Annotated in this window: 55 protein-coding genes and 2 pseudogenes (1 of these 57 only partly in view); 13 read left to right on the top strand and 44 right to left on the bottom strand. The window is 71.6% G+C overall.

Going from position 1 to position 55,158, the window contains the following annotated elements:
• The 8 genes from cobA to ABT360_RS21405 form a co-directional block, all read right to left on the bottom strand.
• A protein-coding gene (gene cobA, locus ABT360_RS21440) for a uroporphyrinogen-III C-methyltransferase (RefSeq protein ID WP_351818684.1) crosses the window boundary here: on the bottom strand, window positions 1–815 show its 5' portion. The gene continues 418 nt to the left of window position 1, outside the view; the window shows 815 of its 1,233 coding nt (coding positions 1–815); it begins with the start codon at window positions 813–815; its stop codon lies off the left edge, out of view.
• Window positions 816–1,101: 286 nt separating this feature from the next.
• Window positions 1,102–4,458, bottom strand: a complete 3,357-nt coding sequence (gene cobT / locus ABT360_RS21435) for a nicotinate-nucleotide--dimethylbenzimidazole phosphoribosyltransferase (protein WP_351818681.1) — start codon at window positions 4,456–4,458, stop codon at window positions 1,102–1,104.
• A 305-nt stretch (window positions 4,459–4,763) separates the two neighbouring features.
• Entirely contained in the window at window positions 4,764–5,969 is a 1,206-nt protein-coding gene (gene cbiE, locus ABT360_RS21430) for a precorrin-6y C5,15-methyltransferase (decarboxylating) subunit CbiE (RefSeq protein ID WP_351818678.1), read from the bottom strand.
• 61 nt (window positions 5,970–6,030) lie between these two features.
• On the bottom strand, window positions 6,031–6,678 hold the full coding sequence (locus ABT360_RS21425; RefSeq protein ID WP_351818675.1) for a GNAT family N-acetyltransferase: 648 nt from the start codon (window positions 6,676–6,678) through the stop codon (window positions 6,031–6,033).
• A gap of 211 nt (window positions 6,679–6,889) precedes the next feature.
• The gene (locus tag ABT360_RS21420) at window positions 6,890–7,753 is read right to left on the bottom strand and encodes a MetQ/NlpA family ABC transporter substrate-binding protein (protein ID WP_351818672.1); all 864 of its coding nucleotides are present in this window, start codon (window positions 7,751–7,753) and stop codon (window positions 6,890–6,892) included.
• A gap of 67 nt (window positions 7,754–7,820) precedes the next feature.
• Entirely contained in the window at window positions 7,821–8,489 is a 669-nt protein-coding gene (locus ABT360_RS21415) for a methionine ABC transporter permease (RefSeq protein WP_351818669.1), read from the bottom strand.
• Window positions 8,486–9,535 (bottom strand): methionine ABC transporter ATP-binding protein, encoded by a 1,050-nt coding sequence (locus tag ABT360_RS21410; RefSeq protein ID WP_351818666.1) that lies wholly within the window; start codon window positions 9,533–9,535, stop codon window positions 8,486–8,488. Before ABT360_RS21410 ends, ABT360_RS21415 begins: the two co-directional genes overlap by 4 nt.
• 360 nt (window positions 9,536–9,895) lie before the next feature.
• The gene (locus ABT360_RS21405; protein ID WP_351818708.1) at window positions 9,896–10,564 is read right to left on the bottom strand and encodes an HAD family hydrolase; all 669 of its coding nucleotides are present in this window, start codon (window positions 10,562–10,564) and stop codon (window positions 9,896–9,898) included.
• Window positions 10,565–10,637: 73 nt separating this feature from the next.
• Between ABT360_RS21405 and ABT360_RS21400 the strand changes: the two genes are divergently transcribed.
• Both ABT360_RS21400 and ABT360_RS21395 read left to right on the top strand, forming a co-directional pair.
• Window positions 10,638–10,997, top strand: coding sequence for a hypothetical protein (locus ABT360_RS21400; RefSeq protein WP_351818663.1), 360 nt, complete (start codon window positions 10,638–10,640; stop codon window positions 10,995–10,997).
• 1 nt (window position 10,998) lies between these two features.
• A complete protein-coding gene (locus ABT360_RS21395) occupies window positions 10,999–11,403 on the top strand; it encodes a hypothetical protein (RefSeq protein ID WP_351818660.1) in 405 nt (134 codons plus the stop codon).
• Here the strand turns inward: ABT360_RS21395 and ABT360_RS21390 are convergent.
• The 3 genes from ABT360_RS21390 to ABT360_RS21380 form a co-directional block, all read right to left on the bottom strand.
• On the bottom strand, window positions 11,381–11,863 hold the full coding sequence (locus ABT360_RS21390) for a GNAT family N-acetyltransferase (RefSeq protein ID WP_351818657.1): 483 nt from the start codon (window positions 11,861–11,863) through the stop codon (window positions 11,381–11,383). The genes ABT360_RS21395 and ABT360_RS21390 overlap by 23 nt on opposite strands.
• 39 nt (window positions 11,864–11,902) lie before the next feature.
• Window positions 11,903–12,520 carry an RNA polymerase sigma factor gene (locus ABT360_RS21385; RefSeq protein WP_351818654.1) on the bottom strand — a complete coding sequence of 206 codons (618 nt, stop codon included), beginning with the start codon at window positions 12,518–12,520 and terminating at the stop codon, window positions 11,903–11,905.
• A gap of 153 nt (window positions 12,521–12,673) precedes the next feature.
• Window positions 12,674–13,825: a glycerophosphodiester phosphodiesterase gene (locus tag ABT360_RS21380; RefSeq protein WP_351818651.1), complete on the bottom strand. Its 1,152-nt coding sequence runs from the start codon at window positions 13,823–13,825 to the stop codon at window positions 12,674–12,676.
• A gap of 276 nt (window positions 13,826–14,101) precedes the next feature.
• Here ABT360_RS21380 and ABT360_RS21375 point away from each other — a divergent pair, with 276 nt between their 5' ends.
• On the top strand, window positions 14,102–14,731 hold the full coding sequence (locus ABT360_RS21375) for a lysophospholipid acyltransferase family protein (protein ID WP_351818705.1): 630 nt from the start codon (window positions 14,102–14,104) through the stop codon (window positions 14,729–14,731).
• 253 nt (window positions 14,732–14,984) lie between these two features.
• On the opposite strand, the gene ABT360_RS21370 is transcribed toward ABT360_RS21375, so the two are convergent.
• Both ABT360_RS21370 and ABT360_RS21365 read right to left on the bottom strand, forming a co-directional pair.
• Window positions 14,985–16,529: an MFS transporter gene (locus tag ABT360_RS21370; RefSeq protein WP_351818648.1), complete on the bottom strand. Its 1,545-nt coding sequence runs from the start codon at window positions 16,527–16,529 to the stop codon at window positions 14,985–14,987.
• Complete coding sequence (locus ABT360_RS21365; RefSeq protein WP_351818645.1) at window positions 16,526–17,077, bottom strand: TetR/AcrR family transcriptional regulator; 552 nt, start codon at window positions 17,075–17,077, stop codon at window positions 16,526–16,528. The genes ABT360_RS21370 and ABT360_RS21365 overlap by 4 nt, the downstream gene beginning before the upstream one ends.
• An 85-nt stretch (window positions 17,078–17,162) precedes the next feature.
• Between ABT360_RS21365 and ABT360_RS21360 the strand changes: the two genes are divergently transcribed.
• Window positions 17,163–17,669, top strand: coding sequence for an HAD domain-containing protein (locus tag ABT360_RS21360; protein WP_351818643.1), 507 nt, complete (start codon window positions 17,163–17,165; stop codon window positions 17,667–17,669).
• Window positions 17,670–17,680: 11 nt separating this feature from the next.
• Here ABT360_RS21360 and argH read toward each other — a convergent pair whose 3' ends face one another.
• Together argH and ABT360_RS21350 are read right to left on the bottom strand one after the other, a co-directional pair.
• The gene (gene argH, locus ABT360_RS21355) at window positions 17,681–19,108 is read right to left on the bottom strand and encodes an argininosuccinate lyase (protein ID WP_351818640.1); all 1,428 of its coding nucleotides are present in this window, start codon (window positions 19,106–19,108) and stop codon (window positions 17,681–17,683) included.
• An 83-nt stretch (window positions 19,109–19,191) separates the two neighbouring features.
• On the bottom strand, window positions 19,192–20,385 hold the full coding sequence (locus tag ABT360_RS21350; protein WP_351818637.1) for an argininosuccinate synthase: 1,194 nt from the start codon (window positions 20,383–20,385) through the stop codon (window positions 19,192–19,194).
• A gap of 225 nt (window positions 20,386–20,610) precedes the next feature.
• Here ABT360_RS21350 and ABT360_RS21345 point away from each other — a divergent pair, with 225 nt between their 5' ends.
• Both ABT360_RS21345 and ABT360_RS21340 read left to right on the top strand, forming a co-directional pair.
• The gene (locus ABT360_RS21345) at window positions 20,611–21,204 is read left to right on the top strand and encodes a pyridoxamine 5'-phosphate oxidase family protein (RefSeq protein ID WP_351818634.1); all 594 of its coding nucleotides are present in this window, start codon (window positions 20,611–20,613) and stop codon (window positions 21,202–21,204) included.
• Between the two features lie 58 nt (window positions 21,205–21,262).
• A complete protein-coding gene (locus ABT360_RS21340; protein ID WP_351818631.1) occupies window positions 21,263–21,967 on the top strand; it encodes a L,D-transpeptidase family protein in 705 nt (234 codons plus the stop codon).
• Window positions 21,968–22,084: 117 nt separating this feature from the next.
• Here ABT360_RS21340 and ABT360_RS21335 read toward each other — a convergent pair whose 3' ends face one another.
• The 8 genes from ABT360_RS21335 to ABT360_RS21300 form a co-directional block, all read right to left on the bottom strand.
• Entirely contained in the window at window positions 22,085–22,621 is a 537-nt protein-coding gene (locus ABT360_RS21335) for an arginine repressor (RefSeq protein ID WP_351818628.1), read from the bottom strand.
• 7 nt (window positions 22,622–22,628) lie between these two features.
• Window positions 22,629–23,825 (bottom strand): acetylornithine transaminase, encoded by a 1,197-nt coding sequence (locus ABT360_RS21330; RefSeq protein ID WP_351818625.1) that lies wholly within the window; start codon window positions 23,823–23,825, stop codon window positions 22,629–22,631.
• Window positions 23,822–24,724, bottom strand: a complete 903-nt coding sequence (gene argB / locus ABT360_RS21325; protein ID WP_351818622.1) for an acetylglutamate kinase — start codon at window positions 24,722–24,724, stop codon at window positions 23,822–23,824. The genes ABT360_RS21330 and argB overlap by 4 nt, the downstream gene beginning before the upstream one ends.
• A complete protein-coding gene (argJ, locus tag ABT360_RS21320) occupies window positions 24,721–25,872 on the bottom strand; it encodes a bifunctional glutamate N-acetyltransferase/amino-acid acetyltransferase ArgJ (RefSeq protein ID WP_351818619.1) in 1,152 nt (383 codons plus the stop codon). Before argJ ends, argB begins: the two co-directional genes overlap by 4 nt.
• A gap of 115 nt (window positions 25,873–25,987) precedes the next feature.
• A complete protein-coding gene (gene argC / locus ABT360_RS21315) occupies window positions 25,988–27,016 on the bottom strand; it encodes an N-acetyl-gamma-glutamyl-phosphate reductase (protein ID WP_351818616.1) in 1,029 nt (342 codons plus the stop codon).
• Window positions 27,017–27,127: 111 nt separating this feature from the next.
• Complete coding sequence (locus tag ABT360_RS21310; protein WP_351818613.1) at window positions 27,128–29,548, bottom strand: excinuclease ABC subunit UvrA; 2,421 nt, start codon at window positions 29,546–29,548, stop codon at window positions 27,128–27,130.
• A 221-nt stretch (window positions 29,549–29,769) separates the two neighbouring features.
• On the bottom strand, window positions 29,770–30,186 hold the full coding sequence (locus ABT360_RS21305; RefSeq protein ID WP_351818610.1) for a VOC family protein: 417 nt from the start codon (window positions 30,184–30,186) through the stop codon (window positions 29,770–29,772).
• Window positions 30,187–30,196: 10 nt separating this feature from the next.
• Complete coding sequence (locus tag ABT360_RS21300; protein WP_351818702.1) at window positions 30,197–30,616, bottom strand: helix-turn-helix transcriptional regulator; 420 nt, start codon at window positions 30,614–30,616, stop codon at window positions 30,197–30,199.
• 271 nt (window positions 30,617–30,887) lie between these two features.
• Between ABT360_RS21300 and ABT360_RS21295 the strand changes: the two genes are divergently transcribed.
• Both ABT360_RS21295 and ABT360_RS35405 read left to right on the top strand, forming a co-directional pair.
• Complete coding sequence (locus ABT360_RS21295; protein ID WP_351818607.1) at window positions 30,888–31,391, top strand: hypothetical protein; 504 nt, start codon at window positions 30,888–30,890, stop codon at window positions 31,389–31,391.
• 52 nt (window positions 31,392–31,443) lie between these two features.
• Window positions 31,444–31,548, top strand: a pseudogene (locus ABT360_RS35405) (IS5/IS1182 family transposase); the annotation flags it as partial.
• A gap of 356 nt (window positions 31,549–31,904) precedes the next feature.
• Here the strand turns inward: ABT360_RS35405 and ABT360_RS21290 are convergent.
• From ABT360_RS21290 to ABT360_RS21275, 4 genes are read right to left on the bottom strand one after another with little or no spacing between them, the layout of a single operon-like run.
• Window positions 31,905–33,185: an NAD(P)/FAD-dependent oxidoreductase gene (locus tag ABT360_RS21290; protein ID WP_351818604.1), complete on the bottom strand. Its 1,281-nt coding sequence runs from the start codon at window positions 33,183–33,185 to the stop codon at window positions 31,905–31,907.
• Entirely contained in the window at window positions 33,178–33,351 is a 174-nt protein-coding gene (locus ABT360_RS21285) for a rubredoxin (protein ID WP_350836015.1), read from the bottom strand. Before ABT360_RS21285 ends, ABT360_RS21290 begins: the two co-directional genes overlap by 8 nt.
• Window positions 33,348–33,512 carry a rubredoxin gene (locus ABT360_RS21280; RefSeq protein ID WP_351818600.1) on the bottom strand — a complete coding sequence of 55 codons (165 nt, stop codon included), beginning with the start codon at window positions 33,510–33,512 and terminating at the stop codon, window positions 33,348–33,350. Before ABT360_RS21280 ends, ABT360_RS21285 begins: the two co-directional genes overlap by 4 nt.
• Window positions 33,512–34,687 (bottom strand): alkane 1-monooxygenase, encoded by a 1,176-nt coding sequence (locus tag ABT360_RS21275; RefSeq protein WP_351818597.1) that lies wholly within the window; start codon window positions 34,685–34,687, stop codon window positions 33,512–33,514. The genes ABT360_RS21280 and ABT360_RS21275 overlap by 1 nt, the downstream gene beginning before the upstream one ends.
• Window positions 34,688–34,792: 105 nt before the next feature.
• On the opposite strand from ABT360_RS21275, the gene ABT360_RS21270 reads away from it, so the two are divergent.
• Complete coding sequence (locus ABT360_RS21270) at window positions 34,793–35,377, top strand: TetR/AcrR family transcriptional regulator (RefSeq protein ID WP_351818594.1); 585 nt, start codon at window positions 34,793–34,795, stop codon at window positions 35,375–35,377.
• A 157-nt stretch (window positions 35,378–35,534) separates the two neighbouring features.
• On the opposite strand, the pseudogene ABT360_RS21265 reads toward ABT360_RS21270, so the two are convergent.
• The 3 genes and pseudogenes from ABT360_RS21265 to ABT360_RS21255 all read right to left on the bottom strand — a co-directional run.
• Window positions 35,535–35,711, bottom strand: a pseudogene (locus tag ABT360_RS21265) (transposase); the annotation flags it as partial.
• Between the two features lie 169 nt (window positions 35,712–35,880).
• On the bottom strand, window positions 35,881–37,038 hold the full coding sequence (locus ABT360_RS21260) for a methyltransferase (protein WP_351818591.1): 1,158 nt from the start codon (window positions 37,036–37,038) through the stop codon (window positions 35,881–35,883).
• 31 nt (window positions 37,039–37,069) lie between these two features.
• The gene (locus ABT360_RS21255) at window positions 37,070–37,507 is read right to left on the bottom strand and encodes a GNAT family N-acetyltransferase (protein ID WP_351818588.1); all 438 of its coding nucleotides are present in this window, start codon (window positions 37,505–37,507) and stop codon (window positions 37,070–37,072) included.
• Between the two features lie 174 nt (window positions 37,508–37,681).
• On the opposite strand from ABT360_RS21255, the gene ABT360_RS21250 reads away from it, so the two are divergent.
• Complete coding sequence (locus ABT360_RS21250) at window positions 37,682–37,876, top strand: DUF1918 domain-containing protein (RefSeq protein WP_351818585.1); 195 nt, start codon at window positions 37,682–37,684, stop codon at window positions 37,874–37,876.
• A 24-nt stretch (window positions 37,877–37,900) separates the two neighbouring features.
• On the opposite strand, the gene ABT360_RS21245 is transcribed toward ABT360_RS21250, so the two are convergent.
• Window positions 37,901–39,184 (bottom strand): glycoside hydrolase family 10 protein, encoded by a 1,284-nt coding sequence (locus ABT360_RS21245; protein WP_444852294.1) that lies wholly within the window; start codon window positions 39,182–39,184, stop codon window positions 37,901–37,903.
• A gap of 178 nt (window positions 39,185–39,362) precedes the next feature.
• Between ABT360_RS21245 and ABT360_RS21240 the strand changes: the two genes are divergently transcribed.
• Both ABT360_RS21240 and ABT360_RS21235 read left to right on the top strand, forming a co-directional pair.
• Window positions 39,363–40,226: a 3-hydroxybutyryl-CoA dehydrogenase gene (locus tag ABT360_RS21240; protein WP_351818579.1), complete on the top strand. Its 864-nt coding sequence runs from the start codon at window positions 39,363–39,365 to the stop codon at window positions 40,224–40,226.
• Window positions 40,227–40,358: 132 nt separating this feature from the next.
• Complete coding sequence (locus tag ABT360_RS21235) at window positions 40,359–40,616, top strand: hypothetical protein (protein ID WP_351818576.1); 258 nt, start codon at window positions 40,359–40,361, stop codon at window positions 40,614–40,616.
• A gap of 17 nt (window positions 40,617–40,633) precedes the next feature.
• Here ABT360_RS21235 and ABT360_RS21230 read toward each other — a convergent pair whose 3' ends face one another.
• The 10 genes from ABT360_RS21230 to infC form a co-directional block, all read right to left on the bottom strand.
• Complete coding sequence (locus ABT360_RS21230) at window positions 40,634–41,164, bottom strand: NUDIX hydrolase (protein ID WP_351818573.1); 531 nt, start codon at window positions 41,162–41,164, stop codon at window positions 40,634–40,636.
• A gap of 86 nt (window positions 41,165–41,250) precedes the next feature.
• Complete coding sequence (locus ABT360_RS21225; protein ID WP_351818570.1) at window positions 41,251–42,591, bottom strand: tetratricopeptide repeat protein; 1,341 nt, start codon at window positions 42,589–42,591, stop codon at window positions 41,251–41,253.
• Between the two features lie 272 nt (window positions 42,592–42,863).
• Window positions 42,864–43,922 (bottom strand): PP2C family protein-serine/threonine phosphatase, encoded by a 1,059-nt coding sequence (locus ABT360_RS21220; protein WP_351818567.1) that lies wholly within the window; start codon window positions 43,920–43,922, stop codon window positions 42,864–42,866.
• A 151-nt stretch (window positions 43,923–44,073) separates the two neighbouring features.
• On the bottom strand, window positions 44,074–46,602 hold the full coding sequence (gene pheT, locus ABT360_RS21215; protein ID WP_351818564.1) for a phenylalanine--tRNA ligase subunit beta: 2,529 nt from the start codon (window positions 46,600–46,602) through the stop codon (window positions 44,074–44,076).
• Window positions 46,602–47,741, bottom strand: a complete 1,140-nt coding sequence (pheS, locus tag ABT360_RS21210; protein WP_351818561.1) for a phenylalanine--tRNA ligase subunit alpha — start codon at window positions 47,739–47,741, stop codon at window positions 46,602–46,604. Before pheS ends, pheT begins: the two co-directional genes overlap by 1 nt.
• 139 nt (window positions 47,742–47,880) lie before the next feature.
• Window positions 47,881–49,020: an ATP-binding protein gene (locus ABT360_RS21205; protein ID WP_444852292.1), complete on the bottom strand. Its 1,140-nt coding sequence runs from the start codon at window positions 49,018–49,020 to the stop codon at window positions 47,881–47,883.
• A gap of 54 nt (window positions 49,021–49,074) precedes the next feature.
• Window positions 49,075–49,929, bottom strand: coding sequence for a TrmH family RNA methyltransferase (locus tag ABT360_RS21200; protein WP_351818558.1), 855 nt, complete (start codon window positions 49,927–49,929; stop codon window positions 49,075–49,077).
• Between the two features lie 101 nt (window positions 49,930–50,030).
• Window positions 50,031–50,417, bottom strand: coding sequence for a 50S ribosomal protein L20 (gene rplT, locus ABT360_RS21195; protein WP_064068121.1), 387 nt, complete (start codon window positions 50,415–50,417; stop codon window positions 50,031–50,033).
• A 102-nt stretch (window positions 50,418–50,519) separates the two neighbouring features.
• Window positions 50,520–50,714, bottom strand: coding sequence for a 50S ribosomal protein L35 (gene rpmI / locus ABT360_RS21190; RefSeq protein WP_041128339.1), 195 nt, complete (start codon window positions 50,712–50,714; stop codon window positions 50,520–50,522).
• A 101-nt stretch (window positions 50,715–50,815) separates the two neighbouring features.
• A complete protein-coding gene (infC, locus tag ABT360_RS21185; RefSeq protein WP_351818553.1) occupies window positions 50,816–51,523 on the bottom strand; it encodes a translation initiation factor IF-3 in 708 nt (235 codons plus the stop codon).
• Between the two features lie 289 nt (window positions 51,524–51,812).
• Between infC and ABT360_RS21180 the strand changes: the two genes are divergently transcribed.
• On the top strand, window positions 51,813–52,187 hold the full coding sequence (locus tag ABT360_RS21180) for a DUF1844 domain-containing protein (protein WP_351818550.1): 375 nt from the start codon (window positions 51,813–51,815) through the stop codon (window positions 52,185–52,187).
• Between the two features lie 87 nt (window positions 52,188–52,274).
• Here ABT360_RS21180 and ABT360_RS21175 read toward each other — a convergent pair whose 3' ends face one another.
• From ABT360_RS21175 to ABT360_RS21165, 3 genes are read right to left on the bottom strand one after another with little or no spacing between them, the layout of a single operon-like run.
• Window positions 52,275–53,009 carry an SseB family protein gene (locus ABT360_RS21175; RefSeq protein ID WP_351818547.1) on the bottom strand — a complete coding sequence of 245 codons (735 nt, stop codon included), beginning with the start codon at window positions 53,007–53,009 and terminating at the stop codon, window positions 52,275–52,277.
• 22 nt (window positions 53,010–53,031) lie between these two features.
• Window positions 53,032–54,207, bottom strand: a complete 1,176-nt coding sequence (gene mycP, locus ABT360_RS21170; protein ID WP_351818544.1) for a type VII secretion-associated serine protease mycosin — start codon at window positions 54,205–54,207, stop codon at window positions 53,032–53,034.
• Window positions 54,204–55,094, bottom strand: a complete 891-nt coding sequence (locus tag ABT360_RS21165; RefSeq protein WP_444852293.1) for a hypothetical protein — start codon at window positions 55,092–55,094, stop codon at window positions 54,204–54,206. Before ABT360_RS21165 ends, mycP begins: the two co-directional genes overlap by 4 nt.
• Window positions 55,095–55,158: the final 64 nt, after the last annotated feature.

Genomic DNA, 55,158 nt, shown 5'->3' with positions numbered 1-55,158 from the left:
CCCGCCTCCGCGAGCGCCTGCGCCTCCTCCATGCCCCGGCCGAACACGAACGGGTCGCCGCCCTTGAGGCGGACGACGGACTTGCCGGCCTTGGCGTGCTCGATGAGCGCGTTGTTGATCGCCTCCTGCGCCATGAACCGGCCGTACGGGATCTTCGCCGCGTCGATCACCTCGACGTGCGGGGGCAGCTCGTCGAGCAGGTCACGCGGGCCGAGACGGTCCGCGATGACCACGTCCGCCTCGGCGAGGAGGCGGCGGCCGCGCACGGTGATCAGGTCCGGGTCGCCGGGACCGCCGCCGACGAGGGCGACGAAGGGGGTACGGGAGCGGTGGTGCGGCGCCGCGATCGAGCCGTCGCGCAGCCCCTCGACGATCGCGTCCCGCACGGCGGCGGAGCGGCGCGGGTCGTGGCCGGTGAGCACGGCGACGGTGACGCCCTCGCTGCGGCCGGTCGCGGGCGTCCACGCCGTGGCGGCCTCGGCGTCGTCGGAGCGTACGCACCAGGTGCGGGTGCGCTCCGCCTCGGCGGACGCGCGGGCGTTGGCCTCCGGGTCGGTGGAGGCGATCAGGGCGTACCAGGCGTCGGCCAGGTCGCCTTCCTCGTACCGGCGCTTGATCCAGGAGATCTCACCGGCTTCCGCCATGGCCTCGACGGACGGCGTCGCGGACGGCGAGACCAGGGTGATGTCGGCGCCGGCCGCGATGAGGGCGGGGAGGCGGCGCTGGGCGACCTGGCCGCCGCCGATGACGACGACGCGGCGCCCGGTCAGGCGCAGTCCGACGGGGTAGGCGGGGTGCTCGGCGTACTCGGCCATGGCGGTGCGGCTCCTCGGCGGGGCGGTGGTGCGGTGTGCGGGGGCCGCTGCGACGGTGAAGCGGCTGGTGGGGCGGGGGTGGCGTGGGGGTGCATGGCGGTGGGGACGCTGCCGACCACGATACGGTGCGCCCGCCGAGCCGGTCGTGGGGCGGTGCGGTGAGGGGGCCGGGGCGCTCTCCCCGGCCGCCCCCTGTGGCCTCAGGGCCGTGCGGGCCCTCCGCGCCGTGGCTCGGGCGGACCGGGGCCTGCCGCGTGGTGTGGGGGCGCGTGGCCCCCACACTCGATTACTTCTCGGTGACGCCCGCCGAGTCGAACGTCGCCACCTCGTGCATCGCGCGCGCCGCGCTCTGGATCACCGGGAGGGCCAGCAGGGCCCCGGTGCCCTCGCCCAGGCGGAGGTCCAGGTCCACCAGGGGGCGGAGGCCCAGCTTGTTGAGGGCCGCCACATGGCCCGGTTCCGCGCTGCGGTGGCCCGCGATGCAGGCCGCCAGCGCCTCGGGGGCGATGGCCCGCGCGACGAGGGCAGCGGCCCCCGCGCTGACGCCGTCGAGGACGACCGGCGTACGCAGCGACGCGCCACCCAGGATGAAGCCGACGAGCGCCGCGTGCTCCAGGCCGCCGATGGCGGCGAGGACGCCGATGGGGTCGGCCGGATCCGGCTGGTGGAGGTCGAGCCCGCGCCGGACGACGTCCACCTTGCGGGCGTGCATCTCGTCGTTGATGCCCGTGCCCCGGCCGGTGACCTCGGCGGCGTCGACGTCCGTGTAGACGCAGATCAGCGCGGCGGACACGGTGGTGTTGGCGATGCCCATCTCTCCGGTCAGCAGCGCCTTGTTGCCCGCGGCGACCAGGTCCCGGGCCGTCTCGATGCCGACCTCCACGGCCGCGAGGACGTCCTCGCGGCTGAGGGCGGGGCCGGTGGTGAAGTCGGCGGTGCCGGGGCGCACCTTGCGCGGCAGGAGGCCGGGCGTGGCGGGCAGGTCGCCGGCGACGCCGACGTCGATGACGCAGACCTCGGCCCCGACCTGGTTGGCGAACGCGTTGCAGACCGCGCCGCCGCCGAGGAAGTTGGCGACCATCTGGGCCGTCACCTCCTGGGGCCAGGCAGTGACGCCCTGGGCGTGCACCCCGTGGTCACCCGCGAAGATCGCGACGGCCGCGGGCTCCGGGATCGGCGGCGGGCACTGCCGGGACAGGCCGGACAGCTGCGCGGAGATGATCTCCAGCATGCCGAGCGCGCCGGCCGGCTTGGTCATCCGCTTCTGCCGCTCCCACGCCTCGCCGAGCGCCTTCGCGTCGAGCGGGCGGATGTTGGAGACGGTCTCCTGGAGCAGGTCGTGGGGCTCCTCGCCGGGCAGGGCGCGGCGGCCGTACGTCTCCTCGTGGACGACCCAGGACAGCGGGCGGCGCTTGGACCAGCCCGCCTGCATCAGCTCCGGCTCCTCCGGGAACTCGTCGACGTAACCGACGCAGAGGTACGCGACCACTTCGAGGTGCTCGGGCAGGCCGAGGGCGCGGACCATCTCGCGCTCGTCGAAGAAGCTGACCCAGCCGACACCGAGGCCCTCGGCGCGGGCGGCGAGCCACAGGTTCTCGACGGCGAGCGCGGACGAGTACGGCGCCATCTGCGGTTGGGTGTGCCGGCCGAGGGTGTGGCGGCCCCCGCGCGTGGGGTCGGCGGTGACGACGATGTTCACCGGGGTGTCGAGGATGGCCTCGATCTTCAGTTCCTTGAACTGCTTGGCCCGGCCCTTCGGCAGCGACTTGGCGTACGCCTCGCGCTGGCGCTGGGCGAGTTCGTGCATCGTGCGCCGGGTCTCGGCGGAGCGGATGACGACGAAGTCCCAGGGCTGCGAGTGGCCGACGGACGGTGCCGTGTGGGCCGCTTCCAGGACCCGGAGGAGGACCTCGTGCGGGATCGGGTCGCTGCGGAAGCCGTTACGGATGTCACGGCGCTCGCGCATGACACGGAGCACGGCCTCGCGCTCGACGTCGTCGTAGGCGGGGGCCGGGGCGCCGTGGTCGGCGGGGCTGTCCGGGCTGTCCGGGCTGTCCGCGGGGTGGTCCTCGAGGCTGTCGGCGGCCGGGGGTTCCTCGGAGGCGTCCGCGTCCAGGACCTCGGGCTGCTGCTCCGGGGCAGGGGCGGGCTCGGCGGTGAGCGCGGGCTCTTCGGCCACGGGCTGCTCGGGGGCGACCGGCTGTTCGGCTGCCACCGGCTGCTCGGCTGTGACGGGCTGCTCGGCCACCGGCTGTTCGGGGGCGACCGGCTGTTCGGCTGCCACCGGCTGCTCGGGGGCGGCTACCGGCTCGGGGGTCATGGGCTCGGGGGCCTCGACCGGCTCGGTCGCGACCGGCTCGGCGGGAACCGGCTGCTCCGCCGTCGGCTCGGGAGCGGTCGCCTCGGCGGCCACGGGCTCGGTCGGCGCCGGCTGCTCGGCGGGCATCGCCTCGGGGGCCACCGGCTCGGCGGGGACCTCGGCCGGCTGGGCGGCGGGCTCCGGGGCGGACTCCACCGGGGCGGGAGAACCGCCGTCGCGGGGGGCCGGGACCGTGACGGCGACGTCCGGGGCGGGTTCCGGGGCCGGCTCCGGACCGGCGGCGAGCGGCTCGGCGGCCTCGGGGGCCGGATCGGCGGCGGGCGCGGGGGCCGGAGGCGTCGGGGCGAGGTGGGGGGCGGTCGGGACGGAGCCCTCGACCGGCACGAACTGCCCGGCCGCCGCGGGCGCCGGGTCCGGAACGACCGTTTCTGCTGAGGCAGGAGGCGGCATCTGAGGCTGCTGGGACTGAGGGGACTGCTGTGGTGCGGGGGACCAGGGTTCCGCGCTCTGCGGCGGCAGCTCGCCGAGCTGCGGGCCGGGCAGCGTCGACACCGGCTCCTCGCGCGGCACGTCCAGGTACTCCAGGCCGCCGGACGTCACGGGACCGGACGCCGCCGGACCGGGGTTCGCGGGGCCGCGGTCGGCGAGCGAGCGGACGACTCCGCCCGAGGCGTCCGGGACCGGGGGTCCCATGTGGAGCGGGCGCCGCGGGGCGGCCGGGGCGGAAACGGCGGCAGAAGCCGGCGCCTGGGCGGGCTCGGGGGCGGCGGGCGCCTGGGCCGGCTCCGGCATCCGTACGCCGGTCAGGTCGACCGACCCGGAGTCACGGCCGCCGGCCTCATGCGCGCCGGCCTCATGGGCGGCGGGCTCATCGACGAGCGGCTCATGGGCCACCGGCTCCTGGGCGGCGGGCTCATGGGCCACCGGCTCGTGGACGACCGGCTCGTACACCGGAGCGGCCGGCTGGTGCATGACCGGCGCGGCCTGCGCGACCGGCTCGTACACGGACTGCTGCGCCTGCGCCTGCTGGGCCTGCTGGGCCTGCTGGGCCTGCTGCTCGGCGATCACCGCCGCGCCCACCGGGTCCACCGAGGCGGGGACCGCCGGGGGCATCGCCATGGGGGCGGGCGCCGGGGCGACGCCGGCGTGCGGCTCGCTCCAGGCTCCCTGCGACCCCGGCATCAGCAGCAGGTCGTCGTCCTCGGCAGCGTTCTCGGAGGGGTCCAGGAAGGTGTACGCGCCCGGAGCGGGGATGCCCGGCTGCTCCACCATGCCTGCGTTCTCCGGCTGCCCCTCGCCCGGGACCTGGCCGGTGTCAGTCATGCGTACCCCTCGCCCATCGGTTGTGCTCCTTCAGACCGTCGCCCGCCAACAAGAACGAGCGTGCGCGCCGCGCGGCACGAACGGCACGCGGACATGACGTATTGTCGCGGCCTTCTGCCGCCGTGGCAGCGGGATCCGCCGCCGTCGGCTGTGGACTGCGCCACGTTGCGCAACCCCCCGGTAACGCCATACCACACAGAGGCCCGAAGAGGTCCCTCTTTTCCGGACATTGACGAACCAATCGTCGAACGCCCGGCCGCCGTACAACGATCGGCCAGCCTACCTGCCGTCCCGTAGTGACATGGTCACGGGGAGGGTGCCGGACGGTGCCCGGACAGCAGGAAGACGACCGATCGGTCGCGTTCCGTCCAGGCGCCGGGGTCGAGTTCGACGGACTGGAGGAGCTCGCACTCGACCGCGTATCCGCCGTCCGCCAGCGCCGCGCCGACCGCCTCCGCCCCGTCCCGGGTGGTGGCGTGGGCGACGATCCGCTCGGGGCGGCGGTCCGCGCAGGCGGTGACGACGGCCGCTCCCCCGCCCCCGACGCGTACGACGTCGGGCTCGGGCAGCCGCTCCAGCACATGCGGCGCGCGTCCCGCCACGGTCTGGATCTGGACGCCGAAGCGGCGGGCGGCGGCCTCGGTACGGGCGCAGGCGGCCGGGTCCTCGTCGACCGCGATCACGGCCGCGCCGAAGCGGGCGGCCTCCACGGCCAGCGCTCCGGCCCCGCAGCCGATGTCCCAGACGAGGTCGCCGGTACGCGGTCCGAGGCAGGCGAGCTGCGCGGAGCGGAGGCCGGCCGACTCGCCGGTGCGGAGGTCGCCGCCGTACGCGGGCGAGGGCAGCCCCCAGCCGCGTACCGCTCCCGGGTCCCGGCCCATCAGCCATCCGCCGCCCTGCGCGGCCGCGGCGCCGCCGATGACGATGACGACGTTGGGGTCGCGCCAGGCGTGGTCGGCGACCTTGTCGGAGGTGAGGACGGTGACCTGCTCGCGCTCGGTGCCGAGTTCCTCGCAGATGACGAAGGTGCGGTGGACCCCGTCGAGGAGGAGGGCGAGTTCGGCGGGCCCGGCGCCCGGGGAGGTGAGCACGGCGACCTTCGGATGGGCACGGCACACATTGACGGCGCGGCGCAGCGTACGGCTGTGGGCGACGACGATGTGGGCGTCGTCCCAGGGCATGCCCGCGCGGGCGAAGGCGGCGGCGACGGAGGAGACGGCGGGCACCACTTCTACCTCCAGGCCGTACTGGGGTGCGCGCAGGGTGCGGACGACGCCGAAGAAACCCGGGTCGCCGTCGGCGAGGACGACGGCGGTGCCGCGGTGGCCGGCGATGCGGCGGGCGGCGAGGTCCACACTGCCGAGGCGGATCCGTTCGGCGGCGGGCGGGATCTCCGGGAGCCCCAGGTGGTGGCCGGCTCCGGCCACCAGGGTGGCGGCCGAGAGGGCGGACCTGGCGGCCGCGGTGAGGGGCGAACCGTCCCAGCCGATCACCGTGACCCGGTCGGCCATCTTCGTCTGTCTCCTGGAATGTCGTGGAGGTCGGGCGGAGTGCTGGTGAGCGTACCGGGTGTCAGTTCCAGTCGGTGAACGAGGAGTATCCGGAGTCGGCGAGTTGGTCGGCGGAGCCTTCGAGGTCCTCGGGGAGCAGGCTCCAGACGATCAGGTCGGTCCTGATGTCGGTCCAGCCGCCGTCCTCCGTCTGGGTGCGCGCTATCCAGGCGTTGCGCAGGACGCCCTCGCTGATGCAGCCGATCTTCTGGGCGACCTGCTGGGAGGCGGTGTTGTCGGCGGCGGTGCGCAGTTCCAGGCGCTCGAAGCGCTGGTCGCGGAAGAGCCACTGGGCGACGGCGAGGACGGATTCGGTGGCGTATCCCTCGCCGCGGGCCCAGGGGGCGGTGACGTAGGCGATTTCGGTCGCGCGCGTGCGCCAGTTGGTGTTCTGGAGATGGACGATGCCGACGAGGCGCTGGGTGAGGAACTCGGTGACGGCGAGGACGACGCCGCGGCCCTCCGCACGTTCCGCAGGAGCGATCCTGCGCACCCACTCCTCTGCGTGGGCCGTGGTGTACGGGTGGGGTACGGAGGTCCAGGCGACGACCATCTCGTCGTTCATCATCTCGATGTGCGCGGGGATGTCCGACTCCTCGAAGTGGCGCAGCACCAACCGTTCCGTGCTGATGGAGATGTCCGGAAAGGTGGTAGTCATGCGCAGCTCCATGCCGAAGACCGTCCGTAAAGGCCGTAAAGGCCGTGAAGGCACAGCATGCAGCATGCAGCCGGTTGTGCGCATGGCCGGGTCGGTACGGATCCGTCGATACGGATACGTCGATACGTCGATGCGTCGATGCGTCGATGCGTCGATGCGTCGACATGGCAGAGGCCCCGCGCACCGGACGGGGTGCGCGGGGCCTGGACCTGGGAGCCGAGGGCTACTTGACCGCTCCGAAGGCGGGGACGATGGAGCCGTCCTTGTAGGTGTCCTCGATGTACTTCTTCACCTCGGGCGAGTTGAGGAGCTCGGCGAGCTTCCGCACACGGGCGTCCTTCTCGTTGCCCTTCTTGACGGCGAGGAAGTTGGCGTACGGGTTGCCTTCGGCCTTCTCCAGCGCCAGGGCGTCCTTGGCCGGGCTGAGCTCGGCCTCGATGGCGTAGTTGCCGTTGATGACGGCGGCGTCGACGTCGTTCAGGGCGCGGGGCACGGTGGCGGCCTCCAGCTCCTTGAACTCCAGGCCCTTCTTGTCCTTGATGTCGGACAGCTTGCCGTTGGCCCCGACACCGTCCTTGAGGGTGATGACGCCGTTGTCGGCGAGCAGCTTGAGGGCGCGGCCGCCGTTGGTGGTGTCGTTGGGGACGGCGACCGTCTGGCCGGGCTTGAGGTCCTTGAGGGACTTCAGCTTCTTGGAGTAGAGGCCGAGGGGCTCGAGGTGGACGTTGACGACCGGAACGACGGTGGTGTTGTTCTTCTTGTTGAAGTCGTCCAGGTACGGCTTGTGCTGGAAGTAGTTGGCGTCGACCTGGCCGCTCTCGGTGGCGGTGTTCGGCAGGACGTAGTCCGTGAACTCCTTCACCTCCAGCTTGAGGCCGGCCTTCTCGGCGAGGTTGTCCTTGACGAAGGTCAGGATGTCGGCGTGCGGCGTGGGGGACGCGGCGACGACGAGCGGCGAGGACGCGTCGGCCTTGCCGGAGCCGCCCTTGGAGGAGGACGGGTCGGAGGCCGTGCCGCAGGCGGTGAGGCCGAGGGCGAGCGCGGTGATGCCGGCGAAGGCCGTGGTGATCTTGATGTTCTTACGCACGAAAAGTGCCTCTTTCTGGTGGTGCGGACAACGCCCGGACAAGGAGTGCGGGCTGTTCAGGGGGAAGTCAGGCGGTGCGGCCTCGGCGGGCGAGGAGGCGTACGGCGAGGTCGCCGATGAGCTGGATGATCGTGACGATGACGATCAGCAGCACCACGGTGATGAGCATGAAGTTGGTCTCGAACCGCTGGTAGCCATAGGTGATGACCTTGGAGCCGAGTCCCTCGCCGCCGACCGCGCCGGCCAGCGCCGAGTAGCTGATCAGGGTGATCACGGTGGTGGTGAGGGCGGCCACCAGGGACGGCAGCGCCTGCGGGAGCAGCACCTTCCACACGATCGTCGGGATGCCACCGCCCATGGACTGGACGGCTTCGACGAGCCCGTGGTCGACCTCGCGGATCGCCGTCTCGACGAGGCGCGCGAAGAACGGGATGGCTCCGATGGAGAGCGGCACGATCATTGCGGTGGGGCCGATGAAGGTGCCGACCACGAGCGTGGTGACCGGGATCAGGGCCACCAGCAGGATGATGAACGGCAGCGAGCGGCCGATGTTCACGATCACGCCGATGACCTTGTTCACCGGTCGGTTCTGCAGCAGCCCGCCCTTGTCGGTCAGGACGAGGAGAACACCCAGCGGCAGGCCGCCGATGACGGTGACCACGGTGGACCACAGCACCATGTAGAGCGTGTCGATGGTGCCCTGCTCCAGCAGGGGCCGCATCTCTTCCCAGGTCACTTCGCGATCTCCTTGACCAGGCCCTGCGCGGGCACGTTGCGTTCCTCGTCGATGACCTCGACCTGGAGGCCCTGCTCGCGCAGGAAGCCGACGGGGACGACGTTCTCCTCGTACCGGCCGGGCAGTTCGATGCGCATACGGCCGATCTGCCTGCCGCCGACGGTGTCCATGGCCGCGCCGAGGATCGAGATGTCGACGTTGTACGTGCGGGAGAGCTGGGAGATCACCGGCTGGGTGGCGGCCTCGCCGTGGAACGTGACGTCGATGACCGTCCGGTCGGTGCCGGAGGCCTCGCCGGTCACCGGGAACAGTTCACGGGCCAGCTCGGAGCCGGGGGTGGCGAGCAGTTCGGCGACGGTGCCGGACTCGACGACGCGGCCCTTCTTCATCAGGGCGGCGGAGTCGCAGATCTGCTTGACGACGTCCATCTCGTGGGTGATGAGCAGGACGGTCAGGCCGAGCTGCCGGTTGAGGTCGCGCAGCAGCTGGAGGATGGAGCGGGTGGTCTCGGGGTCCAGCGCGCTGGTGGCCTCGTCGGAGAGCAGCACCTTGGGGTTGCCGGCCAGCGCCCGGGCGATGCCGACGCGCTGCTTCTGGCCGCCGGAGAGCTGGCCCGGGTAGGCCTTGGCCTTGTCGGCCAGGCCGACGAGGTCGAGGAGTTCGAGGGCGCGGCGGGAGCGGTCGGCGCCGGGGACGCCGAGGATCTCCAGGGGCAGCTCGATGTTGTCCTGGACGGTGCGTGAGGACAGCAGGTTGAAGTGCTGGAAGACCATGCCGATGCGGCTGCGCGCCCGGCGCAGGTCCTTGCCCGCCCGGCGGCCACGGCCCGCGAGCGCGGTGAGGTCGGTGCCGTCGACCGTCACGGTGCCGGAGGTGGGGCGCTCCAGGAGGTTGACGCAGCGGATGAGCGAGGACTTGCCGGCGCCGCTCTGTCCGATGACGCCGAAGACCTCGCCTTCGCGGACATGCAGGTCGACGCCGTCCAGAGCGGTGACCTGGCGGCCTCGCGACTCGTAGACCTTGGTCAGGCCCTTGGTGGTGATCACAGGGGTTTCCGTCACTGTCGAGTGCACGGCGCGGTGTCCGCCGGGCACGGGGCATTCGTCGTTCCGACGCGCGGCACGGCTGTTCGGCGGGTGGCCGGGGGTGGCACGTGCGCGGGCGGCGTGATCCGTCGGCTTGGGAACGCGTACGGAACACGGCGTGGCTGTCGGGTCTCGCTTCGGGGCGCGAGGCTCAGGCAGGGGCCCTCAGAAGGCGCACATTCGACACATACAACGAGCACCGGGCGTCGTCATCGCCTCGGTCGCAAGGGTGCGGGAGCTCGTCGTGGTCATGCGGGTCAGTAAACCAGACACTTCTTCCGGGCTCGGGCGGCTGTCCGAATAGCGGACGGCCGTTGTGCATCATGCGGACTGCCGGACCCCCGCGGTGATGGCCACTCCATCCGCTGTGGCCTGCGCGGTCACCTCGGAGAGGTCGGTGACCACGACATCGGCCACGAGCTCGCCCCGGTCGTGCGTTGTGGCCAAGGCCACGGTCGTCATACCGGCCGCCCGGCCGGCCGTCAGCCCGGCGGGGGCGTCCTCGAAGACCACGCAGCGCGCCGGGTCGACGCCGAGCCTCGCGGCGGCGAGCAGGTAGGGCTCGGGGTCGGGCTTGCCGCGCGTGATGTCGTCGGCGGCGATCACGACCGGGGCGTCGATCCCGGCCTCCCGCAGCCGCGCCTCGGCGAGCGGCCTGGTCGCGGAGGTGACGACCGCCCAGCGGCCCTCCGGGAGTGAGGAGAGCAGCTCCTTGGTGCCGGGCAGCAGCTCCACGCCTCCCGGTACGTCCTCGACCTCGAGCTGCTCGATACGGGCCAGGGCCTGGGGTATCCCGGCGGCCCGGTCGCCGGTCAGCAGCTCGGCGATGATCTCGACGGCGGGGCGGCCGTGCAGTTCGACGCGGGCGAAGTCCTCCGCCGCGATGCCGTACTCCGAGGCCCACCGGGTCCAGCAGCGGTCGACGGACTCCAGGGAGGAGACGAGGGTTCCGTCGTTGTCGAACAGGAGGGCTTCGGCGTGGATCTTCATGGTCATGGAGCCTACGTTTCCGCTACCGGGGGCGGTCGCACCGGGTCTTTTGGCCCGTAATAGTCTCGGGCGCATGCTTGTCGCCCTGACGGTCGCGGTTTCCGTGGCCGCGCTCGCCCTCGCCGCCTGGTGCGGCTTCGCCGCATACCGGGACCAGCCGACGAAGGACTGGCACTTCATCGGCATGGCCGTGGTGACGGTCCTGGCCCTGGTGCAGCTGGTGGTCGGGATCGTGCAGCTGGCACGGGGTGAGAAGGCCGACGAAGGTACGGCGATCTTCGTCGCGTATCTGATCGGCGCGCTGTGCGCGGTCCCGGCGGCGGGCTTCATGTCGCTGGCGGAGCGCAGCCGCTGGGGGTCGGCGACCGTCGCGGCCGGTGCGGTGGTGCTGGCGGTGCTGGAAGTCCGCCTCCATGACATCTGGAACGGCTGAGATGGCAGGGCGCGGTCTGGCCCAGGGGCCCGGCATGCTGCTGGTGTGGCTGTACGGGGTGATGTCGGTCGGCGCGGTGTCGCGGTCGGTGCTGCAGATCGCCACCGAGTTCGGCCGGGCGCCGCTCGCGTACACGCTGTCGGCCCTCGCGGCCGTGGTGTACGTGTTCATCACCTACACGCTGGTGCGGGGCGGCGAGACGGCCCGCAAGGCGGCACTCGTGTGCTGCGCCGCCGAGCTGGTGGGCGTCATGACCGTGGGTACCTGGACGCTGGCCGATCCCGGCGCCTTCCCGGACGCCACGGTCTGGTCCGACTACGGATACGGATACATCTTCATCCCGGTGCTGCTGCCGGTGACCGGGATCCTGTGGCTGCGGAAGGCTAAGCGGCCTTCTCCAGCGTGACCAGGGTCAGGCGCGGCCCCACTTCGCGGGTGGCGACGGTCTCGTACCCCTTCTTGCGGTAGAGGCGCAGATTGCCCTCGCTGCGGTGGCCGGTGAAGAGCTGGAAGCGCTTGGCGGCGGGGGCCGGGTCGGTGGCGAAGTGTTCCTCGATGGCGTCGAGGAGGCGGCCGCCGAGTCCGTGGCGGCGCAGCCGCGGGTGGACGATGAGCTTGTCGATCCTGGCGGTGCCGGTGTCGTCGAGCTGTCCGCGTACGGAGGCGATGATCTCGTCGCCGAGCCGGGCGACGAGGGCGTGGCCGCGGTCGAGCTCGGCCTTCAGGTCGTCGAGTGACTGGGTGAGGGGTTCGATGCCGTAGTCGCCATAGAGCTCGGCCTCGCTCTGGTAGCACAGGTATTGCAGCTTGAGGATCTGTTCGGCGTCCTGCGCGCTTGCCGCTGAGATGGTCACGCTCATGCCCATGTATGCATGCCTCCGGCTCACCTGGTCCGCCCTGGGGGTCTACCGCTCCTTTCCCCGATGTTCAGGAACGGCAACCTCTGCAGTGAGCATTCTGCGCAGGCATCCCAGGCAACGGGAACGCATCGGCCCCAAACTGCCTTGTGAGATACCCAACTCTCCTGCGATTTCTCGGTAGGTGGGGTCGGTGGGCGACAACATCGCAGTCAGCAGGCGACGGCAGTGGACGGGCGTGCGGGCGACGGCGGTACGCAGCGCCCGGCGCCGTTCGGCGACCAGCGCGGCCTGCTCCGGCTCCACGTCCGACACGGGCTCGTCGCCGCTGTAGGGGAGTTCGCGCACGACGGTCCGCCGGGCGCGGCGGGCCTCGTCCCGGACGGCCCTGCGCAGCCAGTCGGCGGGCCGGCGGGGCACACCCGGGCCGCCGTCGAGACGCTCCAGGAGCCTGAGCCATACGGCTTGTTCGAGGTCGCCCGGCTCCACACCGGCGGCCGCGGCCTCCGCCTCCGACTCGGCGGCGAGCAGTGCGGTGAGGGCGCCGACGAGTTCGGGGAGGAGGGTGGCTGGGGTTGCGGTCGCTTCGGAGGTGGCCTGTTCGGGGCGGCGGGGGTGTGCGGTCTGTGCGGTCTGTGCGGGGCGGGACTCTTCGGGGGGTGTCATGCCGCCCACGACACGAACGGGCCCTCCCCCGGTTGCCGTTCCCGCCCGAAACCGCCCGTCCGGGCGGCTCACCGGGCGGCGGGGCTGACGGGCGGGAGGGCGTCCTGTGACGCGGGGGCGGCGCGGGGCGGGGATGCCGCGCCGCCACATGCGTCAGCGGGCGCGGTGGTCCGCCGCGGCCAGCAGGCCGGTGTCCGGCTGGTCGGTGAAGATGCCGTCGATGCCGGTGGCGAAGTAGGCCTTGTACGCGCCGAAGACGTCCCCGTACGCCGCCGGGTCCGTGCCGCGGCGGAAGTCCGCGGGAAGGAAGGCGTTCTCGTTGCGCAGCGTGTAGGGGTGGAGGACCAGGCCCTTGGCGTGTGCGTCGCGCACCAGGGTGGTGGGCTTGCCCAGCCTGCCGTCCTTGTCCTTCGGGATGACCAGGTCCAGCAGGGGGCCGACGCCCTGCGCGTAGGACGCGATCCACTTCAGACCCTCGGGAGTGATCAGGTCGGCGACCGTGCGCGGGTCGCCCGCCTCGCGGAAGTCCCAGGGGCGGTCGTCCGGCGTCCACAGCAGCACGACGCGCGGCGTGGAGACGAGCTTGGCCATCCGCTGCATGCTGGTCGGCTCGAAGGACTGGAGGAACGTCGGCGAGTCGGCGCCGTGGCGTCCGTACCGGCGCAGCAGCCTGGCCAGCGGCTCCTCCAGGGCGAGGCCGAGCCCCCGGAAGTACGTGGGGTGCTTGGTCTCGACGTACAGCCAGATCGGGCGGCCCCGGCGGCGGCCCTCCTTCTCGGCCCAGCGCAGCACCTCCTCGAAGGTGGGTATGGCCCAGCGGCCGTCGTAGACGGTGTTCTCCTGGCGGGTGCCGGGGATGCGCTCCTTGGCGCGGAGCGTCTTCAGCTCGGCGAGGGTGAAGTCCTCGGTGAACCATCCGGTCAGCGAGGTGCCGTCGACGGTCTTGGTGGTCTTGCGGGAGGCGAATTCGGGGTGGTCGGCGACGTCCGTCGTCCCGGTGATGTCGTTCTCGTGGCGGCAGACCAGGTGGCCGTCCTTGGTCGGGACGAGATCCTGCTCGATGACGTCCGCGCCCATGTCGAGGGCCAGCTGGTAGGAGCCGAGGGTGTGCTCGGGGCGGTAGCCGCTGGCGCCGCGGTGCGCGATGACCGTCGGGACGGGCAGGCGCTTGTGCGAACCACCCGACGGGCGCCCGTGCGCCTGCGCCGCGGTGCCGCCCGCGCCTGCGGAGAGTGCGGCCGAGCCGAGGACCGCCGCTCCCAGCACGGTCCGCCGACCGGGACTCCTGTGCGCACCCTGTGTCATGAAGGCTCCTTACGTGAGCGTTTTTCGGACTGCTGAGCGACTGCTGAGCGAGGCCCGATCGTAGGCAGGGGTGCCTTACGTACGGGAGACCCCGGACGAACGCGTGGAAAACACGGGTCAACACTGCGTATCGACTCGGTGAACCCGATGTGCGGCCGGGTGTGACCCACGAGTATCGTCCTCACCTGCACATACTGGTCACGTACGTGGTCGGCTACTTCGACGGAGGACTCGTTGTCCCGCTTCGCGCTCATCAAGGCAGTGCTCGGCCCGGTCATGCGCCTGATGTTCCGCCCCCGGGTGGAGGGCGCCGAGAACATCCCCGGTGACGGGCCGGTCATCCTGGCGGGCAACCACCTGACGTTCATCGACTCCATCGTCCTGCCGATCGTGTGCGACCGTCAGGTCTGCTTCATCGGCAAGGACGAGTACGTCACGGGCAAGGGCCTCAAGGGCCGGCTCATGGCGTGGTTCTTCACGGGCGTCGGCATGATCCCGGTGGACCGGGACGGCGCCAACGGCGGCGTGGCCGCGCTGATGACGGGGCGCCGCGTGCTGGAAGAGGGCAACGTCTTCGGCATCTACCCGGAGGGCACCCGCTCCCCCGACGGCCGCCTCTACCGCGGCCGCACCGGGATCGCGCGCCTCACGCTGATGACGGGTGCGCCGGTGGTGCCGTTCGCGATGATCGGCACGGACAAGCTCCAGCCGGGCGGCGCGGGTCTGCCCCGCCCGGGCCGGGTGACGGTGCGGTTCGGCGAGCCGATGGAGTTCTCCCGCTACGAGGGCATGGACCGTGACCGGTACGTCCTGCGGGCGGTGACGGACTCGGTGATGGCCGAGGTGATGCGGCTGTCCGGGCAGGAGTACGTGGACATGTACGCCACGAAGGCGAAGGCCGCGTAGCCGCTCTTCGAGCGCGTGGACGTGCATGGGGCGGCGCCCCGGTCCGGCATGGGTGCCGCACCGGGGCGCCGCCCGTTCACGAGGTGGACGCCCGAGCCCGGGCCGACCGCCCCCCGGACCGGCTCCCGAGCCCGGGCGCGACCGCCCCCGAGCCGGCGCCCGGGCCCGAGCAGGCGCCCGAGCTGAGCAGGCAGGCCACCGGACCTGAGTCGGCGCCCGGGCCTCAGCAGGCCCTCACCAGGCGGCCGGCCCGCTACGGGTGCTCGACGCCCTCTTCCAGCTTCTGCCCCCACAGCAGGAACCAGGCCGCGACCGCCGTCGCCAGCAGGACGGCCGCGCCGACGCCGGCCGCGATGCGCAGGCCCTCGACGAAGGCGTCCTGCGCGGCGGTGACCAGCGCGGCGGCTGTCGCGTCCGGCAGGCCGGCGGACGCCTCCACCGCGCCGCCCAGCGATTCGTGCGCCGCCGCGGAGGTCGCCGCGGGGACGCCCTGCGGGGTGACGAAGTCGCTGTAGACGCCGGTCACGATGGAGCCGAGGAGCGCGATGCCGAGCGCCGCGCCGAGTTCGTACGCCGTCTCGGACACCGCCGATGCGGCGCCCGCCTGTTCGCGGGGGACGCTCGACAGGATCACGTCGGCGGTCACGGTGAACGCGAAGCCCGCGCCGATGCCGACGACCAGCAGGGACGCGCCGAGCAGCGGGTAGCCGGTGGACCGGTCGAGCAGCGTCAGCACGGCGAGCGCCAGGCCCACCGCGGCGAGGCCGCCCGACACCACGGACCGCACCGAGAACCGGCGGGCGACGACACCGGCGATCAGACCGGCCGTCACCGCGCCGATGGCGGCGGGCAGTTCGGCGAGGCCCGCCTCCAGGGGGTGACGTCCCTGGACCAGTTGGAGGAACTGGGAGAGGAAGAACACGAGCCCGGACAGACCCAGGATGGTGAGCAGGTCGGCGAGCACCGCCCCGGAGAAGCCCCGGTGGTGGAACAGCCGCATGTCGAGCAGCGGCGCGTCGAGGCGGAGCTGCCTGCGTACGAACCAGGTCAGCGCGCCCACGCCGATGACGGCCGCGACGGCCATGTCGAGGCGCAGTCCGTGCGCGGCGGCCTCCTTGACCGCGTACACGACGCCGATCATGCCGACGAGAGAGAGGACGACGCTCAGCAGGTCCCAGGGGCCGGGCGCCGGGTTCTTCGACTCGGGGATGTACTTGATGCCGACGAGGACGAGGACGACCATCACCGGCAGGTTGATCAGGAAGACCGAGCCCCACCAGTAGTGCTCCAGCAGGAACCCGCCGACGACCGGTCCCACCGCGGCGCCGGCCGAAGCCATGGCGCCCCAGATGCCGATGGCGAGGCTGCGCTCGCGCGGGTCGTGGAAGAGGTTGCGGATGAGCGCCAGGGTGGACGGCATCAGGGTCGCGCCGGCGACGCCGAGCAGCGCACGGGCGGCGATCATCATCTCGGGGGTGGTGGCGTACGCGTTGAGCACGGAGACGGCACCGAAGGCGGCGGCGCCGATCAGGAGCAGCTTCTTGCGGCCGATGCGGTCGCCGAGGCTGCCCATGGAGACGAGCAGTCCGGCGATGACGAACGAGTAGACGTCGCCGATCCACAGCAGCTGCGTGCCGGTCGGCTTGAGGTCCTCGCTGAGGAACGGGGTCGCCAGGCCCAGTACGGTGGCGTCGACCGCCACCAGCAGCACGGCCAGGACCAGTACGGCGAGTGCCAGCCACCGGCCCGGGCGGGGCAGAACCTCCGATTCCTTGGTCAGTTGATCGGTACGGGTCATTTCTCCACGCTCCTGCGTGCTCCGCCGAGCAGCAACTCGGCGATCATGTACTGGAAGTCCTTGCCGGCGACCCGCCCGTCCTGCACGGCCCAGGCACAGGTGCCGATGAGGCCGTAGAGCGCCTCGGTGAGCCAGGCGGGTGTGAGGTCGATCCGGAACTCGCCCTGCTCCTGGCCGCGCCGGAAGAGCGCGGCGACACGGGCATCGAGGCGCGCCCAGCCCTCGTTCATCTGGTCGCCCTCGAAGAGCTGGTTCTCGGTGACCAGGAACGCGAGCAGTCCGGCGACCGGCTCCAGCCCGGCGATGAGCCGGCGCAGCGCCTCCTCGGCGGTGCCGTCGTCGAAGCGGGCGGCCTCGATGGCCGCCTCGAACTCCTGGATGCCGAGCGCCTCCAGCGCCCTGACCAGCGCGTCCCGCCCGGCGAAGTGCCGGTGGAGGGTCGCGCGGCCGATGCCTGCGGCGCGGGCGACCTCGTCCATGGTGGCGGTCGCCTTGCGGGAGAGGAGGGCGGCAGCGGTGCGCAGCACCTGCTCACGGTCGACTGTCATGAGACAACCATAGCCCATGTGAGACATCAATGTCTCATTCGAAATCCGATCGACTCACGAGGGAAGGAACAGGATGCTGAGGCGCATGAAGCCGCTCCTGCTCATCGACGTGGATGGTCCGCTCAATCCGTACGCAGCGAAGGCCCAGCGCAGACCGGAGGGGTACGGCACCCACCGGATGCGCCCGACGGGCTGGACGGACGGGAAGCCGCTGCGGGTGTGGCTCAACCCGGCGCACGGCGAGGAGCTCCGGGCGCTGGCGCGCCACTACGAGCTGGTCTGGGCGACGACCTGGAAGGGCGAGGCAAACGACTGGATAGGGCCGCACCTCGGGCTGCCCGAGCTGCCGTACATCGACTGGCCCCAGATGCACGGAAAGGCCCCTCTCGGGACCTTCTGGAAGACGCAGTACATCCTTCAGTACGCGGCGGGACGGCCGTTCGCCTGGGTCGACGACGACATCACGGCGTACGACCGCGAGTACGTCGAGCGGGAACACCTCGCCGCCGCCCTGCTGGTGCACGTCGATGAGCGAATCGGCCTGACGCGGCCGGACTTCGACGCGCTCGCGGACTGGGCGGCGGCGCTGTGACCTGCTGAGGGTTACTGCTTGGCGGTGGCCCAGGCGCGCTGGATCACCAGGTCGGCCTTGACCTCGGAGAGCTGCGTGGCGACGGCGGAGGGGGCCGTGCCGCCCCGGCCGTCGCGGGAGGCGAGGGCGCCCGGGACGTTCAGGACCGTCCGCACCTCGGGGGTGAGGTGCTCGGAGATCTTGGCGAACTGCTCGTCGGTGAGCTGGTCCAGCTCGACGCCGTGCGCCTCGCACTCCTTGACGCACTCGCCCGCGACCTCGTGCGCCACCCGGAACGGCACGCCCTGCTTGACCAGCCACTCCGCGATGTCCGTCGCGAGGGAGAAGCCGGCCGGGGCGAGCTCCTCCATCCGCTCCCGGTTGACCGTGAGCGTGGCCATCATGCCGGTGAAGGCCGGCAGCAGTACCTCCAGCTGGTCGCAGGAGTCGAAGACCGGCTCCTTGTCCTCCTGGAGGTCGCGGTTGTAGGCGAGCGGCAGGGCCTTGAGGGTCGCCATGAGACCGGTCAGGTTGCCGATGAGGCGGCCGGACTTGCCGCGCGCGAGCTCGGCGATGTCCGGGTTCTTCTTCTGCGGCATGATCGACGAGCCGGTGGAGAAGGCGTCGTGCAGGGTCACGAAGGAGAACTCCTTCGTGTTCCAGATGATGACCTCCTCGGCGATCCGGGAGAGGTTCACGCCGATCATCGCGGTGATGAACGCGAACTCGGCGACGAAGTCGCGGGAGGCCGTGCCGTCGATCGAGTTGCCCGCGCTGCCGTTCTCGAAGCCCAGGTCCTTGGCGACTGCCTCCGGGTCGAGCCCGAGGGACGAGCCGGCCAGGGCGCCGGAGCCGTACGGGGAGACCGCCGTCCGCTTGTCCCACTGGCGCAGCCGCTCCGCGTCCCGGGACAGGGACTGGACGTGTGCGAGCACATGGTGGGCGAAGAGCACCGGCTGGGCGTGCTGGAGGTGCGTACGCCCCGGCATGGCGACGTCCGGGTGCGCCTCGGCGAGGCCCACGAGGGCGTCCTGGAGGTCGGCGAGGAGACCGCCGATGATCCGGGCGTGGTCGCGCAGGTACATCCGGAACAGCGTGGCGACCTGGTCGTTGCGGGACCGTCCGGCCCGCAGCTTGCCGCCGAGGTCGGGGCCGAGCCGCTCCAGCAGACCGCGCTCCAGGGCGGTGTGGACGTCCTCGTCGGCGATGGTGCCGGTGAAGGAGCCGTCCGCGACATCCGCCTCCAGCTGGTCGAGGCCTGCCAGCATGCGCGTCAGCTCGTCGGCGGTGAGCAGCCCGGCCTTGTGGAGCACGCGGGCGTGGGCGCGGGAGCCGGCGATGTCGTACGGCGCGAGGCGCCAGTCGAAGTGCACCGACGCCGACAGCTTGGCCAGCGCCTCGGCGGGACCGTCGGCGAACCGGCCGCCCCAGAGCCGGACGTCACCGTTGTTGCTGCTCACTGCTTCAAGCTCCTCACGGCTGTGGAAGTACGACGCCTCCCCGCCCACGGGGAACGGGGAGGCGGCTGTCGAACGAGTCGGTGTCAGGCCAGGTCACGCTTGGCGGCGATCTTCGACGACAGCGCGAAGATGTCGATGAAGCCCTGCGCCTTCGACTGGTCGAAGGTGTCGCCCGAGTCGTACGTCGCCAGGTTGAAGTCGTACAGCGACTCGTCCGACTTCCGGCCGGTGACGACGGCGCGGCCGCCGTGCAGGGTCATCCGGATGTCGCCGGAGACGTGCTGGTTGGCCTCGTTGATGAAGCCGTCCAGGGCCCGCTTGAGCGGCGAGAACCACAGGCCGTCGTAGACCAGCTCGCCCCAGCGCTGCTCGACCTGCCGCTTGTAGCGGGCCAGCTCGCGCTCGACGGTGACGTTCTCCAGCTCCTGGTGGGCGGTGATCAGGGCGATCGCGCCGGGGGCCTCGTAGACCTCGCGGGACTTGATGCCGACGAGACGGTCCTCGACCATGTCGATCCGGCCGATGCCCTGGGCTCCGGCGCGCTCGTTGAGCTGCTGGATGGCCTGGAGGACGGTGACGGGCTTGCCGTCGATGGCGACCGGGACGCCCTTCTTGAAGGTGATGACGACCTCGTCGGCCTCACGCGGGGTGGCCGGGTTGGAGGTGTACTCGTAGATGTCCTCGATCGGCGCGTTCCAGATGTCCTCGAGGAAACCGGTCTCGACGGCCCGCCCGAAGACGTTCTGGTCGATGGAGTACGGGGACTTCTTGGTGGTCGCGATCGGCAGCTCGGCCTTCTCGGCGAAGGCGATGGCCTTGTCGCGGGTCATCGCGTAGTCACGGACCGGAGCGATGCACTTCAGGTCGGGACCGAGCGCCTGGATGCCGGCCTCGAAGCGGACCTGGTCGTTGCCCTTGCCGGTGCAGCCGTGGGCGACGATCGAGGCGTTGTGCTTCCTGGCGGCGGCGACCAGGTGCTTGACGATCGCGGGCCGGGAGAGCGCCGAGACCAGCGGGTAACGGTCCATGTACAGGGCGTTGGCCTTGATCGCCGGGAGGCAGTACTCGTCGGCGAACTCGTCCCTGGCGTCCGCGACCTCGGCCTCGACCGCACCGCAGGCGAGCGCGCGCTTGCGGATGACGTCCAGGTCCTCGCCGCCCTGGCCGACGTCCACGGCGACGGCGATGACCTCGGCACCCGTCTCCTCGGCGATCCAACCGATGGCGACGGAGGTGTCCAGTCCGCCCGAGTAGGCGAGTACGACGCGCTCGGTCACGGGTTTCTCCTTACGGTGCATTCACTGACAGGTATAACTATGCAGAGCGCCGTATGTTTTGTCAACGCGCTCCCCCGGAGGTCCGGCCGGGCAGGACGGCACCCCCGCGTGGCCGCTCCCCGCAGGGCGGCACACGGGACGGCGGAGAGGCGGCGCCCGCGTCCAGGGGGTCGGAACGGCCTTTGTCCAGCGGTCACTTGGAGACACGCGGCGATAATGCCGCCCATGGGACAGAGATACGAACGCATCGACGGACGGATACGGGACTTCATCGAGCAGCAGCCGGTCTTCTTCACCGCCTCCGCCCCGCTGACGGGCGACGGGCACGTCAACGTCTCGCCGAAGGGGCGCAAGGGCACCCTGGTCGTCATCGACGAGCTGACGCTGGCCTACCTCGACTTCGGCGGCAGCGGCGCCGAGACCGTCGCCCATCTCCGCGAGGAGGGCAACGGCCGGATCACGCTGATGTGGTGCGCGTTCAGCGGTCCGCCCAAGGTGCTGCGGGTGCACGGGAAGGGCGAGGCGATCTTCCGGGACGATCCGCGGTGGGCGGAGTACATCCCGTACTTCAAGGAGGTCGACGGCCCGGCGGCCCGCGCCGTCGTCGTCGTCCACGCCCAGCGGGTCAGTGACGCGTGCGGCTTCGCCGTCCCGTTCATGGACTACCGCGAGGAGCGCACCCAGCACGCCGAGCACTTCGGCCGCAAGACGGACGAGGAGTTCGCCGCGTACTGCGAGAAGAAGGACCACGTCGGGGTGAGCCTGGACGGGCTGCCGGCCCTTCCGCTGCCGCTGCCGTCGCGCACGGACACCTCCTGACCCCTGTTCGGCCGCGCCCGGGGAGCGTCGGGCCGGCGGGGTGCGTACGGTCCGGGGCATGCGCCTCGGTCTCGTCCTCGCATCCGTGCTCCTGCTGGCCCCCACCGCGCCCGCGGACGGCGAACCACTGCCCGCGCGGATGGCCGACACGGGCGGCGGTACGCAGCTGATCACGGCCGAGGCGCCGCGGGCAGGGTCCACCACCGGGACGGTGACGTGGTGGGACCGGCGTGGCGGGCGATGGGTGCGGGCGGGGTCCGCGGCGGCACGGTTCGGGGCGAACGGTCTGGTGGAGGGGGCCCGACGCCGCCAGGGCACGTCGACCACACCGACGGGCCTCTACCCCCTGCCGTACGCCTTCGGCATCGACGCCGCACCCGCGGGCACGGCCTTCCCCTACCGGCGGGTGACGCGTGACTCCTGGTGGTGCCAGGACAACCGCTCCCGCGCGTACAACCGCTGGGTGGAGGGCCTGCCCTCGGACTGCCGGGCGAAGGAGGCGGAACACCTGGTCGCCTACGGCAGTCGGTACGCGCACGGCCTGGTGATCGGTTTCAACTACGACCGCCCGGTGCGCGGGCGCGGCGCGGGGATCTTCCTGCACGTCAAGGGGCGCGGGGCGACGGCCGGTTGTGTGGCCGTACCGGCGGGCGCGATGCGGCGGATCCTGGCGTGGGCGAAGCCCGCGCGACGGCCGCACATCGCCATCGGTACGAGCGGTGACGGGGGCGGGCGGACGGCGATCGTCCGGGTCCGGTCATGAGGAAGCACCGCTCAGACCGGAGAGCGGTGCTCAGACCAGAGAGCGGTGCTCACCCGAGGGAGCGGCGCTCAGCCTCGTGAGCACCGCTCCACTCCGCGACGACCGCTCCACTCCGTACTACCGCTCCTTCTGCGCCAGCCGCAGCAAGTGGTCCGCGAGGGCCTGGCCGCCCGCCGGGTCGCGGGAGATGAGCAGCAGGGTGTCGTCGCCCGCGATGGTGCCGAGGATGGCGTGCAGTTCGGCCTGGTCGATGGCCGACGCGAGAAACTGGGCGGCGCCCGGCGGCGTCCGCAGCACGACCAGGTTGGCGGAGGCCTCGGCGGAGATCAGCAGCTCGGCCGAGAGGCGCCGCATCCGCTCCTCCTTGGCCGATTCGCCGAGCGGCGCCTGCGGGGTGCGGAAGCCGCCCTCGCTGGGCACGGCGTAGATCAGTTCGCCACCCGTGTTGCGGATCTTCACCGCGCCCAGCTCGTCGAGGTCCCGGGAGAGCGTCGCCTGGGTGACGCTCAGCCCGTCGTCGGCGAGGAGCTTCGCCAGCTGGCTCTGGGAACGCACCGGCTGCCGGTTGAGGATGTCCACGATCCGGCGGTGGCGTGCGGTGCGGGTCTGCGGAACGGACGGGCCTCCGTGCTCAAGGTCCTGCGCGTCGGTCATCGTCGTCTCATTCTCCGGATCGTCCTTCCCCGTGCACGCTGCTGAGGACGCCGGGCACGGCCCGGAGGAAGGCGTCCACTTCGTCGTCGCCGATGACCAGCGGCGGCATGAGCCGTACGACATCGGGGGCGGGCGCGTTCACCAGGAGGCCGGCGTCCTGAGCCGCCTGCTGCACCTGGGGCGCGAGGGGCTCGGTGAGCACGATACCCAGCAGCAGGCCCGCACCACGGACGTGGGAGACCAGCGGGTGGTTCAGGCCCTCGATCCCGTCCCGCAGCTTCTCGCCCAGACGCTTGACCTCGTCGAGCGCCGAACCGGCGGCGAGGGTGTCCAGTACGGCCAGCCCGGCGGCGCACGCGACGGGGTTCCCGCCGAAGGTCGTGCCGTGGTGGCCGGGCTTCAGCAGCTCGGCCACCGGGCCGAAGGCGACGGTCGCGCCGATGGGCAGGCCGCCGCCCAGGCCCTTGGCGAGCGTGACGATGTCCGGCTCGACGCCGTGCGCCTGGTGCTCGAACCAGTGGCCGCACCGCCCGACGCCGGTCTGCACCTCGTCGAGGACGAGGAGCGTGCCGGTGGCGCGGGTGATCTCGCGGGCGGCCTTCAGGTAGCCGGCCGGTGGGACGACGACGCCGTTCTCGCCCTGGATGGGCTCGATGATGACGAACGCGGTCTGCTCGGTCACGGCGGAACGGAGCGCGTCGACGTCTCCGTACGGTACGTGGGTGACGTCCCCGGGCAGCGGCAGGAACGGCTCCTGCTTGCCGGGCTGGCCGGTGAGCGCGAGGGAACCCATCGTCCGGCCGTGGAAGCCGCCGGTCGTGGCCACCATGTGCGTCCGGCCGGTCAGCCGCCCGATCTTGAAGGCCGCTTCGTTGGCCTCGGCGCCGGAGTTGCAGAAGAAGACCCGCCCGGGGCGGCCGAAGAGCTGGAGCAGCCGCTCGGCGAGGGCGACCGGCGGCTCGGCGACGAAGAGGTTGGAGACGTGGCCGAGGGAGGCGACCTGCCGCGACACCGCCTCGACGACGGCGGGGTGCGCGTGGCCGAGGGCGTTGACGGCGATGCCACCGACGAAGTCGAGGTACTCGGTGCCGTCCGCGTCCCAGACCTTGGCGCCCTCGCCGCGTACGAGAGGGAGGCGGGGCGTGCCGTAGTTGTCCATGAGCGCGCCCTGCCACCGCTGGGTCAGGTGCTCGTTGCCGGTCATGACTCCCCCTGTCCGTCCGGCACGACCATCGTGCCGATGCCCTCGTCGGTGAAGATCTCCAGCAGGATCGAGTGCTGCACCCGCCCGTCGATCACGCGTGCGGTGGTGACGCCGTTGCGTACGGCGTGCAGGCAGCCCTCCATCTTGGGGACCATGCCGCTGGAGAGCTCGGGCAGCAGTTTCTCCAGCTCGGAGGCGGTGAGGCGGCTGATGACCTCGTCGCTGTGGGGCCAGTCCTCGTAGAGGCCCTCGACGTCGGTCAGGACCATCAGGGTCTCGGCGCCCAGCGCCGCAGCGAGTGCCGCAGCCGCCGTATCAGCATTGACGTTGTAGACATGTCCGTCGTCCTGGGAGCGGGCGATCGAGGAGACGACCGGGATGCGGCCGTTGTCCAGCAGTGCCTGGATGGCACCGGTGTCGATCGAGGTGATCTCACCGACCCGGCCGATGTCGACGAGCTCGCCCTCGATGCGCGGCCGGTGCCTGGTGGCGGTGATGGTGTGCGCGTCCTCGCCGGTCATCCCGACGGCGAACGGGCCGTGCTGGTTCAGCAGCCCCACGAGCTCGCGCTGGACCTGTCCGGCGAGCACCATCCGTACGACGTCCATCGCGTCCTCGGTGGTGACCCTGAGACCCGCCCTGAACTCGCTGACGATGCCGTGCCGGTCCAGTGCCGCGCTGATTTGCGGGCCGCCGCCGTGCACCACGACCGGCTTGAGGCCGGCGTGGCGGAGGAAGACGACGTCCTGGGCGAAGGCGGCCTTCAGCTCCTCGTCGACCATGGCGTTGCCGCCGAACTTGATGACGACGGTCTTGCCGTGATGACGCGTCAGCCACGGCAGCGCCTCGATGAGGATCTGTGCCTTGGGCAGGGCGGTGTGCTTGCGTGTCGTGCTCATGAGCTGTACGCGCTGTTCTCGTGGACGTAGTCGGCGGTGAGGTCGTTGGTCCAGATGACCGCCGACTCGGAGCCCGCCGCCAGGTCGGCGGTGATCTTCACTTCGCGGTACCGCATGTCGACGAGGTCGCGGTCCTCGCCGACCGAGCCGCCTCGGCAGACCCAGACGCCGTTGATGGCGACATTGAGCCGGTCGGGCTCGAAGGCGGCCTTGGTGGTGCCGATGGCGGACAGGACACGGCCCCAGTTGGGGTCCTCGCCGTGGATGGCGCACTTGAGGAGGTTGTTGCGGGCGATGGAACGCCCGACCTCGACGGCGTCGTCCTCGCTCGCCGCGTTGATCACCTCGACGCGGATGTCCTTGGACGCGCCTTCGGCGTCGCCGATGAGCTGGCGGCCGAGGTCGTCGCAGACCTTCGTCACGGCTTCGGCGAAGTCGGCGTACGCGGGCGTCGTGCCGGACGCGCCGGAGGCCAGGAGCAGGACGGTGTCGTTGGTGGACATGCAGCCGTCGGAGTCGACCCGGTCGAAGGTGACGCGGGTGGCGTCCCGCAGCGCCTTGTCGAGGGTCGGGGCGTCGACGTCGGCGTCGGTGGTGAGGACGACGAGCATGGTGGCCAGGCCGGGGGCGAGCATGCCCGCGCCCTTGGCCATGCCGCCGACGGTCCAGCCGTCCTTGGTCACCACGGACGTCTTGTGGACGGTGTCGGTGGTCTTGATCGCGATGGCGGCCTTCTCGCCGCCGTGTTCGGAGAGCTCCTTCGCGGCCTTCTCGACGCCGGGCAGGAGCTTGTCCATGGGCAGCAGTACGCCGATGAGGCCGGTGGAGGCGACGGCGACCTCGCCCGCGCCGATCTCCAGGACCTCCGCCACCTTCTCGGCGGTGGCGTGGGTGTCCTGGAAGCCCTTGGGGCCGGTGCAGGCGTTGGCGCCGCCGGAGTTGAGGACGACCGCGGTCAGCTCGCCGGTCTTCAGGACCTGCTCGGACCACAGGACGGGCGCGGCCTTGACACGGTTGGAGGTGAAGACGCCCGCGGCGGCACGGCGGGGCCCGTTGTTGACCACGAGGGCCAGGTCCGGGTTGCCGTTCGACTTGATCCCGGCGGCGATGCCCGCGGCCGCGAATCCCTTTGCTGCCGTGACGCTCACTGTGCTTCTCCATTCGCTTTTCCGACCGCGCCGGCGGTCCCACCCGCCGAAGGCAGGGGGAGCAGAGGCGCGGCAATCGTCGTCTTCGGCGGCCCGGCGGCTGCGCGGTCGTCGCTCACGGTGCGACCCCGATCGTGGAAAGACCCGTGTCCTCGGGGAGCCCGAGGGCGATGTTCATGCTCTGGACCGCGCCACCGGCGGTGCCCTTCGTCAGGTTGTCGATGGCGCTGATGGCGATGATGCGGCCCGCCACCTCGTCGTACGCGACCTGCACCGAGACGGCGTTGGAACCGTAGACGGACGCCGTGGCCGGCCACTGGCCCTCGGGGAGGAGGTGGACGAACGGCTCGTCGGCGTACGCCTTGGCGTAGGCGGCGCGGACGTCCTCGGCCGTGGTGCCCGGCTTGGCCTTGGCGCTGCACGTGGCGAGGATGCCGCGCGCCATGGGGGCGAGGGTCGGGGTGAAGGAGACGGTGACCGGCTCGCCGGCGACCGCGCCGAGGTTCTGCATCATCTCGGGGGTGTGGCGGTGGCCGCCGCCCACGCCGTACGGGCTCATGGAGCCCATGACCTCGGAGCCGAGCAGGTGCGGCTTCAGGGCCTTGCCCGCGCCGGAGGTGCCGGTGGCGGCGACGATCACCGCCTCCGGCTCGGCGAGGCCGCCCGCGTACGCGGGGAAGAGCGCGAGCGACACGGCGGTGGGGTAGCAGCCGGGCACCGCGATGCGCTTGGCCCCCTCCAGCGCGGCACGGGCGCCCGGCAGCTCGGGGAGGCCGTAGGGCCAGGTGCCGGCGTGGTCGGAGCCGTAGAACTTCTCCCAGTCGGCGGGGTCCTTGAGCCGGAAGTCGGCGCCCATGTCGATGACCAGGACGCCGTCGCCGAGCTGCTCGGCGACGGCGGCGGACTGGCCGTGCGGCAGGGCGAGGAAGACGACGTCGTGGCCGGCGAGGGCCTCGGGGGTGGTCGGCTCCAGGACCCGGTCGGCGAGCGGCAGCAGGTGGGGCTGCAGCGTGCCGAGCTTCTGGCCGGCGTTGGAGTGGCCGGTCAGGGCGCCGATCTCGACCCGCGGGTGGCCGAGGAGCAGACGGAGTACCTCTCCGCCCGCGTATCCGCTCGCGCCTGCCACTGCTGCTCGTACTGCCATCGGACCCTCCTCATCGATGGCATGACTATACGCAACCATGCAGTTTTATGCAAAGCCCTCGCGGACAGGCGCAGCCCCCGTGGGGCCACGCCTGCCCGCGAGGGGCGTCGGTCAGGAGCCGGTGTAGGCGGCGAGGTGCTCGCCGGTGAGGGTGGAGCGGGCCGCGACGAGCTCGGCGGGGGTGCCCTCGAAGACGATGCGGCCACCGTCGTGGCCGGCGCCGGGGCCGAGGTCGATGATCCAGTCGGCGTGCGCCATGACCGCCTGGTGGTGCTCGATGACGATGACCGACTTGCCGGAGTCGACCAGCCGGTCCAGCAGGCCGAGGAGCTGCTCGACGTCGGCGAGGTGGAGGCCGGTGGTCGGCTCGTCGAGGACGTAGACGCCGCCCTTCTCGGTCATGTGCGTGGCCAGCTTCAGCCGCTGCCGCTCGCCGCCGGAGAGCGTGGTCAGCGGCTGGCCCAGCGTGAGGTAGCCGAGCCCGACGTCGGCGAGCCTGTCCAGGATCTTGTGCGCGGCCGGTGTCCGCCCCTCGCCCTCACCGAAGAACCGCTCGGCCTCGGCCACCGACATCGCGAGCACCTCACTGATGTCACGGCCGCCGAGGTGGTAGTCCAGGACGGAGGCCTGGAAACGCTTCCCCTCGCACTCCTCGCAGGTCGTGGCGACACCGGCCATCATCGCCAGGTCGGTGTAGATGACTCCGGCACCGTTGCAGGTGGGGCAGGCGCCCTCGGAGTTGGCACTGAAGAGCGCCGACTTCACACCGTTGGCCTTGGCGAAGGCCTTGCGGATCGGGTCGAGCAGTCCGGTGTACGTCGCCGGATTGCTCCGCCGTGAGCCGCGGATCGGCGTCTGGTCGACCGACACGACACCCTCGCCGGCGGCCCCCGCCCGGTGTGGCAGCGACCCGTGCACGAGCGAGCTCTTGCCGGAGCCGGCGACGCCGGTGACGACGGTGAGCACCCCGAGCGGGATGTCCACGTCGACGTCCTGGAGGTTGTTCGCCGTCGCGCCGCGGATCTCCAGCGTGCCGGTGGGCTTGCGGACGGTCTCCTTGAGGGCGGCCCGGTCGTCGAGGTGGCGGCCGGTGACGGTGTCGCCGGCGCGCAGCTCCTCGACGGTGCCCTCGAAGCAGACCGTGCCCCCTGCCGTACCGGCGCCGGGGCCGAGGTCCACGACGTGGTCGGCGATCGCGATCGTCTCCGGCTTGTGCTCCACGACGAGCACGGTGTTGCCCTTGTCGCGCAGCCTCAGCAGCAGGTTGTTCATCCGCTGGATGTCGTGCGGGTGGAGGCCGACGGTCGGTTCGTCGAAGACGTACGTGACGTCGGTGAGCGAGGAGCCGAGGTGGCGGATCATCTTGACGCGCTGCGCCTCGCCGCCGGACAGCGTGCCCGAGGACCGGTTGAGCGAGAGGTAGCCGAGGCCGATCTCCACGAACGAGTCGAGGGTCTGCCGCAGCGCGGTGAGCAGCGGCGCCACGGAGGGCTCGTCGAGACCGCGGACCCACTCGGCCAGGTCCCTGATCTCCATCGCGCAGGCGTCGGCGATGCTGACCTTGCCGATCTTCGACGACCGGGCGGCCTCGGTGAGGCGGGTGCCGTCGCACTCGGGGCAGACGGTGAAGGTGACCGCCCGCTCCACGAAAGCCCGGATGTGCGGCTGCATCGCCTCCTTGTCCTTGGAGAGGAACGACTTCTGGATCTTGGGGATCAGTCCTTCGTAGGTGAGGTTGACGCCGTTGACCTTCACCTTGGTCGGCTCGCGATAGAGGAAGTCCTGCATCTCCTTCTTGGTGAACCGGCGGATCGGCTTGTTGGGATCGAGGAAGCCGGACTCGGCGTAGATCCCCACGGTCCACACGTTGTCCGATCTCCAGCCCGGGATGGTGAACGCGCCCTCGGCGATGGACTTGGAGTCGTCGTAGAGCTGAGTGAGGTCGATGTCGGAGACCGTGCCGCGGCCCTCGCAGCGCGTGCACATGCCGCCGGTGCGGCTGAACGTCACCTTCTCGGTCCTGGTCTTGTCGGCCCCGCGGTCGACCCGGAACCCGCCGCTCGCCTGCACCGAGGCGACGTTGAAGGAGTACGCGCCGGGCGGGCCGATGTGCGGCTTCCCGAGCCGGCTGAAGAGGATGCGCAGCATCGCGTTGGCGTCGGTGGCGGTGCCGACCGTGGAGCGGGGGTCGGCGCCCATCCGCTGCTGGTCGACGATGATCGCGGTGGTCAGCCCGTCGAGTACGTCGACGTCGGGCCGCGCCAGCGTCGGCATGAAGCCCTGTACGAAGGCGCTGTACGTCTCGTTGATCAGCCGCTGCGACTCGGCGGCGATCGTGTCGAAGACCAGCGAGCTCTTGCCCGAGCCGGACACCCCGGTGAACACCGTCAGGCGGCGCTTCGGGATCTCGATGCTGACGTCCTTGAGGTTGTTCTCGCGCGCGCCGTGCACGCGGATCAGGCCGTGGCTGTCGGCCATGTGCACCGCGGGTGACTCTACGTCAGCTCTCTTGGCCCTCTTGGGCGTGCTCATCGTGTCTCCATCCGTTGGGCGGGGCCGCCTGCGCGGCCCCCCTCGGCGTCGCGTGGCTCGATTATCAGACCGGCGCCGCACAGGACGTCCGGATTCTCCGGCGACCTCGTCCGCAGGGCGCCCCGGCCGAGACGTGGCGGGGCCGGCAAGCGGCCGTGCGCACCGGCTCGGGGCCGGGCGCGAGGGCCTCATGGGGCATGGGCCCCTGGCACCGGCGGTCCTTATCGCTTGCGGGGCTGGTTGAAGCGGAGCATGTTTCCGGCCGGGTCGCGGAAGGCGCAGTCGCGAACGCCGTACGGCTGGTCCATCGGCTCCTGCAACACCTCCGCGCCGGAGGCCCGGACGCGTTCGAAGGTGGCGTCGACGTCGTCGGCCGAGAAGATCACGCCCCGCAGAAGGCCCTTGGCCAGCAGTTCCGCCATCGCCTGCCGGTCGGCCGGAGAGGCGTTGGGGTCGGCGAGCGGCGGTTCCAGGACGATCTCCACGTCCGGCTGCGCGGGCGACCCGACGGTCACCCAGCGCATCCCCTCGAACCCTACGTCGTTGCGCACCTCCAGGCCGAGGACGTCTCGGTAGAAGGCGAGCGCCTTGTCATGGTCGTCGACTGCGATGAAGCACTGTGAGAGCTTGATGTCCATGTCGTCGACGCTACGAGGACGCGGCGGATTCTGCTTCTCCGATCCTGACCGGTCGTGTGTAGATCTTGGCGACGCACGCCGGGATCGCGGCGCCGGCCTCGTGACGGCGGGCACGGTAGGCGCTGGGGCTCTCGCCGACCAGCTCGGTGAAGCGTGAGCTGAACGACCCCAGCGAGGTGCATCCGACCGCGAAGCAGACCTCGGTCACGCTCATGTCGCCCCGTCGCAGCAGCGCCTTCGCCCGCTCGACACGGCGGGTCATCAGATAGCTGTAGGGCGTCTCCCCGAAGGCGGCGCGGAAGCTGCGGGAGAAGTGCCCGGCCGACATGAGGGCGACCTTCGCCAGCGCCGGAACGTCCAGCGGCTGCGCGTAGTCGCGGTCCATCACGTCGCGCGCGCGGCGCAGCCGTACCAGGTCCTCCAGGGTCATGCCCACCAGCATCGCACGCCGGCGGTGGCCTCGCCGGACGTCCCGGCGGTCGATCAGGACCGCGGCGACGGTCCCCGCCGCGGCCCGGAACACCGTGCCGGGCCCCACACCCGTGAGCGCGCACACCGGGACGAGCGGGGCGGACGCCACCAGGGACGGCCTGGCGGCCACCACCGGGCGCCGGGCGGGCACCACGTCGACCCTTGAGGAGCCCAATCGGCCGGTAATATCCGCTTCTTCAACTATCTGGCGGACATCAGGAGGAGAAAGGGTGGCAGCGAACCCGGTGGCCGGCGTGCTCGCCCGGATGTCGGACGTGACGCGGGAGGTGCCTGCCGACCGGAGCGGCGCGCTGTGGCGGCTGGCCCAGGAGGGGCGGCAACTCGACGCCAATGTGGTGCGCCTGGCCGCCGGCGGCCGGGTCACCGCGCACGTCGAGCCGGACCTGGACGTCCTGCTGTGCGTCGTCGACGGCGCCGGGCGGCTCGACACCGAGGACGGTGACCGGCCCGTGGAGGCGGGGTGCCTGGTGTGGCTGCCGCGCGGCGCCCGGCGCGGTATGGCGGCCGGGCCGGAGGGGCTGACGTATCTGACGGTGCACCGCCGCAGGCCGGGGCTGTCCATCCGTACGGCCGCCGTGCCGAGGGCCGGCGAGCCGGAGGGCGGCGAGGCCGCCTGCGTGCTCGGCCGGGTGTGCCCCGAGTGCGGCCGGCTCGCCCCCGACGACTCCGACGTGCGCTTCTGCGGGCGGTGCGGGTCCCGTCTGCGGGACTAGGTCTGTCCGGCGGATCATGTGACTTTCCGACCGGCCGCTCGTTGGCTGAGTCATGGGTCGGGTGGATCCGACGCATCGCTAGTGGTCGCTGCTGGAGCCGCATTTACCGCCTCCAGGTGGCCGAGGCGGCCGGTGGCGACCACCACGATCTCGCGTCCGTTTTGCCTCTAGCGCGCCGCTGACCTGCTGTTTCCTTCAACCTGTTTTGTCTCTACATGTTTGCGATGACCTCGCATGTGGAGTGCGTGGCGATTCTTGAGCCTGCCGAAAAAGGCACCTGACCTGCTATTTCTTCTGCTTTCTCAGCTCGGGCGGGTCGGCTCGGCTGTTTTCGTGGGCGCACGACGTGAAGCGGCCGCGGAAACGAAGTCGCCGTGGATGACGCGATGCCGCGTGTCGGGCCGCGGTTCGGCCCACTGAGCCGTGACGAGGGCGTCCACCACCGTGTCGATGGCCCGGCCGCCGGTGACGTCGACACCGAGCTGGAAACACGGCGCCGTGGGCCACGCGGGATCATCTCCCGCACTCGCCGACCTGAAGGGCGGGCGTGTCGCCGAGGGCGTGGCACGTCGTCTGTCCGTCCGTGAGAAGCGTGACCGCCGATGGGTGCCCGGCGGCTGGGGACGCGCTGTCGTCCACGTGGTCGAGGACGGCCCGCAGGGCGCGGAAGTCGTGGGGTCTGCCGGCCGCCACGGCTCCCACGGGGAGTCCGTTCGCGGTCGCCAGAGCGGCGAAGTCGAAACCGGCGATGTCGCCCTGCACCGTCAGGGAGTCGGCGTCGGCGAATTGACCGGCGATCTGCAGCATGACGTCGTACTGCTCGGTCCACGACCAGGGCACCGCGCTGAAGGGTGTACCGGCGCCGAGCATGTTCCTCGCCACTGCGGCGGCCTGATGCTGGGCGTGGTTCCACTGCTCCACGCGCACCCGTCGTCCAAGGATCGGGTCGGGACAGAGAGCCACGTCCCCTGCCGCGAAGATGCGCGGATCGCTGGAAGCGCCCAAGGCGTCGACGAGTATGCCGTCACCCACGTCCAGGCCCGCCCGGGCGGCCAGTTCGACGTCGGGCCGCATGCCGACGGCGACCAGCACCGTGGACGCGTGCCAGCTCCTTCCGTCCCGGGCGGTTGCCACGAGCATGCCGTCCTGCGGGGCGAGTCGTGTGAGCGTGACCCCGGTGTGCACCTCGGTCCCGTGGGCCCGGTGAAGCTCCAGGACGGCACGGCGCAGCGGGGCGGGCAGGACCCGGCGCAAGGGCTCGGGACCGGCCTCCAGGACGGTGACGTCGATTCCCTTCGACCGGGCGCTCGCGGCGACCTCCAGGCCGACCAGTCCCGCGCCGATGACCAGCAGCGGGCCGCCGGAGTCCAGGTCGGCGCGGAGAGCGGGGACGTCGCTGAGGCCGCGCAGGGTGTGCACATGGTCGTGCCCGGCGGCGTACGGCAGGGAGCGGGCGCGTCCTCCGGTCGCCAGCAGGAGTCTGTCGTACGGCAGCCGGCTTCCGTCGGAGCATTCCAGGGTGCCGTCGGCGATGCTCGTGACCTTCGTGCCGGTGAGCAGTTCGATATCCAGTTCCTGCCAGGCCGTCGGCGGCTTCAGGCGGAGCCGCTCGGGCGTCAGGTCCCACTTGGTGAGGTCCTTGGACAGCGGTGGACGCCGGTACGGGGGGTGGGGGTCCTCACCGACCAGGAGGACGCGGCCGTCGAAGCCTTCCTGGCGCAGGGTGAGTGCTGCGGTCGCGCCGGCGATTCCGGTGCCGACCACGGCGATGGTGCGGGGCGTGGTCTCAGGCACGGGACGCCTCGACCATCTGGAAGTCGGCCTTGGCGGCCCCGCAGTCGGGGCAGGACCAGTCGTCCGGGATGTCCTCCCAGCGGGTGCCGGGCGCGATGCCTTCGTCGGGCCAGCCCTGCGCCTCGTCGTAGACGAAACCGCACACCAGGCATTCCCAGACCTTCATGCCAGCTCCTCGAAGTCGATCTTCTCGCGGACCCCGCAGTCCGGGCAGGGCCAGTCGTCGGGCACGTCCGCCCAGGCCGTGCCGGCGGGGAATCCCTCGCGCGGCGCACCGGCACGTTCCTCGTACACGTAGCCGCAGACAGGGCACAGATAGCGGCTCATCAGCGGCCCCCGTGGCGGGCGAGGACCTTGCCCCGGGCGCGGGGGTGGATGTTGGCCCGGGTGACGTCGCCGTCGTAGTGGCCGAGGACCCGCGGGTCCATCACACGCCGCCACAGCGGCGGCACGACGGCGAGCAGGATCATCCCCGCGTAACCGGTGGGCAGTTGCGGAGACTCCTCGAAGTGTCGCAGGGCCTGGTAGCGGCGGGTGGGGTTGGCGTGGTGGTCACTGTGCCGCTGCAGGTGGTAGAGGAAGACGTTGGAGGCGATGTCGTCGCTGTTCCAGCTGTGCTGCGGGGTGCAGCGCTCGTAGCGGCCCGAGGGGGTCTTCTGCCGCAGTAGCCCGTAGTGCTCGAGGTAGTTGACGACCTCCAGCAGGCAGAAGCCGATGACCGCCTGGACCGCCAGGTACGGCAGCACCTCGACCCCGAACGCGGCGGTGAGCGCGGTGAAAAGGACCGCTGACATCGCCCACGCGCCGAGCACGTCGTTGTGCGGGTTCCACGGGCTCTTGCCCAGCCGGCCGAGCCGCTGCTTCTCCAGGTGCCAGCCCGAGCGGGCGCTTCCGTACACCGAGCGGGGCAGGAATCGCCAGAAGGACTGGCCCAGGCGGGAGCTCGCGGGGTCCTCGGGGGTGGCGACCCGAACATGGTGGCCGCGGTTGTGCTCGATGTAGAAGTGCCCGTAGCAGGTCTGGGCGAGGGCGATCCGTGCCAGCAGGCGTTCCAGCCCGTCCTTCTTGTGGCCCAGTTCATGCGCGGTGTTGATGCCGAATCCGGCGACGATGCCGATGGTGACGGTCAGCCCCGCCTTGTCCGTGGCCGACAGACCGCCGCCGGACCACAGCCAGCAGGCCAGCACCAGCCCGGCGTACTGGAGGGGCAGGAACAGGTAGGTGCACCAGCGGTAGTACCGGTCCGATTCCAGCCAGGCGAGGACACTGTCGGGCGGATTGTTGGAGTCCTTGCCGACCAGCAGGTCCAGCAGCGGAATCACGCCGAAGACGACCGGCGGCAGAAGCCACCAGAAGTAGCCGTGCCCCGTGACCGCCGCAAGCCCCCACGCCGCGAACGGAAAGGCGGGCAGCACCAGTCCGAGCAACCACAGGTAGCGCTTGCCGTCTCGCCACGTCACGTGCGAAGCCGGTGCTCCGAGCGGATACGAGGTCCCTGCCATGCCCCACCTCCATTGGACACTTGGACTGTGAACTGTCCAGAAACTAGACAGTCCTGCACTGGATCGTCAAGGTGTCGGGCACTGCTCGTTAGGATGAGGACCGAGATGACGCGCTATCGAGAGTCGGTCCGCTCCATGCTCAAGGAACGGATCCTGGACGCCGCCTACGAGCGGGTCGCGGCCGAGGGCTGGGACCGGCTGAAGATGACCCATATCGCCACCACCGCCGGAGTGAGCCGGCAGACCGTCTACACCGAGTACGGCTCCAAGGCGGCCATCGGCCAGGCGCTGGTGATGCGTGAGGTGGAGCGCTTTCTCACCGGCATACAGGACCAACTCCTGGCGCACCCCCGCGACATGCGGGCCGCCATCACAGCCGCCATCGGGTACACCCTGCGCACGGCGGCCGACAATCCATTGCTCAAAGCCATCCTGACCGGCAGCCGGGGCGGTGACGAGGATCTGCTCACCCACTTGACGACCCGCTCCGAGCCCCTCCTGGACACCGCCATCAGCATGCTCACGGCTCACGTGGCGGAGGTCTGGCCCGAGATCGACGCCCACTCGCGGGGCTTGGCTGTCGAGACGGTGGTGCGCCTGACGGTCAGCCACCTCGTCCAGCCGGTCCTGCCGCCCGACCTCTCCGCGGAGCGCATCGCCGAGATCACCATGCGGGTCGCACAAACCTGAATCAGGGCTGGTGATAGTCGTCGAGGGGGGCGGTTTCGGGTTGGAGTGGTGATCAGCTTCTTGGACGGGCGGGGCCGCCTTCGGGCTCAGCCGTCCCCCTTTTGTCGAGCTCCCAGCCGCCCTGCCAGGTCTCCTGGTCCTCGTAGCGGCGCGGGTGGTCCCGGTCGGGACGGGTATGTCGCTCGTAGACGGTCTTCCAGCAGCCGTAGCGTTCCGGCGGATCACGCCACGGCACACCGGTGCGGATCCGGAACAGGATCCCGTTGAGCACCGTGCGGTGGTCGTTCCACCGGCCGCCTCGGCCACCTGGAGGCGGTAAATGCGGCTCCGGCAGCGACCACTAACGATGCGTCAGATCCACCCGACCCATGACTCAACCAACAAGCTACCGGTCGGAAAGTCACATGATCCGCCGGACAGTGCCCAGGTCTGTCCGTAAGATCCCGTCCGCCCGTCGGGCGGATTGACGCCACTGTGCGGGCGCCCCCTGGAGCACCCGGCGCCTACTTCTTCACGGCCCTCAGGACGACGAACTTCGGGCCGCTCGCGACGACCTCGGAGTTGCCGAAGATCCGGCGCAGCGTCACGTGGTAGCCGAGGTGCCGGTTGCCGACGACCCACAGTTCGCCACCGCTGCGCAGTGCCCGGCGGGCGCCGGAGAACATCCGGCGGGCCGTCAGGTCGGTCATCGCCTGGTGGCTGTGGAAGGGCGGGTTGTTGAGCACCAGGTCGACGGAGTCGGCAGGTACGCCGGCGAGCCCGTCGCCCACCAGGAACTCCGCCGCGGCGCCGGGCGCGGCCCCCGCCCGGAATGTCTCCTCGGCCGACGCCACGGCCTGGTAGGACTCGTCGGTGAAGAGCAGCCGCGCGGCGGGCTCGGCCAGTGCCACGGCGAGGCCCACCACGCCGTTGCCGCAGCCGAGGTCGACGACCCGGGCGTCGCCGAGCCCGCGCGGCAGGTGCTGGAGGAAGAACCGCGTGCCGATGTCGAGGCGGTCGGCGCAGAAGATGCCGGCGTGGTTGACGACGGTCCGGCCGGCGACGGGGGCCGGGGCGTCGTCGGGCAGGGTGTAGCGGTGCGGCCAGGGGCTGGCGGTGCGCGGCAGGGAGGGGTCCGGCGTACAGAAGATGAGCCGGGCCTTCTTCACCGCCAGGGACGTGCGGGTCGGGCCGATGATCCGCTCGAAGAGCGCCAGCGTGGAGGTGTGGATCTCCTTGACCATGCCGGTGCCGACGACGACGGTCCCGGGGTGCACGGCGGGGGCGAGGCGGTGCAGCTGGTCCTCCAGGAGCGCGAGGCTCTTGGGGACGCGGACCAGCAGCAGGTCGATGCGCTCCGGTGGGGTGTCCCGCGTCGTCAGCAGCTGTACGGAGGCCTCGTCGACGCCGTTGCGGGCGAGATTGGCGCGGGTGGCCTCGCGGGCGAGGAAGGAGTCGGTGATCTGGACGACCTGTCCGGGGCGGTGCCCGGCGAGCGAGGTGGCCAGGGCGCCCCACCGGTCACCGACCACGACCGCGGTGCCGGTGACGGGAGGGGCGGACTCCGTCAGGTGCCGCAGCAGGTACTCGTCGGAGGCGTCCCAGGCACGCAGCGGGTCGCGCGGGTCCTCGGGGAAGCGGGCGAGCTCGTACGCGCCCCATGACGTGGTCAAACGGTTCATTGTGCGCCCAGGCTAGCCGGTGGGCCGGGGGCTACGGGAACCGGAGCGCCATCCAGTGCTCCGGCACGTCCAGCGGCTGGAAGCCGATCTTCTCGTACACGCCGTGGGCGTCGTGTGTGGCGAGCATGATGCGCTTGATCCCGAGCGGGGCGAAGTGGTCGCGGACCGTCTCGACCAGCGCGGTGCCCAGGCCCTTTCCGCGGGCCGGGCGGTCGACGTAGACGTCGCAGAGCCAGGCGAAGGTCGCGTGGTCGGTGACGGCGCGGGCGTAGGCGACCAGTTCGCCCGAGGAGACTTCGTACGCGCCGAAGTTGAGCGATCCGTCGATGGCGCGGTCCTGCTTGTCGCGGCTGCGGCCGATCGCCCAGTACGCGTCGGTGGAGAGCCAGTGGTGGATACGGGCCCGGTCGAGGCGGGCCGCGTCGGTGGAGATCTCGTACGCGTCCAGGCCTGTCGTCGTCTCGTCCATGATCGGACTCTGGCAGGGCGGGGGCCGGTTGTCAGTGGTCCGTGCCACGCTGGTTGCGCCGTCAACGACCGGACACCCGGCCGGCTTCCTCCGGGTGACACGGACCACACCTGCCGACGTAGACTCCCCATACGGAACGACAAACAGGGCAAACCGTCGCGAGGAGGTCACTCGATGCACGCGACTGTGGGCGACACATTGCTGGTGCACGGCAGGGTCGTGGGCCAGCACGACAGGACCGCCGAGGTCCTCGAAGTGCTCGGGCCGGACGGAACACCCCCCTACCGCGTCCGCTTCAACGACGACGGACACGAAGCCGTGATGTCCCCGGGCCCCGACAGCGTCGTACGCCACAAGGAGCCCAGCTAGCCGAGCCGGTCCGGCCCGTGCCCGCTAGCCCGGCGGCCGGGCCGGCGTCGGGTAGTGATCGGCCACCACTCTGGCCATCGCCCCGATGCGGTCCGTCACGACCTCCTTGGCCGAGAAGAAGACATGACCGCGCACCCTCGGGTACTCACCGGCCAGGGTGAGGTGACGTGACAGCTCGGCCGGATCCTGCCAGGCGGCGGGCTGGGCGGGGTCGCCCGCCTTGTACAGCGCCTCCCCCACGTACAGCTCGACGTCCGTGCCGCGCGCCACGTCGTCCCACCACGGCACCAGCTTGGCGTAGTCGGCGGCGGCGAAGCCGATGTGCCAGTAGAGCTGCGGCACCACGTAGTCGATCCAGCGCTCCTTCACCCACTTGCGGGTGTCCGCGTGCAGATGGTCGTACGTCTGCACGCCCGCCCGGGTGTCGGAGCCGAGCGGGTCGGTGGCGCTGTTCCGCCACACGCCGAACGGGCTGATCCCGAACCGTACGTCCTTGTCGATCTCCCGGATCCGCTCGGACATCTCCCGCACCAGCCGGTCGATGTTGTCGCGCCGCCAGGCGGCCTTGTCCGGGAACCCCTCACCGTGCGCGGCGTAGGTGTCGTCGTCGGCGAAGGTCTGGCCGGCGACGGGGTACGGGTAGAAGTAGTCGTCGAAGTGGACGGCGTCGATGTCGTAGCGGCGTACGGCGTCGAGCATCGCGTCCTGCACGAAGCTCCGCACCTGGGGCAGCCCCGGGTTGTAGTAGAGCTTCCCGCCGTACGGAAGCACCCAGTCCGGGTGGACGCGGGCGGGATGCCCCTCGGCGAGCCTCGCCGGATCCGTGTGGTTGGCCACCCGGTACGGGTTGAACCAGGCGTGCAGCTCCAGGCCGCGCGCGTGCGCCTCGGCCACGGCCGTGCCCAGCGGGTCCCAGCCCGGGTCCCGGCCCTGTACACCGGTGAGGAACTGCGACCACGGTTCGTACGGCGACGGCCACAGCGCGTCGGCGGTGGGCCGGACCTGGAAGACCACCGCGTTCAGCCGCCGCTCGACCGCCGTGTCGAGGAAGGCCAGCAGCTCGGCGCGCTGCTGCTCGGCCGACAGGCCGGGTTTGGACGGCCAGTCGCGGTTGGCGACGGTCGCCAGCCACATCCCGCGGAACTCCTTGCCGACGGCCTTCCGGCCCTTCCTCTTCTCCCGCTTCTCCCGCTTCCCGCGGTCCTGCCCGTTCTCGCGGTCAGGTCGCGCCGCCGCGCCCGCGTCCGCCATAGCCCACAGCGACGCCGCCGCCCCGACCGCTGCCGCCGCCAGGCTTCGTCTCCCGATATGCCGCATTCATATGCCCCTTACAGGTCGGTTGCTCCTGGTGTCTCCCTGTCCTCGCAGAGCATGCCCGCCCCGGACCGCCCTCCACCCGTGCGAACGGAGTAACGTCGGGGGGTCGAGGCGGGCGCCGGAATCACACGGGGGACCTGCCGCATGGAAGATCAGCGAAAGGCACGATGTGACCGACATCGAACGCGTCGGAGTGGTGGGCTGCGGCCAGATGGGCGCGGGCATCGCGGAGGTGTGTGCCCGTAGCGGCCTGGAGGTCAAGGTCGCCGAGACCACCGGCGAGGCCCTGGAGATCGGCCGTACCCGGCTGTACAACTCGCTCTCCAAGGCCGCCCAGCGCGGGAAGATCACCGAGGAGGAGCGTGACGCGACGCTCGCCCGGCTCAGCTTCACCACCGACCTCGGCGAGTTCGCGGACCGTGACCTGGTCGTCGAGGCGGTCGTCGAGAACGAGCAGGTCAAGACCGAGATCTTCCAGGTTTTGGACCAGGTGGTGACCCGCCAGGACGCGATCCTCGCCTCCAACACCTCCTCCATCCCGCTGGTGAAGCTGGCCGTGGCGACGTCCCGCCCCGACCAGGTCATCGGCATCCACTTCTTCAACCCGGCCCCGGTGCAGCAGCTCGTCGAGCTGATCCCGGCGCTGACCACCTCCGAGGGCACGATCAGCCGCTCCCAGGCCGTGGTCGAGAAGGTGCTCGGCAAGCACGCGATCCGCGCCCAGGACCGCTCCGGCTTCGTGGTGAACGCGCTGCTGATCCCGTACCTCCTCTCCGCGATCCGGATGTTCGAGTCGGGCATCGCCAGCCGCGAGGACATCGACAACGGCATGGAGATGGGCTGCGCCCACCCGATGGGCCCGCTCAAGCTCGCCGACCTGATCGGCCTGGACACGGTCGCCTCGGTCGCGGACTCGATGTACGCCGAGTACAAGGAGCCCCTGTACGCCGCTCCCCCGCTGCTCCAGCGCATGGTGGACGCCGGACGCCTGGGCCGTAAGACGGGCTCCGGCTTCTACCCGTACGGGTCGTAACGGAGCGCGACGAACTTTCGCACGGGGTGTGCGGAGCGTGTTCGCATATGCCCTGCGCACACGCTCCCTCCACCCCGCCTCGGGGAGTTGACTCGGTTCCGATCAGACAACGAAGAGGAGGAGCGGAGAACCGTGACCACCGACCCCGAACACTTAACCGCCGTCGAGGAGTTCGCAGAGCTGCGCCGCTGTCTCGACGTCGGGCTCGCCCGGATCGACGGGCAGCTCGCGCTGCTCGCCCAGCGCCACGGCCAGATCGACCGTGATCTGACCGATCTGGCCGCGCGCGTCGCGGCACTGGAGCAGGCCAAGTGGCCGCTGCCCGCCGTTTCCGCGTTCACCGCCGTGGGCGCCTTCGCGGTGGCGGTCTGGCAGGCACTCGGCAACTGATCGACGCGCGATCCGCGTCAGCCCAGCCGGAGATGGTGCAGCATCAGCAGCCCGGCCGCCATGTTGGCGGCCGGGACCTCTCCCCGGGCGATCATGTCCGGGACCAGTTTCAGGGGTATCCATTCGCGGCGGGACGACTCGAAGTCGTCCTCGGGATGGCCTGTGTACGTCGCGTCCTCCGCCCAGTACAGGTGGTGGCGGGCGTCGGTCAGGCCGTTGGACGGCTCGACGGTCAGGAGGTGCTGCAGCGGCCCCGGGCGCCACCCCGTCTCCTCCTCCATCTCGCGGGCGGCCGCGGCGGCGATGTCCTCGCCGTCCTCGACCACCCCCGCGGCGAGCTCCCAGCCCCAACTGTCGGTGATGAAGCGGTGCCGCCACAGCATCAGCACCTCGTTGGCCTCGTTGACGGCGGTCGCGACGGCCACCGGGCGGAGCCGGATGAGGAAGTGGTCCAGGTGCCGGCCGTCGGGGAGTGCGACATCCGCCAGGTTGACCTTGAACCAGCGGTTTTCATAGATGGTTTGTTCGCTCAGGTTCGTCCACTGCACTTTTCTGCCACCTTCCGACAAGTAGATGGCAATATCGCAGCAGGCCTACGGAGCCGACGGAACGTCGCACCGGAAGCACGGCAACATCACAGCGGCACGCGCAAGGCCCCGTCGATGAGGTCGGCCGCCTCCTCCGCGTCGCTGCACCCGCTCGCCACCAGGTGCTCCCGCACCTCCCGCAGCCGGTCACGCAACCGCTGCGACTCCATCCCCCGCGCCCGCTCGGCCATCTCGACCGCCGTGCGCGCCGCCCGGTCCGCCTCGCCCTGCCGCAGCTCGATCTGGCTCAGCATGGCGAGCCGGTGGACCCGCCCCCGGTCGTGCGCGGGGGTACGCACCGCGGCCGCGGCGTGCTCCCGCGCGCCTTCGAGGTCACCCAGGCTCAGCAGGGCTTCGGCGACCTGCACATTGACCAGCCCCGGCTGCACGTAACCGGTCTCGTCCGGCTCGTGGCCGGGCCGGATGCGCTCCGCCTCCGACTCCGCGCGACGGATGCATCTCAGCGCGCCGGACCCGTCGCCGAGGTGGGCGTACGCCTTGGCCTGCATCGCGTACAGGTCCGCTGCGAGCGCCGGGGTGATCTGCTCCCCCGCGGTGCGCAGCGCCGCCTCCGCGAATGCCACCGCCTGCCGGTACTCCCCCATGAACAGCGACTGGTTGACCAGCAGGGCGATCACATAGGCGCCGAGCCCCCGGTCCCCGCTCGCCTTCGCCAGCCGCAGCGCCTGGTGGAAGTAGCGCTGCGCGAGCCCGTGCGCGTCCGAGTCGTACGCGCAGATACCCGCGACCGCCACCAGCCCGCCCGTCGCGCGGTGCAACTGGCGGCCCAGGGCGTCGGTGTAGCCGCCGCGCAGCAGCGGCGCGGTCTCCGTGTTGAGGAAGCCGACTATCCGGGCGCGGGTGGCGATCCCGCCCGCCCGTCGGTACATCAGCTCGTAGTGGGCGCGGGCCGCGCGGAGCATGGTGATGTCCGACATGCTGACGCGGGTCTGGCCGTCGCGTGAGACGTCGGCGTCCTCCGGGGGGTTCTCCCACTCCCACACGGGCATCACGGCGGGCGTGCCGGTGACCGCGGGGGCGCCCAGTATGTGCGGTCGCTGCTGTTCGTCGGAGCGCCACAGGGCGGTGGCCCGCTCCACGAAACCGGACAGCGGTGAGCCGTGGGCAACGGCTGCCTCGCCGGGGACGCCCAGTCCGATGTCGTCGAGGGTGACCGGCCGGTGCAGCCGGGCGCCCAGCACCTCGCAGATCAGGTCCGGCACCTGGCCGCGCGGCCGCTGGCCCTTCAACCAGCGGGCCACCGCCGTGTGTTCGTACCGCAGCGCCAGGCCTCTCGCCCGGCCGGCCTGGTTGACGTGAGCGGCCAGGCCCGCGTGCGAAATCCCCGCCTCGTCGAGCAGGGCGTCGAGCAGGGTATTGGGCTGCATGGTGCCCCTCCGGTGACTCGGTGTGCCCAGACTAGTGGAGCCGGGTTCGCACGGGGTGTGAACGGAATGCCCGTATCCGTGCCCCGCGCGCTCTGCCGCCATGCCCCCGGCGCCTGTTGACTGGGCGGTCTCTCACAGAGGCGGCCGGGCCGCCGGCTCCCCCCTCGTACAGTGCGGCGGCCCGATGAAGCGCCGTCCGTCCTGCCTGATCTGCCCGACACTCCGCGGCAGGCGGACGGCGCCGGCCGCACCGCCCATGTCCGTACCAGCCGCTACCGATTGGAGGGTGCAGGGCGGGTGCGACGCAGACCGGGGTCCGCGGACTGCGCCGGCACCCGGGAACGGTCGTTGCGCACGACCATCAGGGCCACATCGTCGGTGAGCCGCCCGCCGGTGTGGCGCAGCAGCGCCGAGTGCACCCGGTGGATCAGGGCCGCCGGGTGCACCGGCGCCTCCCGCAGCGCCTCGGTGAGCACGTCCTGGAGCCCGAAGAACCGCCCCGAGGCGTCCCGCGCGTCCTCCGCACCGTCCGTGTACAGGAACAGCGCCTCGCCCGGCAGGAGCGTCACGCACCGCTGCACGGGCAGCTCGTCCGGCAGCGGAAAGGCACCCAGCGGCGGCAACGGCTCCGCGGCCGCGACCGGTTCGGCCCCCGCACCGCCCAGCCGGTAGGGCCACGGATGCCCGCAGTTGAGGGCCATGACGGCACCGTCCCGGCGGATCTCCAGCAGCAGTACGGTGACGAACTCCTCCGCCGACGGGCTGTCCGGATCCCACCCGCCCGACGCCGGGTGCTCCTCCCGCGCCCGCTCGCGCAGATGCCGCCCCAGCGCCCGCTCCAGCCGCCGCCCCACGCCCCCGAGTTCGGGCTCGTCGTGCGCGGCCTCCCGGAAGCTGCCCAGCACGGCGGCGACCGCCCCGAGCGCGGCCAGGCCGTGACCGCGTACGTCGCCGATGACGATCCGCACGCCGTACGGGGTGGCGACCGCCTCGTACAGATCGCCGCCCACGGCCGCGCCCCGGGCGACGGACAGTTGCCCGGCGGCGACGGACAGGCCGTCGAGGCGGGGTGGCAGGGGGCGCAGCAGCACCTGTTGAGCGGCCTGGGCGACGGCGCGGACCTGTTTCAGCTCCTTGACCAGGCCGCACCGGATGCCCAGGACCAGTCCGGTGCCGACGGTGAAGAAGACGGCGCTGGTGGCGATCCGGGTGGCCGTCCCCTCCTGCTGGGCGATGGGGCAGGTGAGCTTCCACAGGATCGCGACACCGCCCCAGAGAGCGGGCAGGGCGAGCGGAACGAGGCGACGAACCCAGGCTCGCGTACGCAGCATGCGGACCGCCCTTCTCCAGGCCCCTCCTCGCGGTCGGGACGATTGTGTCGATCGTCCATGGCAAGGGGGAAAGTCCACCAGACTTCCCACTCGAACGAGTGAGGGGCACAGCCGGTGTTCCGGCCATGCCCCTCACTCGACAAGCGGCGGATCAGGCGCCGCGCAGCACCGCGCCCGTCCGCTCGGCGGCGACGGCCACCGCGGCGTCACGGGCGGCCGAGGCCTCCTCGACGGTCAGCGTGCGGTCGGCGGCGCGGAAGCGCAGCGCGTACGCCAGGGACTTCTTGCCCTCGCCGATCTGCTCGCCCTCGAAGACGTCGAACAGCCGGATGGACTCCAGCAGTTCACCCGCGCCTTCCCGCAGTGCCTTCCCGACCTCGGCGGACGGCACCTGCCGGTCCACGACCAAGGCGACGTCCTGCGTGGCGACCGGGAACGACGAGATCCGCGGCGCGCGCACGACACCGGCCGAGGCCTGCTCGACCAGGTCGAGGTTCAGCTCCATCGCGCACGTACGGGCAGGCAGGTGCAGCGCCTTGACGACGCGCGGGTGCAGCTCACCGGCGTACCCGACGACCTGCTCCTCGCCCTCCACCACCACGGCGAGCTCGGCGCAGCGGCCCGGGTGCCACGGACCGTACTGGCCCTGGCGCACGATCAGCTCGGCGCCGGTCTCGCGGGCGACGGTCCGGGCGGCCTCGACGGCGTCGGCCCAGTCGGACGGGCGGCCCTTGCCCCACCAGCCGGCCTGCTCGCGCGCCCCGGCGAGGACCACGGCGGCGTGCCGCGGCTGCTCGGGCAGGACGGCGTTGACGCCGGCGATCTCCTCGTCGGTGGGGCGCCGGTCGACGGGCAGCCGCACCGCGACGCCCGGCTCCGCGGCGGCCCGGAAGACCAGGCCGGTCTCGAAGAGCGCCAGGTCGTGGCTGCCGCGGCCGTCGTTGCGGCGCAGCGCGCCGAGCAGGCCCGGCAGCAGCGCCGTGCGGAGCGCGGGCTCCTCGTCGGAGAGCGGGTTGACGAGCTTGACGACCTGGCGGCAGGTGTCGTCCGCCGGGATGTCGAGCTGGTCGAGGACCTGCTCACTGATGAACGGGTAGTTCAGCGCCTCGACGTACCCGGCGCCGGCCAGGGCGCGGCCCACGCGGCGGTGGGTGCGCTGGCGCTCGGTGAGCCCGCGGCCGGCCGGGGGCTTGGGCAGCGTGGAGGGGAGGTTCTCGTATCCCTCCAGCCGGATGACCTCTTCGGCGAGGTCGTTCGGCTCGTTCAGGTCGGGTCGCCAGGACGGGACGGTGACGATCAGCTCGTCCTGCCCGTACACGTCGCAGCCGACCTCCTGGAGGCGGCGGACGACGGTCTCGCGCCCGTACGTCACGCCCGCGACGCGGTCCGGGTGGTCGGCGGGCATCGTGACCGTGCGCGGCGCGGACGGCGCGACGATCTCGGTGACGCCGGCCTCGGCGGTGCCACCCGCGAGGAGGACCAGCAGGTCGACGGTGCGCTGCGCGGCAGCGGCGGCGGCCTGCGGGTCGACGCCGCGCTCGAAGCGCTTGGACGCCTCGGAGGACAGCTTGTGGCGGCGCGCGGTGCGGGCGATGGAGATCGCGTCGAAGTGCGCGGCCTCGATGACCACCTCGGTGGTGCCCCGCACCTCGCCCGTCTCGGGGTCGGTCTCGGAGTCGGCGATCTCGGTGTTGGCGCCGCCCATGACGCCCGCGAGGCCGATGGGGCCGCGGTTGTCGGTGATGAGCAGGTCGGCGGCGTCGAGGACGCGGACCGTGCCGTCGAGGGTGGTGATCTTCTCGCCCGCTTCGGCGCGGCGGACCCCGATGGGGCCGTCGAGCCGGGAGCGGTCGTAGGCGTGCAGCGGCTGGCCGAGCTCCAGCATCACGTAGTTGGTGATGTCGACGGCGAGCGAGATCGGGCGCATGCCGGCCTTCTGGAGGCGGCGCTTGAGCCAGATCGGCGAGTGGGCCTCGGGGTCGAGGCCGACGACGGTGCGCGCGGTGAAGCGGTCGCAGCCGATCGGGTCGGAGACCTTGACCGGGTAGCCGTACGAGTTGGGCGCGGGCACGTCGAGGAGCGCCGGGTCGCGCAGCGGCAGCCCGTACGCGATGGCCACCTCGCGGGCGATGCCGCGCATCGACAGGCAGTAGCCGCGGTCGGGCGTGACGGCGATGTCGAGGACCTCGTCGTACAGCTCCAGCAGCTCGGTGGCGTCGATGCCGACCTCGTACTCCGGCGGCAGCACGATGATGCCGTGGGAGCCGTCGTCGCCCATGCCCAGCTCGTCGCCGGAGCAGATCATGCCGCGCGAGACCTTGCCGTAGGTCTTGCGCTCGGCGATCCGGAAGTCGCCGGGGAGGACGGCGCCGGGCAGGGCCACGACGACCTTGTCGCCCTCGGCGAAGTTCCGGGCGCCGCAGATGATCTCCTGCGGCTCACCCGTCCCATTGGCGTCGCCGACGTCGACGGTGCAGAAGCGGATCGGCTTCTTGAACTCGGTGAGCTCCTCGATGGTGAGGACCTTGCCCACCACGAGCGGGCCCGTCAGGCCGGCGCCGAGCTGCTCGACGGTCTCGACCTCCAGCCCGGCCGACACCAGTTTGGCCTGTACGTCACGGCCGGTCTCCGTCGCCGGCAGGTCGACGTACTCCCGCAGCCACGAAAGCGGGACCCGCATCAGATCTCCATCCCGAACGGCCGGGTGAACCGGACGTCACCCTCGACCATGTCTCGCATGTCTTCGACGTTGTGGCGGAACATCAGCATCCGCTCGATGCCGAACCCGAAGGCGAATCCGCTGTACTTCTCGGGGTCCACGCCACAGGCGATCAGCACCTTGGGGTTGACCATCCCGCAGCCGCCCAGCTCGATCCAGCCCTCGCTGCCGCAGGTGCGGCAGGGCCGGTCGGCGTTGCCGACGGACTCGCCGCGGCAGACGTAGCAGAGCATGTCCATCTCTGCGGACGGCTCGGTGAACGGGAAGAAGTTCGGGCGGAGCCGGGTCTTCATGTCCGAGCCGAAGAGCGCCTGGACCATGTGGTCCAGCGTGCCCTTGAGGTCCGCCATGGTCAGGCCCTCGTCAACGGCGAGCAGCTCGATCTGGTGGAAGACCGGGGTGTGCGTGGCGTCGAGCTCGTCGGTGCGGTAGACGCGGCCGGGACACACGACGTACACGGGCGGCTCGCGGTCGATGAGCGTGCGGGCCTGCACCGGGGAGGTGTGCGTGCGCAGCACGATGCCGGACTCGTCGCCGGAGGTCGCCTTTCCGTCGGGGGAGGTGCCCTCGACGAAGAAGGTGTCCTGCATCTGGCGCGCCGGGTGGTCCGGTACGAAGTTCAGGGCGTCGAAGTTGAACCACTCCGCCTCGACCTCGGGGCCTTCGGCGACCTCGTAGCCCATGGAGACGAAGACGTCCGCGACGCGCTCCATGAGGGTGGTCAGCGGGTGGCGGGCGCCGGCCGGGGTGCGGTCGTGGGGCAGCGTGACGTCCACCGCCTCCTCGACCAGCACGCGTGCGTCGCGCTCGGCCTCCAGCTCGGCCTGGCGGGCGGCCAGTGCCTTGTTCACGGCACCACGGGCCTGGCCCACACGCTTGCCGGCCTCGGCCTTGGCGTGCGGCGGCAGGGCGCCGATCTCCCGGTTGGCGAGCGCGAGCGGCGAGGCGGGGCCGGTCTGCGCGACCTTGGCCTCGTGGAGCGCGTCGAGGTCACCGGCGGCGGCGAAGGCGGCGAGCGCCTCGTCCCGCATGCGCTCGATCTCTTCCGGTTTCAGTGCCTCGACCTCGACTGGGTCGTACGACTTGTTCGGTGCCGACATCTCTTCCCGTACTTCCGATGGGCTGGCTGGGGCCCCCGCTCGACGACCGAGGACGCAAAGGTGCCAAAGGACGAGTCTAACGGGGTATGGGCAGGCGGATGAGCCGCGGATCAGCCCGTGGACACGCGCGAGGCCCTCGCTAGGCGAGATAGGCCGGGGCGCCCACGGGCAGCGTAAATCGGAACTGGGCCCCGCCGGCGGGCCCGCGGCCGACGGTGATGGTGCCGCCGTGCGCCTCGACGATGCCCTTGACGATGTACAGGCCGAGGCCGGTTCCGCCGCGCTTGCTCCCCCGCCAGAAGCGGGTGAAGACACGGCCCATCGACTCCTCGGGGATGCCGGGGCCTTCGTCGCTCACGGTGACGGCCGTTCCCTTCTCGTCGTCGTGCGGGCCGGTGGGTGCCACCTCGATGGTGACGGTTCCCTCGCCGTGGCGCACCGCATTTTCGAGCAGGTTGCCGAGGACCTGGTCGATCTTGTCCGGGTCTGCCCAGAGATCGGGCAGCGGGCGGCGTACGCGGACGAAGAACCGGTCCGGCGACTGGCCGCGGGCGGTGTGCGCCTGGATGTGGCGGCCGATGGCGGCGGCGATGTCGACGGGCTGGCGGCGCACCTCGAGGCGGCCGGAGTCTATTCGGGAGATGTCGAGGAGCTCGGCGATCAGCCGGGTGACGCGGTTGGCGTCGGCGTCGACGGTCTCCAGCATCAGCCGCTTCTGGTCGTCGGTGAACCGCTCCCACTTGGCGAGCAGGGTCGCCGTGAAGCCCTTGACGGAAGTCAGCGGGGAGCGCAGCTCGTGGGCGACGGTGGCGATCAGCTCGGCGTGGCTGCGCTCGGTGCGGCGCCGCGCCTCGGTGCCCCGCAGGGTGACGACCACCTTCCGTACGGGGCCGAGGGGCTCCTCGCGCACGTACCGGGCGGCGACGAGGACCTCCCGGTTGCCGGGCAGCAGCAGGTTGCGCTCGGGCTGTCCGCCCCGGATGGCGAGTCCGCCGTACGGGTCGGTCAGCGACCACCAGCGCCTGCCCTTGAGGTCCTCCAGCGGCAGCGCCTGCTCCAGGGGCTGCCCGAGCGCATCGGCCCGGGCGACGGCGGTGAGGCGTACGGCCGCGGCGTTGAAGCACACCACCCGGCCGTCCTCGTCGGCGACGACGAGCCCGTCGGGAAGGTCGTCGGGGTCGATCATCCCGGGCACGCCGGTACCGGACGCACCGGGAGCGGCGGACGCGCCCACTAAGGCGCCCTTGCGCGCCGCGGGCCTGCTGGTGCCGACCGTCATCCCCTTCTCCCACCCCTCCGTGTCACGCAGTGGGCCCCCGAGCCCGTCACCCTACTAGCTGGAGGTGACGGAGCGGCACCCTCCGGCAGCACGCTGCGCACGCGCGGAGCCGTACAGACATACGGCTGCCGCGGTCGCCAGGTTCAGGCTCTCGGCCTTGCCGTGGATCGGCACGCGCACCACGGCGTCCGCGAGGGCGCGCGTCTCCTCGGGCAGACCCCACGCCTCGTTGCCGAAGATCCAGGCGGTGGGCCCGCCCATGGTGCCCGCGTCGAGCTCGGCGTCCAGGTCGTCCTCGCCCGCCCCGTCGGCGGCCAGGATCCGCAACCCCGCGCCCTTCAGCCCGGCGACGGCCTGCTCGACGGGGACGCCGACGGCGACCGGGAGGTGGAAGACGGAGCCGACGGAGGCGCGCACGGCCTTGGGGTTGTAGAGGTCCACGGAGGCATCGGTGAGGACGACCGCGTCGGCGCCGGCCGCGTCGGCGCACCGCAGCACGGTCCCGGCGTTCCCGGGGTCGCGTACGTGGGCGAGGACGGCGACGAGCTGGGGCCGGTTCCTGAGGATCTCCTCGAACGGCGAGTCCAGGAACCGGCACACCCCGAGCAGTCCCTGCGGGGTGACGGTCTGCGAGACCTCGGCCAGCACGGCGTCGGAGGCGTGGTGGACCCGGGCGCCGGTGGCGCGTGCGGCCTCCACGATGTCGGCGTACCGCTCGGCGGCCTCGACGGTGGTGAACAGTTCCACCAGGGTCGGCTCCCCGCCGCTGCGGTGGGCGGCGGCCTCACGCACGGCCTGGGGGCCCTCCGCGATGAACCGGCGCTCCTTGCCCCTGAAGTTGCGCTTGGCGAGCCGCCGCGCCGCGATGACGCGCGGGGAACGGGGGGAGATCAGCTCAGGGGTGCCCATGGTGGTCGGCGGCTCTCTTCTCGTACGCACGGGGGTTGAACAGACCGGACCCGCAGGCTCGGGGCCTGCGGGTCCGGAGGGAAGAACTGCGGCCTGGGAGATCAGGCAGCGGCCTTCGGGGCGTTGACGTCGCTCGGGAGCGCCTTCTGGGCGACCTCGACGAGCGCGGCGAACGCGTTGGCGTCGTTGACCGCGAGCTCGGCCAGGATCTTGCGGTCCACCTCGATGTTGGCGGCCTTCAGACCCTGGATGAGGCGGTTGTACGTCATGCCGTTGGCGCGGGCAGCGGCGTTGATGCGCTGGATCCACAGCTGACGGAAGTCACCCTTGCGCTTCTTGCGGTCGTTGTAGTTGTAGACCAGCGAGTGGGTGACCTGCTCCTTGGCCTTGCGGTACAGGCGCGAACGCTGACCGCGGTAGCCGCTGGCCTGCTCGAGGATCGCCCGGCGCTTCTTGTGGGCGTTGACTGCCCGCTTGACGCGTGCCACTTGTTAACTCCTTGTAGCGGGGCCGTGGTTGGACTCACACGACCCGGAAACGATATGGGTCCCGGTGTCGGGCTGCCCCCGTCGTCCGGGGGCGGAGGTCAATCAGATGCCCAGCATCTTCTTGATCTTGGCGCTGTCACCCGGGGCCATCTCGGCGTTGCCGGTGAGGCGACGCGTCAGCTTGGACGACTTGTGCTCGAGCAGGTGGCGCTTGCCGGCGCGCTCGCGCAGGATCTTGCCGGAGCCGGTGACCTTGAAGCGCTTCTTGGCACCGGAGTGCGTCTTGTTCTTCGGCATAGCGCCGTTCTCTCCTCGTCAGTGGCGCTCCCAGCCGGTCCGGGGACCGGCGCGCGGGAGCGTCAGATGTGTCGGTTGAATCCTGGGCGGGTGCCCGGGAATCAGGCCTCGGCAGCCTCGTCGGCGGGCTCGTCCGCGTGGACGGCCTCGTCCGCGTGGGCGGGCAGACCCTGGCGCTCGGCCTTGCGGGCGGCCTGCGCCTCGCGGGCCTCGGCCATTGCCTCGGTCTTCTTCTTGTGCGGTCCGAGAACCATGATCATGTTCCGGCCGTCCTGCTTCGGGTTCGACTCGACGAAACCGAGGTCCTGGACGTCCTCCGCGAGCCGCTGCAGCAGCCGGAAGCCGAGCTCCGGCCGGGACTGCTCGCGACCACGGAACATGATCGTGATCTTGACCTTGTCGCCCTGCTTGAGGAACCGGACGACGTGACCCTTTTTGGTGTCGTAGTCGTGCGGGTCGATCTTCGGCCGGAGCTTCATCTCCTTGATGACCGTGTGCGCCTGGTTCTTGCGCGCCTCACGGGCCTTCATGGCCGACTCGTACTTGAACTTCCCGTAGTCCATGAGCTTGCAGACCGGCGGACGGGCGTTCGCCGCGACCTCGACGAGATCGAGGTCGTACTCCTGCGCAAGCTCCAGGGCCTTGGCAAGCGGGACAATCCCGACCTGCTCGCCGCTGGGACCGACAAGTCGCACCTCGGGAACGCGAATCCGGTCGTTGATGCGGGGCTCGGCGCTGATGGATCCTCCTCGGTAGCACCACGCGACCGCCTGGCGGACGGACGCGTAACGTCTGTTTAGTAAGACCAACCGCGCCGGTGCATGAAAAATGCCCCGGACGGGACACAGGCGGGGCTCCTCGTGCTACCGGAGCACCGCCACGGCGTACCGCGGGGCGCACATCGGGCGGCTCCATCGTCCGTACGGAACGATGGTCGCCACCTGACCGGTGACCCGCCGTCCCTAGGGACAGCCAGGTGGGAGATCGGAGCTTCCACTTGTGGGCCGGATCACGAGTCGTGTCCAGCCGGTCGTCACACCAGGTTACCAGCTCCGGCCGGGTGCGGCTAACCAGGACGGGCCGCATATCGTGGGCGTCATGAGTGACGCCACGCCGAGCAACGCCTCCGCCGCACAGACCACCGATTTCGAGACCATGACCCGCGACATCGCGGAGGTCCCCGCGGTCGAGGTGATCGTGACGGTCGCCGTCAACCTGATGAGCGCCGCAGCCGTCAAGCTCGGGCTCACCGAGGAGGGCGACCAGTACAAGGACCTCGACGAGGCGCGCAAGCTGATCCACGCGCTGGCCGGTCTGCTGGACGCGGGCGCGACGGAGATCAGCTCGTTCCACGCGGCACCGCTGCGGGACGGCCTGAAGTCGCTCCAGCTGGCCTTCCGCGAAGCGTCGTTCGTCCCCGACGAGCCGGGCCAGGGCCCGGGCGAGAAGTACACGGGGCCGGTCTTCGGCTGACGGGCCGGGAGCCCCGGGGCGGGCCGTGCGCGGGGGTAGGGGGGGCGCCCCCGGACGATGCGGCCACGGGGCCGGTCTTCGGCCGGGTCAGTTCCGTACGTAGAAGGGCTCGCCCGGGGGCGTGGCCGTGGCCGGCAGGAGTGCCAGGTCGAGGCCGCGCACCAGGCGGGCCCTCAGTGTTTCGTCGGCCGCCAGGGCGCGGGCGACGCGCTGGGCCGCCTCGGCGGGGGGCGCGTCCGGGGCCAGGACCAGGGCGAGGGTGCCGTCCGCGGTCCCGGGGCCGAGGTGGGCGCGGAGCACCGACGGCTCGGCCGCGATCACGGCGCGTACCGCCTCCGTGACGGCGGGGTCGGCGAGCGGGTCGGTGGAGGTGCGGCCCTCGGCGAGGGCGAGCAGCGCGGGGCCGGTCAGCTGGTACGGCACCGGTCCGGCGAGGTCCAGCACGAGGGTGTCGGCCTTCTCGTGGGCGGCGGCCTGCAGCGCCTGGTGCAGCGGTACGGCGACGGGGCGGGCGGCCGGGTCCCAGCGGGCCAGGGAGTCGAGGGACGTGAACGCGGGCAGCGCGCGGCGGTCGCCGGCGGTGAGCGTCGGTACGGCCATGTCGCTGGTCTTCTCGCGGCGCAGCCCGGTCTCCTCGTCCTCCTCGACCTCACCGAGGACGGCGACGACCGGGACGAGCAGCCGGGCGTCCTTGAGGGCCGCCAGGACCCGCGGCTCGGCGGCCCGGTCCTCGGCCCAGGCCGCGAGGGCCTCGGAGAGCCTGGGGTCGGCGGTGCCGTCGTCGTCGGAGAAACCGGGGTCAGGGATGTTCTTGAGCGCCACGCGACGAGCCTAACGGCGCGCGTCAGCGCCCGGTGGCGCGCCCCCCGCGCCACAGGACGAGCGCGGCGGCCAGCAGGAGCACGCCGATGCCGCCGGTGACGGGGGCGAGCAGACCGACGCCCTCGTCGTCCCCGGGGTCGGCCGCCGGCCCGGTGCCGAAGTACCGCTTGCCGTACCCGGCGGTGGCCGCCTTGATGTCGGCGGGGCGCAGCTTCGCGCCCGCCTCGATGGCGGCGGCCGGGTCCACCGTCCCGTACCCCTTGTCGATGTCGTGGCCGCCGCCCTCAGGGCGGTCGCGGGCGGTGTCGGTGAGCAGCTTCTTGATCTGGGCGGGGGTCAGCGCGGGGTGGGCGGCCTTGACCAGGGCGACGGCGCCCGAGACGAACGCCGACGCGGCGCTCGTGCCCCAGCCTTCGTAGTACTTGCGGTCGGGGTCGGCGATGACGATGTCGACGCCGGGCGCGCTGACGGTGGCGTACCAGCGGCTGGTGGAGAACGCCGCGTGGGTGCCGAACCGGTCGACGGCCGTGACCGCGATGACGCCGGGGTAGGCGGCGGGGTACGAGATGTGGTCGCCCTTGTCGCCGCCGTTGCCGGCCGAGGCGACGACGACGGCCCCCTTGGACAGGGCGTACTGGACGGCGGCGTCCTCGCCCGCGTCGGGGTGGGCGGACTCGCTGTCGTCGCCGAGGGAGAGGTTGATGACGTCGGCGCCCTGGTCGACGGCCCAGCGGATGCCCTGGGCGAGCGCGGTCCCGCGGGTGTTGCGGGCCTTGGTGCGGGCCGGGTCGCCGCCTTCGAGGATGACGCGGACGGGGAGGATCTTCGCCTCGGGGGCGATGCCGAGGACGCCGTCCTCGTTGCCGGGGCCGTGGCCGTGGGCCGCGATGATGCCGGCCATGGAGGTCCCGTGGCGTGCCCAGGCGCGGTCGCCGCGCTTGGCACCGAAGCCGATGAGGTCCTTGCCGGGCAGGACGTTGCCCACGAGGTCGGGGTGGGTGGCGTCGACGCCGGTGTCGAGCACGGCGACGGTGACGCCCTCGCCCTTGGTGGTGCGCCAGGCCTCGGCCGTGCGCATCGCCTCAAGGCCCCACTGCCGGGCACGGATGGTGTCGGCGTGTGCGGGGGCGGCGGGAAGCACGGCGAACGCGGTGGCGGCGAGGGCGGCGGCGAAGGCGGTACGGCGGCGGTACGTCATCGGGGCTCCTGCGTGGCCTTGCCGGTCGTCGCCGTCGTACGGAGGCGGCGCTCGATCCGGTCGGCGATGCCGTCGGCGTCATGCCCCAGCCCCGCCTGGGCGGGCGTGCTCGTCTGACCCTCGGCCATCGCCTCGGCGGCCGGCTGCGGGTCGTCGACGGTACGGCCGTCGGCGAAGCCCGTCACGGCGTAGACGATGACGGGTACGTCGGTGAGGACGCTCACCCGCCAGCTCGCCCGCTGCGCGTCGCCGAAGCCGGCGGCGACGGTGCCGGGGGCGGCGAGCGTGCGGGGCAGCAGGTCGGTGCGTTCGTCGAGGCTCTCGTCCGTGAAGCGTTGGCGCAGCGCGGTCATGCCGGGGCGGTCGGCGTCCGTGAACACCATGCCGACGGTGGTGACGCTGGTGGAGGTCGCGTCGGTGTACGTGGCGCGCAGCACCCGCTCGCAGCCGACCGGCCGCAGGGTCCTGAGCAGCAGCGGGTCCAGGGCGCCGGTGCACGGGCCGTCGGGCGCGACGGCGATCCGCGTCCAGGTCCGGTCGGCGCGGCCGGGTCCGGCGCCCTCGCCGTCGAGGGTGCGCGGGAAGAGCGTGTCGACGGGGACGCTGTGCCAGAGGCTGCGGGCCTCGGTGAAGCGGTCCGAGGTCTGGGCGGCCGAGTCGCCCACGAGCCAGGCCCCGGCGGCGGCTCCGCCGGTGAGCCCCAGTCCGAGCACGAGGCAGGCGACGGCCGCGGCCGCGCGGGCGGGGTGCCGGCTGCGGACGGGGCGGAGGCGGGTGGTGGTCTCGACGGGCGTCTCGGGCGGCATCCGGTGGGGCGGGGCGGCGTACGGGCCGACGGCATGCGGGGCGGTGGCGCCCGGGCCGGGTGCCCCGGGCCGGGGGGTCATGTCGACGGCGGTACGGACTGCGGCCAAGCCGCGACGGAGGGACAGCGGACGGATGGCCGGAGCC

Source organism: Streptomyces sp. NPDC000229 (assembly GCF_040300825.1).
GTDB lineage: Bacteria > Actinomycetota > Actinomycetes > Streptomycetales > Streptomycetaceae > Streptomyces.
The sequence above is the reverse complement of the archived record's forward strand: the minus strand, read 5'-3'. Positions and strand labels throughout refer to the sequence as shown.

Bases quoted from the DNA above. Each gene is read 5' to 3' on its own strand.
- cobT (WP_351818681.1), bottom strand. From the start codon at position 4,458: ATGACTGACACCGGCCAGGTCCCGGGCGAGGGGCAGCCGGAGAACGCA.
- cbiE (WP_351818678.1), bottom strand. From the start codon at position 5,969: ATGGCCGACCGGGTCACGGTGATCGGCTGGGACGGTTCGCCCCTCACC.
- ABT360_RS21425 (WP_351818675.1), bottom strand. From the start codon at position 6,678: ATGGAGCTGCGCATGACTACCACCTTTCCGGACATCTCCATCAGCACG.
- ABT360_RS21405 (WP_351818708.1), bottom strand. From the start codon at position 10,564: ATGAAGATCCACGCCGAAGCCCTCCTGTTCGACAACGACGGAACCCTC.
- ABT360_RS21400 (WP_351818663.1), top strand. From the start codon at position 10,638: ATGCTTGTCGCCCTGACGGTCGCGGTTTCCGTGGCCGCGCTCGCCCTC.
- ABT360_RS21395 (WP_351818660.1), top strand. From the start codon at position 10,999: ATGGCAGGGCGCGGTCTGGCCCAGGGGCCCGGCATGCTGCTGGTGTGG.
- ABT360_RS21390 (WP_351818657.1), bottom strand. From the start codon at position 11,863: ATGGGCATGAGCGTGACCATCTCAGCGGCAAGCGCGCAGGACGCCGAA.
- ABT360_RS21385 (WP_351818654.1), bottom strand. From the start codon at position 12,520: ATGACACCCCCCGAAGAGTCCCGCCCCGCACAGACCGCACAGACCGCA.
- ABT360_RS21380 (WP_351818651.1), bottom strand. From the start codon at position 13,825: ATGACACAGGGTGCGCACAGGAGTCCCGGTCGGCGGACCGTGCTGGGA.
- ABT360_RS21375 (WP_351818705.1), top strand. From the start codon at position 14,102: ATGCGCCTGATGTTCCGCCCCCGGGTGGAGGGCGCCGAGAACATCCCC.
- ABT360_RS21370 (WP_351818648.1), bottom strand. From the start codon at position 16,529: ATGACCCGTACCGATCAACTGACCAAGGAATCGGAGGTTCTGCCCCGC.
- ABT360_RS21365 (WP_351818645.1), bottom strand. From the start codon at position 17,077: ATGACAGTCGACCGTGAGCAGGTGCTGCGCACCGCTGCCGCCCTCCTC.
- ABT360_RS21360 (WP_351818643.1), top strand. From the start codon at position 17,163: ATGAAGCCGCTCCTGCTCATCGACGTGGATGGTCCGCTCAATCCGTAC.
- ABT360_RS21345 (WP_351818634.1), top strand. From the start codon at position 20,611: ATGGGACAGAGATACGAACGCATCGACGGACGGATACGGGACTTCATC.
- ABT360_RS21340 (WP_351818631.1), top strand. From the start codon at position 21,263: ATGCGCCTCGGTCTCGTCCTCGCATCCGTGCTCCTGCTGGCCCCCACC.
- ABT360_RS21335 (WP_351818628.1), bottom strand. From the start codon at position 22,621: ATGACCGACGCGCAGGACCTTGAGCACGGAGGCCCGTCCGTTCCGCAG.
- ABT360_RS21330 (WP_351818625.1), bottom strand. From the start codon at position 23,825: ATGACCGGCAACGAGCACCTGACCCAGCGGTGGCAGGGCGCGCTCATG.
- argB (WP_351818622.1), bottom strand. From the start codon at position 24,724: ATGAGCACGACACGCAAGCACACCGCCCTGCCCAAGGCACAGATCCTC.
- argC (WP_351818616.1), bottom strand. From the start codon at position 27,016: ATGGCAGTACGAGCAGCAGTGGCAGGCGCGAGCGGATACGCGGGCGGA.
- ABT360_RS21310 (WP_351818613.1), bottom strand. From the start codon at position 29,548: ATGAGCACGCCCAAGAGGGCCAAGAGAGCTGACGTAGAGTCACCCGCG.
- ABT360_RS21305 (WP_351818610.1), bottom strand. From the start codon at position 30,186: ATGGACATCAAGCTCTCACAGTGCTTCATCGCAGTCGACGACCATGAC.
- ABT360_RS21300 (WP_351818702.1), bottom strand. From the start codon at position 30,616: ATGACCCTGGAGGACCTGGTACGGCTGCGCCGCGCGCGCGACGTGATG.
- ABT360_RS21285 (WP_350836015.1), bottom strand. From the start codon at position 33,351: ATGAAGGTCTGGGAATGCCTGGTGTGCGGTTTCGTCTACGACGAGGCG.
- ABT360_RS21280 (WP_351818600.1), bottom strand. From the start codon at position 33,512: ATGAGCCGCTATCTGTGCCCTGTCTGCGGCTACGTGTACGAGGAACGT.
- ABT360_RS21275 (WP_351818597.1), bottom strand. From the start codon at position 34,687: ATGGCAGGGACCTCGTATCCGCTCGGAGCACCGGCTTCGCACGTGACG.
- ABT360_RS21270 (WP_351818594.1), top strand. From the start codon at position 34,793: ATGACGCGCTATCGAGAGTCGGTCCGCTCCATGCTCAAGGAACGGATC.
- ABT360_RS21260 (WP_351818591.1), bottom strand. From the start codon at position 37,038: ATGAACCGTTTGACCACGTCATGGGGCGCGTACGAGCTCGCCCGCTTC.
- ABT360_RS21255 (WP_351818588.1), bottom strand. From the start codon at position 37,507: ATGGACGAGACGACGACAGGCCTGGACGCGTACGAGATCTCCACCGAC.
- ABT360_RS21250 (WP_351818585.1), top strand. From the start codon at position 37,682: ATGCACGCGACTGTGGGCGACACATTGCTGGTGCACGGCAGGGTCGTG.
- ABT360_RS21225 (WP_351818570.1), bottom strand. From the start codon at position 42,591: ATGCAGCCCAATACCCTGCTCGACGCCCTGCTCGACGAGGCGGGGATT.
- ABT360_RS21220 (WP_351818567.1), bottom strand. From the start codon at position 43,922: ATGCTGCGTACGCGAGCCTGGGTTCGTCGCCTCGTTCCGCTCGCCCTG.
- pheT (WP_351818564.1), bottom strand. From the start codon at position 46,602: ATGCGGGTCCCGCTTTCGTGGCTGCGGGAGTACGTCGACCTGCCGGCG.
- pheS (WP_351818561.1), bottom strand. From the start codon at position 47,741: ATGTCGGCACCGAACAAGTCGTACGACCCAGTCGAGGTCGAGGCACTG.
- ABT360_RS21205 (WP_444852292.1), bottom strand. From the start codon at position 49,020: ATGACGGTCGGCACCAGCAGGCCCGCGGCGCGCAAGGGCGCCTTAGTG.
- ABT360_RS21200 (WP_351818558.1), bottom strand. From the start codon at position 49,929: ATGGGCACCCCTGAGCTGATCTCCCCCCGTTCCCCGCGCGTCATCGCG.
- rpmI (WP_041128339.1), bottom strand. From the start codon at position 50,714: ATGCCGAAGAACAAGACGCACTCCGGTGCCAAGAAGCGCTTCAAGGTC.
- ABT360_RS21180 (WP_351818550.1), top strand. From the start codon at position 51,813: ATGAGTGACGCCACGCCGAGCAACGCCTCCGCCGCACAGACCACCGAT.
- mycP (WP_351818544.1), bottom strand. From the start codon at position 54,207: ATGACGTACCGCCGCCGTACCGCCTTCGCCGCCGCCCTCGCCGCCACC.
- ABT360_RS21165 (WP_444852293.1), bottom strand. From the start codon at position 55,094: ATGACCCCCCGGCCCGGGGCACCCGGCCCGGGCGCCACCGCCCCGCAT.